This window comes from Lactobacillus johnsonii ATCC 33200 (genome assembly GCF_000159355.1).
Taxonomy (GTDB): Bacteria; Bacillota; Bacilli; order Lactobacillales; family Lactobacillaceae; genus Lactobacillus; species Lactobacillus johnsonii.
In genome coordinates, this window is sequence record NZ_GG670121.1 from 442,700 (window position 1) to 500,370 (window position 57,671).

At 35.6% G+C, this 57,671-nt stretch carries 48 protein-coding genes, 1 tRNA gene, 1 pseudogene and 1 riboswitch (2 of these 51 running past the window's edge); of the genes and pseudogenes, 19 read left to right on the forward strand and 31 right to left on the reverse strand.

The annotated features are described in order from the left end of the window. On the forward strand, positions 1 to 789 hold the 3' portion of the coding sequence (locus HMPREF0528_RS07215; RefSeq protein ID WP_004896318.1) for an APC family permease. Its footprint begins 564 nt before the window's first position; only the last 789 of its 1,353 coding nucleotides appear in the window; its start codon lies off the left edge, out of view; the stop codon is at positions 787 to 789. A 47-nt stretch (positions 790 to 836) separates the two neighbouring features. Here HMPREF0528_RS07215 and HMPREF0528_RS07220 read toward each other — a convergent pair. Continuing rightward, positions 837 to 909: transfer RNA gene (locus HMPREF0528_RS07220), tRNA-Thr, on the reverse strand. 207 nt (positions 910 to 1,116) lie between these two features. Here HMPREF0528_RS07220 and HMPREF0528_RS07225 point away from each other — a divergent pair. After that, positions 1,117 to 3,135: a hypothetical protein gene (locus HMPREF0528_RS07225; protein ID WP_004896319.1), complete on the forward strand. Its 2,019-nt coding sequence runs from the start codon at positions 1,117 to 1,119 to the stop codon at positions 3,133 to 3,135. 116 nt (positions 3,136 to 3,251) lie between these two features. Next, the gene (locus HMPREF0528_RS07230) at positions 3,252 to 4,394 is read left to right on the forward strand and encodes an Mbeg1-like protein (RefSeq protein ID WP_004896321.1); all 1,143 of its coding nucleotides are present in this window, start codon (positions 3,252 to 3,254) and stop codon (positions 4,392 to 4,394) included. A gap of 64 nt (positions 4,395 to 4,458) precedes the next feature. On the opposite strand, the gene HMPREF0528_RS07235 is transcribed toward HMPREF0528_RS07230, so the two are convergent. The 14 genes from HMPREF0528_RS07235 to dnaA all read right to left on the reverse strand — a co-directional run bounded on the left by HMPREF0528_RS07235 (position 4,459) and on the right by dnaA (position 20,414). Then, positions 4,459 to 5,343, reverse strand: a complete 885-nt coding sequence (locus tag HMPREF0528_RS07235) for an ROK family protein (protein ID WP_004896322.1) — start codon at positions 5,341 to 5,343, stop codon at positions 4,459 to 4,461. 96 nt (positions 5,344 to 5,439) lie between these two features. Continuing rightward, entirely contained in the window at positions 5,440 to 6,813 is a 1,374-nt protein-coding gene (gene dnaB, locus HMPREF0528_RS07240; RefSeq protein ID WP_004896324.1) for a replicative DNA helicase, read from the reverse strand. Between the two features lie 2 nt (positions 6,814 to 6,815). Continuing rightward, positions 6,816 to 7,271, reverse strand: a complete 456-nt coding sequence (gene rplI / locus HMPREF0528_RS07245) for a 50S ribosomal protein L9 (protein WP_003651632.1) — start codon at positions 7,269 to 7,271, stop codon at positions 6,816 to 6,818. An 11-nt stretch (positions 7,272 to 7,282) separates the two neighbouring features. Continuing rightward, positions 7,283 to 9,301: a DHH family phosphoesterase gene (locus HMPREF0528_RS07250; protein ID WP_004896328.1), complete on the reverse strand. Its 2,019-nt coding sequence runs from the start codon at positions 9,299 to 9,301 to the stop codon at positions 7,283 to 7,285. Positions 9,302 to 9,408: 107 nt separating this feature from the next. Continuing rightward, on the reverse strand, positions 9,409 to 10,326 hold the full coding sequence (locus HMPREF0528_RS07255; protein WP_004896329.1) for a magnesium transporter CorA family protein: 918 nt from the start codon (positions 10,324 to 10,326) through the stop codon (positions 9,409 to 9,411). A 93-nt stretch (positions 10,327 to 10,419) separates the two neighbouring features. After that, positions 10,420 to 10,656: a 30S ribosomal protein S18 gene (gene rpsR, locus HMPREF0528_RS07260; protein WP_003649728.1), complete on the reverse strand. Its 237-nt coding sequence runs from the start codon at positions 10,654 to 10,656 to the stop codon at positions 10,420 to 10,422. A gap of 24 nt (positions 10,657 to 10,680) precedes the next feature. Beyond that, complete coding sequence (ssb, locus tag HMPREF0528_RS07265) at positions 10,681 to 11,199, reverse strand: single-stranded DNA-binding protein (RefSeq protein WP_004896330.1); 519 nt, start codon at positions 11,197 to 11,199, stop codon at positions 10,681 to 10,683. Between the two features lie 33 nt (positions 11,200 to 11,232). Beyond that, a complete protein-coding gene (gene rpsF, locus HMPREF0528_RS07270) occupies positions 11,233 to 11,529 on the reverse strand; it encodes a 30S ribosomal protein S6 (RefSeq protein WP_004896331.1) in 297 nt (98 codons plus the stop codon). Positions 11,530 to 11,715: 186 nt separating this feature from the next. Next, on the reverse strand, positions 11,716 to 14,205 hold the full coding sequence (gene gyrA / locus HMPREF0528_RS07275) for a DNA gyrase subunit A (RefSeq protein ID WP_004896333.1): 2,490 nt from the start codon (positions 14,203 to 14,205) through the stop codon (positions 11,716 to 11,718). A gap of 10 nt (positions 14,206 to 14,215) precedes the next feature. Beyond that, positions 14,216 to 16,183 carry a DNA topoisomerase (ATP-hydrolyzing) subunit B gene (gene gyrB / locus HMPREF0528_RS07280; protein WP_004896334.1) on the reverse strand — a complete coding sequence of 656 codons (1,968 nt, stop codon included), beginning with the start codon at positions 16,181 to 16,183 and terminating at the stop codon, positions 14,216 to 14,218. Then, the gene (recF, locus tag HMPREF0528_RS07285; RefSeq protein ID WP_004896335.1) at positions 16,184 to 17,308 is read right to left on the reverse strand and encodes a DNA replication/repair protein RecF; all 1,125 of its coding nucleotides are present in this window, start codon (positions 17,306 to 17,308) and stop codon (positions 16,184 to 16,186) included. A gap of 3 nt (positions 17,309 to 17,311) precedes the next feature. Next, positions 17,312 to 17,527, reverse strand: a complete 216-nt coding sequence (gene yaaA, locus HMPREF0528_RS07290) for a S4 domain-containing protein YaaA (protein ID WP_034525310.1) — start codon at positions 17,525 to 17,527, stop codon at positions 17,312 to 17,314. 211 nt (positions 17,528 to 17,738) lie between these two features. Further along, complete coding sequence (gene dnaN, locus HMPREF0528_RS07295; RefSeq protein WP_004896336.1) at positions 17,739 to 18,869, reverse strand: DNA polymerase III subunit beta; 1,131 nt, start codon at positions 18,867 to 18,869, stop codon at positions 17,739 to 17,741. Positions 18,870 to 19,049: 180 nt separating this feature from the next. Beyond that, entirely contained in the window at positions 19,050 to 20,414 is a 1,365-nt protein-coding gene (dnaA, locus tag HMPREF0528_RS07300; protein ID WP_034525312.1) for a chromosomal replication initiator protein DnaA, read from the reverse strand. A gap of 485 nt (positions 20,415 to 20,899) precedes the next feature. Between dnaA and rpmH the strand changes: the two genes are divergently transcribed. From rpmH to HMPREF0528_RS07340, 8 genes are all read left to right on the forward strand, one after another. Then, complete coding sequence (rpmH, locus tag HMPREF0528_RS07305; RefSeq protein WP_003648141.1) at positions 20,900 to 21,040, forward strand: 50S ribosomal protein L34; 141 nt, start codon at positions 20,900 to 20,902, stop codon at positions 21,038 to 21,040. 48 nt (positions 21,041 to 21,088) lie between these two features. Then, the gene (gene rnpA, locus HMPREF0528_RS07310; protein ID WP_004896343.1) at positions 21,089 to 21,457 is read left to right on the forward strand and encodes a ribonuclease P protein component; all 369 of its coding nucleotides are present in this window, start codon (positions 21,089 to 21,091) and stop codon (positions 21,455 to 21,457) included. A gap of 1 nt (position 21,458) precedes the next feature. Continuing rightward, positions 21,459 to 22,334 (forward strand): YidC/Oxa1 family membrane protein insertase, encoded by an 876-nt coding sequence (locus HMPREF0528_RS07315; protein ID WP_004896344.1) that lies wholly within the window; start codon positions 21,459 to 21,461, stop codon positions 22,332 to 22,334. 110 nt (positions 22,335 to 22,444) lie between these two features. Next, positions 22,445 to 23,830: a tRNA uridine-5-carboxymethylaminomethyl(34) synthesis GTPase MnmE gene (gene mnmE / locus HMPREF0528_RS07320; protein ID WP_034525315.1), complete on the forward strand. Its 1,386-nt coding sequence runs from the start codon at positions 22,445 to 22,447 to the stop codon at positions 23,828 to 23,830. Between the two features lie 7 nt (positions 23,831 to 23,837). Then, complete coding sequence (mnmG, locus tag HMPREF0528_RS07325; RefSeq protein WP_012846835.1) at positions 23,838 to 25,736, forward strand: tRNA uridine-5-carboxymethylaminomethyl(34) synthesis enzyme MnmG; 1,899 nt, start codon at positions 23,838 to 23,840, stop codon at positions 25,734 to 25,736. A 234-nt stretch (positions 25,737 to 25,970) separates the two neighbouring features. Beyond that, entirely contained in the window at positions 25,971 to 27,779 is a 1,809-nt protein-coding gene (gene spxB / locus HMPREF0528_RS07330; protein WP_004896347.1) for a pyruvate oxidase, read from the forward strand. A gap of 145 nt (positions 27,780 to 27,924) precedes the next feature. After that, the gene (gene gnd / locus HMPREF0528_RS07335) at positions 27,925 to 29,313 is read left to right on the forward strand and encodes an NADP-dependent phosphogluconate dehydrogenase (protein ID WP_004896348.1); all 1,389 of its coding nucleotides are present in this window, start codon (positions 27,925 to 27,927) and stop codon (positions 29,311 to 29,313) included. Positions 29,314 to 29,411: 98 nt separating this feature from the next. Further along, positions 29,412 to 30,965 (forward strand): ClC family H(+)/Cl(-) exchange transporter, encoded by a 1,554-nt coding sequence (locus tag HMPREF0528_RS07340; protein ID WP_004896350.1) that lies wholly within the window; start codon positions 29,412 to 29,414, stop codon positions 30,963 to 30,965. An 85-nt stretch (positions 30,966 to 31,050) separates the two neighbouring features. On the opposite strand, the pseudogene HMPREF0528_RS07345 reads toward HMPREF0528_RS07340, so the two are convergent. After that, a pseudogene (locus HMPREF0528_RS07345) lies at positions 31,051 to 32,914 on the reverse strand (endonuclease MutS2). Positions 32,915 to 33,453: 539 nt separating this feature from the next. Then, positions 33,454 to 34,473, reverse strand: coding sequence for an adenosine deaminase (add, locus tag HMPREF0528_RS07350; RefSeq protein ID WP_004896358.1), 1,020 nt, complete (start codon positions 34,471 to 34,473; stop codon positions 33,454 to 33,456). A 176-nt stretch (positions 34,474 to 34,649) separates the two neighbouring features. Here add and HMPREF0528_RS07355 point away from each other — a divergent pair, with 176 nt between their 5' ends. Next, positions 34,650 to 35,999, forward strand: a complete 1,350-nt coding sequence (locus HMPREF0528_RS07355; RefSeq protein WP_004896360.1) for an NCS2 family permease — start codon at positions 34,650 to 34,652, stop codon at positions 35,997 to 35,999. Positions 36,000 to 36,001: 2 nt separating this feature from the next. After that, on the forward strand, positions 36,002 to 37,783 hold the full coding sequence (locus tag HMPREF0528_RS07360; protein WP_034525316.1) for an adenine deaminase C-terminal domain-containing protein: 1,782 nt from the start codon (positions 36,002 to 36,004) through the stop codon (positions 37,781 to 37,783). 285 nt (positions 37,784 to 38,068) lie between these two features. Here the strand turns inward: HMPREF0528_RS07360 and HMPREF0528_RS07365 are convergent, their stop codons facing one another. After that, positions 38,069 to 38,467 carry an iron-sulfur cluster biosynthesis family protein gene (locus HMPREF0528_RS07365; RefSeq protein ID WP_034525370.1) on the reverse strand — a complete coding sequence of 133 codons (399 nt, stop codon included), beginning with the start codon at positions 38,465 to 38,467 and terminating at the stop codon, positions 38,069 to 38,071. Positions 38,468 to 38,767: 300 nt separating this feature from the next. On the opposite strand from HMPREF0528_RS07365, the gene HMPREF0528_RS07370 reads away from it, so the two are divergent. Then, positions 38,768 to 39,208, forward strand: a complete 441-nt coding sequence (locus HMPREF0528_RS07370) for a GNAT family N-acetyltransferase (RefSeq protein ID WP_004896365.1) — start codon at positions 38,768 to 38,770, stop codon at positions 39,206 to 39,208. Positions 39,209 to 39,277: 69 nt separating this feature from the next. Here HMPREF0528_RS07370 and HMPREF0528_RS07375 read toward each other — a convergent pair whose 3' ends face one another. Further along, a complete protein-coding gene (locus HMPREF0528_RS07375) occupies positions 39,278 to 40,546 on the reverse strand; it encodes a methionine gamma-lyase family protein (protein WP_004896366.1) in 1,269 nt (422 codons plus the stop codon). A gap of 3 nt (positions 40,547 to 40,549) precedes the next feature. Then, positions 40,550 to 42,649, reverse strand: a complete 2,100-nt coding sequence (locus HMPREF0528_RS07380) for a putative ornithine decarboxylase (RefSeq protein WP_004896368.1) — start codon at positions 42,647 to 42,649, stop codon at positions 40,550 to 40,552. 243 nt (positions 42,650 to 42,892) lie between these two features. Here HMPREF0528_RS07380 and HMPREF0528_RS07385 point away from each other — a divergent pair, with 243 nt between their 5' ends. Beyond that, the gene (locus tag HMPREF0528_RS07385) at positions 42,893 to 44,371 is read left to right on the forward strand and encodes an APC family permease (RefSeq protein WP_004896371.1); all 1,479 of its coding nucleotides are present in this window, start codon (positions 42,893 to 42,895) and stop codon (positions 44,369 to 44,371) included. A 58-nt stretch (positions 44,372 to 44,429) separates the two neighbouring features. Here HMPREF0528_RS07385 and HMPREF0528_RS07390 read toward each other — a convergent pair whose 3' ends face one another. The 4 genes from HMPREF0528_RS07390 to HMPREF0528_RS07405 are packed head-to-tail and all read right to left on the reverse strand — an operon-like array spanning position 44,430 to position 47,485. Beyond that, positions 44,430 to 46,355, reverse strand: coding sequence for a copper-translocating P-type ATPase (locus HMPREF0528_RS07390; RefSeq protein WP_004896372.1), 1,926 nt, complete (start codon positions 46,353 to 46,355; stop codon positions 44,430 to 44,432). Next, entirely contained in the window at positions 46,355 to 46,642 is a 288-nt protein-coding gene (locus HMPREF0528_RS07395) for a cupredoxin domain-containing protein (protein WP_004896374.1), read from the reverse strand. Before HMPREF0528_RS07395 ends, HMPREF0528_RS07390 begins: the two co-directional genes overlap by 1 nt. 18 nt (positions 46,643 to 46,660) lie before the next feature. Beyond that, a complete protein-coding gene (locus tag HMPREF0528_RS07400) occupies positions 46,661 to 47,038 on the reverse strand; it encodes a cupredoxin domain-containing protein (protein WP_004896376.1) in 378 nt (125 codons plus the stop codon). Between the two features lie 12 nt (positions 47,039 to 47,050). Then, a complete protein-coding gene (locus tag HMPREF0528_RS07405; RefSeq protein WP_004896378.1) occupies positions 47,051 to 47,485 on the reverse strand; it encodes a CopY/TcrY family copper transport repressor in 435 nt (144 codons plus the stop codon). Between the two features lie 157 nt (positions 47,486 to 47,642). Between HMPREF0528_RS07405 and HMPREF0528_RS07410 the strand changes: the two genes are divergently transcribed. Together HMPREF0528_RS07410 and HMPREF0528_RS07415 are read left to right on the forward strand one after the other, a co-directional pair. Beyond that, positions 47,643 to 48,200 (forward strand): hypothetical protein, encoded by a 558-nt coding sequence (locus HMPREF0528_RS07410; protein WP_004896380.1) that lies wholly within the window; start codon positions 47,643 to 47,645, stop codon positions 48,198 to 48,200. A 21-nt stretch (positions 48,201 to 48,221) separates the two neighbouring features. Then, the gene (locus HMPREF0528_RS07415) at positions 48,222 to 48,767 is read left to right on the forward strand and encodes a hypothetical protein (RefSeq protein ID WP_004896381.1); all 546 of its coding nucleotides are present in this window, start codon (positions 48,222 to 48,224) and stop codon (positions 48,765 to 48,767) included. A gap of 82 nt (positions 48,768 to 48,849) precedes the next feature. Here the strand turns inward: HMPREF0528_RS07415 and HMPREF0528_RS07420 are convergent, their stop codons facing one another. The 5 genes from HMPREF0528_RS07420 to HMPREF0528_RS07440 form a co-directional block, all read right to left on the reverse strand. Next, positions 48,850 to 49,263, reverse strand: coding sequence for a peptide deformylase (locus tag HMPREF0528_RS07420; protein ID WP_004896383.1), 414 nt, complete (start codon positions 49,261 to 49,263; stop codon positions 48,850 to 48,852). Positions 49,264 to 49,327: 64 nt separating this feature from the next. Further along, on the reverse strand, positions 49,328 to 49,813 hold the full coding sequence (locus tag HMPREF0528_RS07425; protein ID WP_004896385.1) for a helix-turn-helix domain-containing protein: 486 nt from the start codon (positions 49,811 to 49,813) through the stop codon (positions 49,328 to 49,330). Positions 49,814 to 49,920: 107 nt separating this feature from the next. Further along, positions 49,921 to 51,234 carry an NCS2 family permease gene (locus HMPREF0528_RS07430; protein WP_004898223.1) on the reverse strand — a complete coding sequence of 438 codons (1,314 nt, stop codon included), beginning with the start codon at positions 51,232 to 51,234 and terminating at the stop codon, positions 49,921 to 49,923. 81 nt (positions 51,235 to 51,315) lie between these two features. Then, positions 51,316 to 51,413, reverse strand: a riboswitch (purine riboswitch). A gap of 83 nt (positions 51,414 to 51,496) precedes the next feature. Next, on the reverse strand, positions 51,497 to 51,796 hold the full coding sequence (locus HMPREF0528_RS07435) for a nucleoside triphosphate pyrophosphohydrolase (protein WP_004896389.1): 300 nt from the start codon (positions 51,794 to 51,796) through the stop codon (positions 51,497 to 51,499). Between the two features lie 10 nt (positions 51,797 to 51,806). Beyond that, positions 51,807 to 53,117 carry an NCS2 family permease gene (locus tag HMPREF0528_RS07440; RefSeq protein WP_004896391.1) on the reverse strand — a complete coding sequence of 437 codons (1,311 nt, stop codon included), beginning with the start codon at positions 53,115 to 53,117 and terminating at the stop codon, positions 51,807 to 51,809. Positions 53,118 to 53,421: 304 nt separating this feature from the next. On the opposite strand from HMPREF0528_RS07440, the gene HMPREF0528_RS07445 reads away from it, so the two are divergent. Beyond that, positions 53,422 to 54,156, forward strand: coding sequence for a MerR family transcriptional regulator (locus HMPREF0528_RS07445; protein ID WP_004896394.1), 735 nt, complete (start codon positions 53,422 to 53,424; stop codon positions 54,154 to 54,156). A gap of 86 nt (positions 54,157 to 54,242) precedes the next feature. On the opposite strand, the gene HMPREF0528_RS07450 is transcribed toward HMPREF0528_RS07445, so the two are convergent. Then, a complete protein-coding gene (locus HMPREF0528_RS07450; RefSeq protein ID WP_004896396.1) occupies positions 54,243 to 55,553 on the reverse strand; it encodes an NCS2 family permease in 1,311 nt (436 codons plus the stop codon). Between the two features lie 242 nt (positions 55,554 to 55,795). Between HMPREF0528_RS07450 and HMPREF0528_RS07455 the strand changes: the two genes are divergently transcribed. After that, on the forward strand, positions 55,796 to 57,025 hold the full coding sequence (locus HMPREF0528_RS07455) for an alpha-hydroxy-acid oxidizing protein (protein ID WP_004896400.1): 1,230 nt from the start codon (positions 55,796 to 55,798) through the stop codon (positions 57,023 to 57,025). A 53-nt stretch (positions 57,026 to 57,078) separates the two neighbouring features. Here the strand turns inward: HMPREF0528_RS07455 and HMPREF0528_RS07460 are convergent, their stop codons facing one another. Beyond that, positions 57,079 to 57,671, reverse strand: partial view of a deoxynucleoside kinase gene (locus HMPREF0528_RS07460; protein WP_004896404.1) — the 3' portion only. The gene runs 82 nt beyond the window's last position; the window shows 593 of its 675 coding nt (coding positions 83-675); its start codon lies beyond the right edge, outside the window — the gene reads right to left on this strand; it ends in the stop codon at positions 57,079 to 57,081.

Sequence of the window (57,671 nt, forward strand, 5' to 3'; positions counted from 1 at the left end):
AAACAAAGTAGTGGCGGATTTGGAGTTGCTGTGTTAGCTACCTTGTTTGCTTACGACGGCTGGATTTTAATTGCGAACTTAGGTGGTGAAATGAAAAATCCTCAAAAAGTCCTTCCGCAAGCTATTATCTTAGGAATTATGATTGTTTTAACGATCTACACTCTAATTACAGTTGGTATCTTACGCTTTATTCCAGCCGACCTTATTGAGCGACTAGGAGAGGATACAACTAAGTATTTAGCTACAAAAGCTGTTGGTAATATTGGTGGAAAGCTATTAACATTAGGAATAATTATTTCAATGCTTGGCACTCTCAATGGTAAAATTATTACTTTTCCAAGGATTGTTTATGCTATGGCTAAAAGAAATGATTTACCATTTTCATCTTATTTAACCTATTTAACTCCAAAAGGAAAATCTCCTATTGTTGCTACTATTTTTATCACTGTATTAGCAACTTTAATGCTAGTATTGTTCGATCCTGATCGCTTATCAGACTTATGTGTCTTTACGATATATTGCTTTTATATTTTGGCTTTTTTCGGCATTTTTAAATTAAGACGAGAAAATTCTAATCGTCCTTTTAGTACTCCGCTCTATCCTTTAGTACCAATCATTGCAATTTTAGGTGGATTATTTATCGTTGTCAGTGAACTATTTAATGATCCTGCTGGTGTAGTTCTATTTTTAGGAATAGTAGCTGTTGGCCTACCTATTTTTTACTATCTTAAGCGTAAGGAAAAAATAAGTAGAAATAAGGCGATAGAAATAAATGAAAATCATGATTAGCATAAAAAAAGACGCTAGATAAACTAGCGCCTTTTTTGTTCTTATAGTGCTGACTAAAGGATTCGAACCTTCGACCTCATCATTACTAGTGACGTGCTCTGCCAACTGAGCTAAGTCAGCTTATTTATATGATAATTATGTATTTAATCATATATTTTATTAATACACAAGAGTTTTTTTGATTTTTTAGTTAAGTTAGTAATATTTTATTTTGTTATTCTGGAAAACGCTTTCAAATAATGTTACTATGTCAGTGTAGCTTAATATAATAAGTTACATTAACAAAAATTACTAATATTAATTGAGTATGAATATTGAGGATATAACATGAGCTACATTTATACATTACGTTACGTTTTTGATCCACGTACCAACACACCTGAAAAAGATGAGAAACTCTTAAATTTTGTACAAAAAGCAAAAATTGATGACGTAGCTTTCATTATTAACGGTGAAGAATTAAACCATAGCCACTTAACAAAAGAAGAGACTCAAGTTTGGTTGGATGCCATTATCCCCCTACAAAAGCAACTGGCTAAACTTGGTGTTACGACTAGTTTAAATCCATGGACAACCATTATGCACTCAGACCGTGGATTTAGTGTTAATCCTAAGATTGGCTTTAATACTTTTGTAGATATTAATGGTAATACGGCTAAAGATATGGCTTGTCCTGCAGATCCTACTTGGCGTAAATATTTAGCTCAGAGATATGCACAATATGCCTCAATTCATCCTCGTCGGTTATGGATGGAGGATGACTTTAGACACTATAACCATACTCCTCTAAAATTGATGTGCTTCTGCGACTATCATATGAAACTATACCAAGAAAAACTAGGTAAGGATGAAAGTCGAGAAGAATTTGTCAAAAATATGTTAAAGCCTGGAGAACCTACCATTGAACGAAAAATTTATCTTAATCAAGCTCGCAAGGAAATGATTGAAAACGAGCATTTGATTGAACAAGCAGTTCATAAGGTAAGTCCAGATACTGATATGGGACAAATGACTTCATTTCCAGACTGGCACGCTATTGAAGGCAGAGACTGGGCTAAACTATTTGATGCTCAAGCTGGTCCTGGACACCCACGTGTAGCCCGGCCTCACCTACCAGCTTATAACGAAGTAGCTCCTTTGATTTATGGGCGCAAATTCGAAGAATATAGCCGTACTACTGCTGCGTTTTTAGGCCCACATGCTGAATTATATCCAGAACTAGAAAATTCAATGTGGACTCCGCAAGTAAAATCTAATACCTTTATTGCTTTTCAAATTATTACGACCGCCCTTCTTGGTGCAAAGGGCATTATGCTTAATATCTTTGATATGATGGGCAACGGAATTAATGAAGATTGGGGCTATGGCAAGATGCTTGCAGATATTAAACCATTTGCTTCTGCCTTATCTAACCACCGTCTCAATATGAAAGAATTAAGAGGTATTAAAGTTCTAGTAGATCAGGATTCTGCTTATACTGCTCATACTACTTTGGGCAAAGAGCCAGAAGAATTGCTTCCTCATGAAAAAAACTGGGCTAGTCTTTTAGCCAGTTTTAGCTTTGCAACAACTATTTTGCCTATTCAAAATAATTTTGAAATCGAAGATCAAACAATTGCAATCGCTGGTCAACTGCTGCGCAATCTTACAGATAGTCAAATCACTAAACTAATCACACAAAATACAGTTCTACTTGATGGTGAAAGTATTCAAGTTTTGCTTGATCGAGATTTAGGTAACTTACTCCATATTCAATCTGCTAAATGGCATGCAGCTAAAAGTGGATATCAATCATTTGAACAAGCAGATGGTGTTACTGTTCAAGGCGTTAAAAATCCACGTATTACCATGCTTCAACACACTGGTAATTATTTACAGCTTGATTATCAACCAAATAGCAATGTCAAAATTTGGAGTTCGGCTTATAATTCTATCGATCAAAAACTTGGAAATTTCATGGCAGTTATTGATGACCATATAATTGTCCTTCCCATGGATCAAGATCCAAAACACGGTTGGGAATCACAATTTTCTTCATATAAACAAGGGTTGATGCAACAAATTATGGCTAACGTTGAACCTACTGACTACTTAATCAATATGCCTCACGTTAAATTAAACATTCAAGAAAATGGTAAAGTAGTCTGGCTAGCTAATTTCAACTTAGATAGTTATACAGAGATTAAATGGCACATCAGTGAGCCTTTACCATCTACTACGGCTACCTTAATTAGAAAGCATGGTAGGAGCATTGAAAAGGAAGCAGTTAAAATTGATGTGAGAGATAATATTGCTACAATTAAAGCTTCCCTTTTACCTCTTGAAACTATTCAACTGATATTTTAGTAATCAAGAAGAGCATTAGCTCTTCTTTTTTATAGATAAATGTCTTCTGCTTTTATCTTTAAGCCAAAAAGCATTAAAATAAAAATAATACAACCCTTAATGAGAGGACTTTTATCTTGAGTAAAATACTTGATTATGTTCGCTGGCGAGGGGACCTCACGCTTGATCGAGAACCATTCAATAGTTTAGATGCTGGACTTTTTGCAGCATTTGCTTATCTTCCTTTTGATTCTAGTGTTAAAGGGCATACTCTCGAAGCAGCTACAAAACGTTTAATACAAAAAAAGACATTAATTCATTCAGATAAAGTAGAAGCTCAATTAATCAACCTTAGTGATCGATATAAAAATATGCGCTTTTTAGACTGGTCTCATCTTTCCCAGAAAAAGCCACCAGTCCAGTTCACAGCCATGACAATTGAATTAGATCCTCAGACTATTCTAGTAGCCTATCGAGGAACTGATGGATCCATGGTCGGACTTAATGAAGATGTAGATATGAGTTATCAGCCAGAAATTTTTGGACAAAATGTAGCAGCAGACTATTTAGATAAAATTGCTCAGACTTATCCTGATAAGCAAATTTATACTACTGGTCATTCAAAAGGTGGAAATTTTGCTGCTTATGCTATCTCTGCTGTTTCACCTAAAATTCAAGATCAAATAATAAAAGCATATAGTTTTGACGGTCCTGGCTTTATGAAAGAAACTTATGATCAACTAGAATTTCAAAGAGCTATTCCCAAGATGATCACCTATGTTCCTGAAGGATCAATTTTTGGAATGATGCTTGATCATCCCGAACGTGTCATCGTAGTTAAAAGTAAGATGAAACATTTAATGCAGCAACATAATCCTCTTCATTGGGAAGTTGCTCGAAATGGCTTTGTTCTGGCTCCTTTTCTCAGTAATGCCAGCAGAATTATTAGGAGTACATTTATTTCCTGGAATACAAAAATTCCACGTGAAAAACGTGAAGAGCTCTGGCTTGCTTTCTTTACTGCTCTAGAATCCCAAGAAATTACCGATGCTAGCCAACTAACAACTAATAAAATTCGTGGCGCAATCCAATTTAGTCATGCTTATCTTTCATTAGATCCCAAAACTCGCTTAATTGCTAATGAAATAGTATCTGATATTGCCACGACAGCACGTCAATACATTAATCTTCCATTTCTTAACCATACTGAACATCTAGAGCCCCTTGGCAACGATTCAAGTAAAGGTCCAATTGTTGATGATTCATATGATGGAAGTTAAATTTGTTTCATGTGAAACACAAAAAAGGCAACTTCAAATGAAGTTGCCTTTTTACTATATATTTTTATTGATTTTTCAAAGCTTCCTTAGCTAGTTCAAAGTCACCTAAAGTGGCAGAACCATTATCTTCAACTGCTGGACGTACAATTAATTCGTCAACGTCTGGCGTTGCGACATAATTATTATTAAATTCTCTAAAGAATCCACGAACTTGAACCAAGTCTTGATCATTGAGTACTGATCCACCAACAACCATTACATCTGGGCGCATAGTCATGTAAGCATTGAATAATAATTGAGCTACATAGTATGAAACATAGGTAAATACCTTATGGTCTCTAGGTAGTTTTTCACCTGGAATACCAGTTCTTCCTTCTAGAGAAGGTCCAGCTGCCATTCCTTCAACACATTTATTTCCATGAAATGGACATTTCCCAGTATAGTTGTCGCCAGGGTAAGGAGTGACTAGCATGTGGCCCATTTCTGGGTGATTATTTAAACCAATAAATCTACCTGCTTGTACCGCGCCGGCACCAATTCCTGTCCCAATTGTTACATAGAAATAAGTCTTAGCATCATCTTTTCCACGTGCAATATACTCACCATAACAAGAAGCATTCACGTCCGTAGTCATTACCACAGGAATACCTAATTCTTTTTCAAAAGTGCCTTTAACATTGGTTCCTGACCAACCACGCTTAGGTGTATCTAAGATATAACCAAATGTTCTAGAATTTGGATTGATGTCAATTGGACCAAAAGTACCAATTCCCAAAGCAGCTACTGGATGCTCTTTAAAGAATTCAATACTTTTTGCTAAAGTTTCTTTTGCATCTGTTGTTGGAATTCTCTTCTTAGCTACAATTTTGCAAGTTTCTGTATCTTGAACTGCCAAGATAAATTTAGTTCCACCAGCTTCAATACTACCGACATATTTATTTTCTACCATTCAACTTACACCTTCTCATTCACTTAACTTTACTAAAAAGATATACTTTTAACTATTATAGTATAGCCAATTAATGAAACGCTTACAAATCTTTTTTTAAGCCTCGCTATGTGTATAGTCAAGATTTGAAAAACGGTTATATGGCTTAGAGAACATTAATTTAACTGTTCCACGTGTACCAGAACGGTTTTTCTCGATAATTACTTCTACTTCGCCGTTATCTTCTTCTGCTTCTACTTCGCCCTCATCATCTTCGTCGCGCTCATCACGATAATAATCATCACGATAAAGGAAGGCAACAATATCGGCATCTTGTTCAATAGACCCAGATTCACGAATATCAGATAAAACTGGACGCTTATCTTGACGTTGTTCAACTGAACGAGAAAGTTGTGAGAGGGCAATAACAGGAATATGTAATTCTTTAGCTAATTTCTTTAATTGACGTGAAATTGCAGAAACTTCTTGTTGACGAGATTCACTGCGTGGTCCTTCAATTAGCTGCAAGTAGTCAATTACAATTAAGCCTAAATTTCCTTTTTCTTTAGCTAATCTACGGGCTTTAGCTCGAATCTCACTCATTTTAATTCCCGGCGTATCATCAATGTAGATACTGGTATTATCTAGTGAACCAGCTGCTACAACTAGCTTACGCCACTCTTCATCAGTCAGCTGACCGGTTCTAAGATGCTGTGAATCAATTAGTCCCTCAGAAGCTAGCATTCTTTGAACTAATTGCTCAGCTCCCATTTCAAGAGAGAACATAGCAACGGTTTTGTCAGTTTTTAGTCCAACAAATTGTGCCACATTAAGAGCAAAAGCAGTTTTACCAACCCCAGGACGAGCGGCCAAGATAATTAATTCATCATCGTGAAAACCAGTTGTCATCTTATCTAATTCAGAAAATCCAGATGGTAAACCAGTCACCATATTTCCATCATCAGGAATCGAGTTAATTTCTTCCATAGCCGTGTTTAATACATCATGAATAGATTTGAACCCACCACTTGCATTATCCTGGGAGACCCCCATTATTTGGCTTTCTGCATCATCTAAGATATCAGTTACATCATCAGAGCCTTCAATTGCATTTTGAATAATCCTTTGACTAGTAGAAATTAGATTTCTAAGAATAGCTTTTCGCTTTACAATTTTTGCGTAGTAAGTAACATGGGCTGCTGTCGGAGTTGCCATTGATAGTTCCGTAACGTAGGCAATGCCTCCAATATCATCCACTTGATTATTTTTCTTTAACTCATCTTGTAAAGTAACTGGGTCAATTACTTCCTCACGATCTGAGATATTAAGCATTGCCTGAAAAACAATTCTATTTGCATGTTCATAAAAATCATCAGGCTGTAATACATCCGAAGCATCAATAATTGCTTCGGGATCTAAAAAGACGGCCCCTAGGACCGCCTTTTCTGCTTCACTATCATGGGGAATTTGTTGAGAAACAACATTATCCATTATTAGTCTTGCTCCGTAATGTGAACGCGAATTACTGCTTCTACGCCTTTAAATAATTTAACAGGTACATTTGTATACCCTAATGATTTAATTGGTTCTGGAAGCTCTAATTTACGCTTATCAACCTTGATTCCGTATTGCTTTTCAAGTCCTTCAACAATCTTCTTACTTGAAATAGAACCAAATAAGCGAGAATCAGTACCAGCCTTAGACTTAAAGTTAACAATAGTTTTGTCGTCTTCAAGTTTTTTCTTAATATCTTCAGCAGCAGCCTTTTCTGCTTCATAAGCATCTTTTTCAGCTTTTTGAACACGTTTTAAGGTATTTAAGTTAGAACTAGTAGCTTCTTTAGCGTATCCATTTTTAATCAAGAAGTTTTGAGCATACCCATCAGGTACGTTCTTAACTTCTCCGCGTTTACCTTTACCCTTCATGTCTTTAATAAAAATAACTTTCATAAGTTTCACTCCTATTCATTTTCTTTGAGGTAGTCATTAACTGCTTCCAAGAGCTTAACTTTAGCTTCTTCGATTGTTATCCCCTTGAGCTGAGTTGCGGCATTAGATAAGTGACCGCCTCCGCCTAGTTTCTCCATAATTACTTGAACGTTAACATTACCCATTGAACGAGCTGAGATACCAACTGCATCTTTACTCCGTCTAGTTAATGCAAAACTGGCATCTACATGTTCAAGAGATAAAGCTGTATCGGCTGCTTGAGCAGTAATAATGGGATCATAAAGCTTATTTTCTTCACCCACTAAGAGAGCCATATCTGGTTCAATCATGTCAATCGTAGAAACTAAGTGACTTCTTTGCAAGTAATTATCGATATTTTCTTTCAAAAGTTCAGATACAACTTGCGTATCTGCTCCAATTGACCGTAAATAACTTGCTGCATCAAAAGTTCTAGTTCCAGTTCTCAAGGAGAATTCCTTTGAGTCGACTGTAATACCAGCTAGCATAGCTGATGCTTCTAAATCAGTCAAGACACCTTCTCCGCCTTGAGGTTGGTACTCAATCATTTCAGTTACAAGCTCACAAGTCGAAGATGCATACGGCTCAATGTATACCAGCATTGGATTTTCAGGGAATTCTTCCCCGCGGCGGTGGTGATCAATAATAATTAATCGATTCTTCAACCGGTCGTAAAGTTCTGGATCATAAGTAATACTGTACTTAGAGTGATCTGTTAAAACTAGTAAAGACTCATCTGTTGCTTCTTCTAAAGCATCTTTAGGCGAAATAAATACATCTTTATCGATACCGGCAGCTTGCATTTTAGCAATCAAACGTCCCACGTCATAATTAACGTGATCAACATCTAAAACAACACTAGCTTTTACACCATGAATTCGAGCAATTTTTACAATTCCAATTGCAGAGCCAATCGCATCTAAGTCAGGATTTCGATGCCCTTGAACAAAAACATGGTCAACGCCCTTAAATAATTCTACCAAGGCCTGAGAAACCATTCTAGCTCTTACCCGAGTTCGTTTCTCCATTGGATTAGATTTTCCACCATAAAAATGAGCTTCATGACCCGATTGTTTTACAACAACTTGGTCTCCACCACGTCCTAAAGCTAAATCTAAGTTAGATTGAGCTTGATCAGCAATTTCATTTAAGCTTTCTGAGCCAAATGCAATCCCAATAGACAAGGTCAATGGCATATTCTTTCGACTTGATTCAGTTCTAACTTTATCCAAAATAGAGAACTTATCTTCTTCCATCTTGGCCAAATCATGCATATGCGTCAACAAAATAAAGTGATCTTCATCAATACGCTTAAGATATGAATTAAATTGTCCAGCGTAATTGCTGAGGGCATTTTGGACATATGAACTCATATTTGTTAAGTTCTGATCACTCATAGATTGACTTAATTCATCATAATTATCAATAAATATTAAGCCAATTGCTAATCTCTCCTGTTTATACTTTTCCTCAATATTGGCATAGAGCGTAATATCAAGTAAATATACGACACCCAAGTCATCTTGGACAACCATTTCAAACTTTCGGTCGCCCCATTTAATAATTTTATTTTGATTGCTATTTGACTTAATAGCATCATCAACATATTTAGCTAACTCTTTATCTACTGACGAGATAGAAGAGCCAATAATATCTTTACCATGCAAATACATTTGCAGATAAGGATTAATCCATTGAATTTGTCGATCTTTATCATAAAGCATAATTCCGAGAGGCATTTTAATCATAGCCTCTTGTTCCCCACGCTTTATGCGGTATGAAAGATTAGCAGCATAATTATTAGTATTCCCAGCTAGAACATAAATTCCATATATTACAAAAATAATTGTTAAGATGAACAGCAGCACCATAGCAAGTCCAAAAAGTGGACTAATTAATGTCCCAATAATCGCTCCTAATAAGGATAAAACAAGGACAATAATCAATGATGCTGTTAAACGTGTATCTTTAACAAATTCAGGCAATTCTAATTTGCGTAAAAAGCCTTTCATTGAAATTCCTTCCTGTTTATAGCATTAATATCATCAAAAATAATATACTGCATCATTTTATATTATACATCAAAAAATGCTTGCTTATCATCTAAGCTAAGCAAGCATCAGAGCATGTTATGTCGACGTAAATACCAAAGCAAAATTGCCATTACAATAATCGAACCTACAGTAATTATCACCCAGTCAAATGGATTATGAAAAATAGGCAAATCAACATTCATCCCAAAGAATCCTGTTACAATAGTTGGAATTGTTAAAAGAAGTGACCATACAGTCAAAAACTGCATGGTATTGTTTAAGTTATTATTCAGAATGTTGTTGGACGTCTTAGAGATTTCTTCAGTCACTTCACTATAAATTTTGATCATTTGTGAAGATTGCTGAACTTCAATGATAATATCGTCACACATTTCCTCTTCAGAAGCATTCATATGAAGTCCTGATTTTTTATTTTTTAGACTTTCAAGCATCATTAGATTAGTTCTAATTGAACTAGATAAATAAACCAAACTTTTTTCAACTTGTGATAATTCTTGTAAGTCTTTATTATGAATTCGCTCACTTAAGTTATTATCTAAAACTAATCGTTGAATGTTTAGCTGGCTAAGTGCCCTTTGAAAGTATTTCGTAACGGCAAAAAGAATAGCAAAAATCAATTCTTTTTCACTATGAATATGCTCATCGGGGCGTTGCCTAAATTCTTCAATCATATAAGTTGTATCAGGAGAATGAACAGTAAAAAGCGTATGATCGACCATTAAAAACTTAATTGGTAAAGTCGTAAAATGATCTGCATCAGCTGTTGGCCAAACTGGAACATCGTAAACCAACAAATCACTGTTAGTAATATAATCATGATCAAAGTGAGGACGTTCGTGAAGGTCGGTAATATAAGAGATAATCTCTGATGTCAAATCAAAATCATCTTTTAATAATCTAATATCATGATCGTCACAGTTATAAATATCGTACCATTTGTAGTCAAAATCAATGTTTCCGGCTAGTTTTTGCTTAATAATCATGACAATCCCTCCATTTACTTCTTTTATAATACCGCAAAAAACAAAATAAAAAGAGTAGCATAAGCTACTCTTTTTATTAATTGTGATCTGTTATTAGTCTTCTGCGACGAATGGCAATAAGCCCATAACACGAGCTCTCTTAATAGCAACAGTCAACTTACGTTGATTCTTTGCGCTAGTGCCAGTGACACGACGTGGTAAGATCTTACCTCTTTCAGAGATAAAACGTTTCAACAAATCAACATCCTTGTAGTCGATGTAGTCAATGTGGTTAGCTGCAATAAAGTCAACCTTACGACGACGACGGCCACCTCTTCTTTGTTGAGCCATATCAAAGATCCTTTCTAATTAAAATTAAAATGGGAGATCATCATCTGAGATGTCAATTGTGCTACCGGAATCTGCAAATGGATCTTGCGGTTTATTGCTTTCTCCACTAGCAGGAGCATTGTTCATGCTTGGTGCACTTGATCCACCAAAATTATTGGTACTTGGAGCATTTCCTCCTTGGGGAGCAAAATTGCCACCATTAGTTTGACGATTCTCACGATCACGACGTGATTCTAGTAAAGAGAAATTATCAACAATGACTTCAGTCACGTATACTCTCTTACCGTCTTTATCATCGTACGTTCTAGTTTGAATCCGACCTTGAATACCAACTAATGAACCCTTTGAAGTAAAGTTAGCAAAATTTTCTGCTGCTTTACGCCAAATTACACAGTTGATGAAATCAGCACCACGTTCACCTTGACTATTGGTATATTGACGGTCAACAGCTAGAGTAAACGTAGCAACTGAGATTCCACTCCCGGTTGTACGTAAATCAGGATCACGTGTTAAACGGCCAACAAGTACAACATTATTAATCATACTTTTGTCCCCTTCCTAATTCACGAAAACAAATTACTTGTCTAATTTTACAGTCATTGAACGTAAAATTTGGTTATCAATACGAGAAAGACGACCAAATTCATCAACTGGTTCAGAGTTTTCTGCAACGAAAGTCATAATGTGATAAGTACCTTCACGGTATTTTTCAATTTCGTATGCGAAACGTCTCTTACCCCAATCTTTAGATTCAAGTTCTTCAGCACCGTTGTCAGTAACAACTTTATCGAAACGATCGATCAATGCTTTCTTTGAATCTTCGTCAATATCAGGCTTGATGATGTAAGTAACTTCGTACTTAGTTTTTGCCATAATAATTGCACCTCCTCTTGGACTAAATGGTTCTTGTTAAAATCAAGAACAAGGAGTAATGAATAATATTACTCACAATGCTTGATTTTATCACATAAACAAAAAATTACCAAATATTTTTTCACGTGATCCTGAGTTTCATTACTCAATTATTATTACGCAAAAAATTTGGTAATTTTTTATTTATTAATTTTCTTTTACTGGTTCTTCTTCAGCAGTGCTTTCTTCGTCTTCATCACTAGCTTTAGGAACGGCAGTAATACTTGCTACTTGTGCACCATCGTCAACCTTGATTAAACGTACACCCAATGTAGCTCTTCCAGTTTGAGAAACATCGTCCACATCAAATCGAATCATGACTCCCGCACTGGTAATTAGCATAATATCTTCATCGCCATTAACTACTGTTACACCGGCTAAAGGACCGTTCTTTTCAGTAATATTTGCAGTCTTAATTCCTTTACCGCCACGTCCCTTAACTGGGTATTCAGAAGCTGCAGTACGTTTTCCATATCCTTTTTCAGAAATTACTAATACTTCTGAATCAGGTTCTAGAATATCAGATCCAACGACATAATCGTTATCTCTTAAATTGATTCCACGGACACCAGCTGCTGTTCTTCCCATCGAACGAACATCTTTTTCATTAAAGGTAACTGCATAACCTAAATGGGTACCGATAATAATATTTTGTTTTCCATCGGTAGTTAAAACATTATTCAGTTCATCCCCGTCTCGCAAAGTTAAGGCAATTAACCCACTTCGACGAATATTCTGGAATTCACTGACTTTTGTTCTTTTAACTGTTCCCATCTTAGTAACAAAGAAGAGATAGTTATCGTCCGCTCCTTCGGGTACATTGATTACAGCTTGAATTTTTTCACCTTTATCAAGTTCCAGTAGGTTAACTATTGGCAAGCCTTTAGCATTTCTTCCAAATTCTGGAATTTCATAAGCTTTCTTTGAGTAAACCTTCCCTAAGTTAGTGAAGAATAGTAAAAAGTCATGGGTACTTGAGAAGATTAAATGATTGATGAAATCATCATCTTGCACTCCCATTCCCTTTATTCCACGCCCACCACGGTTTTGAACCTTGAATTCATCCGCTGACATACGCTTAATGTAGCCATTATGAGTTAGAGTTAAAAGAACATCTTTTTGTTCAATTAAATCTTCATCTTCAATTGAAACTGCTTCACCTTCGGCAATCTTAGTACGACGATCATCACCAAAACGCTTTTGAATATCAAGTAACTCGTTATAAATAATCTCATCAATTCGTTCTGGTTTAGCTAAGATATCTTTGTAATCTGCTATTTTTGCTTTCAAATCTTGATATTCAGCTTCAATTTTATCGCGCTCTAAGCCTGTTAAACGCACCAATCTCATATCTAAAATAGCTTGAGATTGACGATCGTCTAAGCCAAAGTTTTGAATTAATTGTGCCTTAGCAATATCACTATTTTGTGAACCGCGAATAATCTTAATGATCTCATCAATATGATCAAGGGCAATTCTTAATCCAGCTAAAATATGTGCTCTCGCTTCAGCCTTCTTTAATTCAAACTTAGTTCTACGGGTAATAACATCTTCTTGGTGGTGAAGGTAGTACTCAAGCATTTGCTTCAAGGTTAAGAAATGAGGGGCACCATTAACGATGGCCACCATATTCATTCCGAAGTTTGCTTGCATTTGGGTTTCTTTAAATAAATTATTCAAAACCACACTAGCACTTGCATCGCGGCGAATATCAATGGTAATTCTCATACCAGTCTGATCTGATTCATCCCGTACACCAGTAATACCATCAATTGTCTTTTCACGGGCTAAATCAGCTATCTTTTTAACTAATTCAGCCTTATTTACTAAATAAGGAAGTTCCGTAACTACAATTCGCTCGCGACCATTTTTTTCAGTTTCAATCTCGGTCTTTGCCCGAACAATGATATTTCCTTTTCCGGTTTCATAGGCACGGTAAATACCTCCGCGTCCCATCACAATTCCACCAGTTGGAAAATCTGGACCAGGAATAACTTTCATTAAATCCTTGGTAGTAACATCGGGGTTATCCATCAACATGTGAATGCCGCGAATTACTTCTGCCAAATTATGTGGCGGAATATTTGTTGTCATACCAACAGCAATACCACTAGCACCATTAACAAGTAAATTAGGAATTCGTGCTGGCAATACTACTGGTTCATTTTCTGTATCATCGTAGTTACGTTGCCAATCAATAGTTTCTTTATTGATATCACGAAGCATTTCAACCGCAATTTTGCTCATCTTTGCCTCGGTATAACGCATTGCGGCTGGTTCATCCCCATCGACAGAACCAAAATTTCCGTGTCCATCAACTAACATGTAACGATATGAAAAGTCTTGGGCCATATGGGCCATAGCTAAATAGATTGAAGAGTCACCATGCGGGTGGAATTTACCCATAACTTCCCCAACAATTCTAGCACTCTTCTTATATTGCTTATCGGGTGTAACTCCTAATTCATGCATTCCGTAAAGAATACGACGTTGTACAGGCTTTAGACCATCTCGAACATCAGGTAGGGCACGAGCCACAATAACCGACATAGCATAATCTAAGAATGATGTACGCATGGTATGGGTTAAATCAACATTACGTATTCTGTGATCTTGAGGTTGATTTTCGTTAGCCATCTAAAGCCTCCTAAGCATCTAAATTCTCAACGTATTTTGCGTTCTTTTCAATAAATTCTCGTCTTGGACCTACTTCATTACCCATCAAGAGGTCAAATATCTTGTCAGCATCTTCAGCATATTCAGGACTTACTCGATCTAAACGACGATTTTCTGGGTTCATGGTAGTTTCCCATAATTGCTCTGGATCCATTTCACCTAGTCCCTTATAGCGTTGAACAACTGGCTTAGGACTTGGTTGCAAGGTACCTAAATAATCGTGTAATTCTTCATCAGTATCGAGATATTTCTCTACCTTACCTTGACGAACTTGATATAGAGGCGGACGAGCAATGTAAACATATCCCTTTTCGATCATTGGACGCATATAGTTGTAAAAGAGCGTCAAAAGCAGAGTTCGAATGTGAGCACCATCGACATCGGCATCTGTCATGATAATCAATTTATGGTATCTTGCCTTTGAAACGTCAAAATCAGCACCAAATCCTGTACCTAAAGCGGTAAAGAGGGATCTAATTTCTTGGTTAGCAAGAATTCTATCCATTGAAGCTTTTTCAACGTTCAAGATCTTACCTCTAATTGGCAAAATTGCCTGGGTTAAACGAGAACGTCCTTGCTTTGCAGATCCACCGGCAGAGTTACCCTCAACGATAAATAACTCTGAAATACTTGGGTCATTACTGGTATTGTCAGCTAATTTTCCTGGCAAGTTAGCAATTTCAAGTCCTGACTTCTTCCGTGTAACTTCACGTGCACGCTTAGCAGCAGTTCTAGCTCTTTCAGCAAGTTGTCCTTTTTCAACAATCTTACGACCAACAGAAGGATTTTCCATTAAGAAACGACTAAACGTTTCTGAAAATGCTCGATCGACTGCAGTTCTAGCATCTGAGTTTCCAAGCTTAGTCTTAGTCTGACCTTCAAACTGAGGATTAGGGTGCTTAACAGATACAACAGCTGTAATTCCTTCACGAATATCTTCACCAGATAAGTTATCATCTTTATCCTTCAAGATTTTAGCCTTATGAGCATAATCGTTAACTACACGAGTTAGAGCAGTCTTAAAGCCGGCTTCGTGCATCCCACCTTCATAGGTGTGAATATTGTTTGCAAAGGTCATTAAAGTGGTTTTATAGCCATTGGTGTATTGCAATGCAACTTCAACATCAATACCTTCATAATTACCTTCAACATAGATTGGTTCATCAAATAACACTTCTTGACCTTTGTTTAAAAAGGCAACGTATTCTTTGATTCCACCTTCAAAGTGGTAAACATCAGTTTCAGCACTTTCTTTACGCTTATCGGTAAAGGTTAATTTTAAGCCTTTGTTTAAGAAAGCAAGTTCACGAATTCTGTTCTTTAAAATTTTATCGTCGAAAGTTGTAGTTTCGGTAAAAATATCTGGGTCAGGATAGAAATGAACGATTGTTCCATGTTCTTCAAGAGGAACGGTACCCACTTGCTTCATTTCTCCTACTACACGGCCATGATCAAAAGAAATGGCGTATTTCTTTCCATCTCTCATAACTGTAACATCAAGTTTAGTTGAGAGGGCGTTTACTACAGAAGCCCCAACACCGTGAAGACCACCAGATACTTTATATCCGCCACCACCGAATTTACCACCAGCGTGCAAAACAGTAAATACAGTTTCTAGGGCTGGACGACCTGTTTTAGCTTGAATATCAACCGGAATACCACGTCCATCATCTTGGACTGTAACACTGCCATCTTCATTAACAGTAATTTCAATCTTGGTCGCAAATCCTGCTAATCGTTCGTCAATACTATTATCAATAATTTCCCAAACAAGGTGGTGTAAGCCTTGGCTACTAGTTGAGCCAATGTACATACCTGGGCGCTTTCTAACTGCTTCAAGTCCGCCTAGAACTTGAATTTGACTTGCGTTATAAGTATCAGCACGCTTTTCAAAATCTTTAGCTTTATTTAATGCTGCCTTGCTCTTATCTTCTGCCATTTAACTCTCCTTTGTACTGATCGTTCCAGCAGAAATGTGATAGACCTTAGGTTCTTTCACGATTTCCCAAGAAATACCTTCTAAATCTGTTGTTGTGATAAAAGTTTGCGTTTTTCCATGAATATAATTTAGTAAACTACTTTGTCTTCGATTATCTAATTCGCTCATTACATCATCTAAAAGTAAAATTGGATACTCTTGTGTCAGTTCATGTACTAATTGAATTTCAGCCAACTTTACACTTAAAGAAATCGTCCGCTGCTGTCCCTGAGATGCAAAATCATGGGCATTTTTATCGTTAATCAAAAAATCCAAGTCATCTCGATGAGGTCCACTCAAAGTAGTCCCCTTTCGAATTTCATTAGGACGATTTTTTTTATAACTAGTAATAACTTTTTGATAAATGGTCTCTACATCATCATCTGGGGTAATTTCCTTAACTGATGGACGATAAAAAATCTGTAATTTTTCAGCTTGACCACTAATCTCACTATGAGCACTTTGAGCATATGAATTAAGTTTTTTAATGTATTTAATTCTTCTAGAAATTATCTCCGCTGCAATTCCTGCAAGCTGATCTGACAAGACATCTAAAAAAACTAAATCATTTGCTTTTTTTATGCTCAATTGCTTCAAGTAATTGTTTCTTTGTTGCAGTACCTGACGATACTGACTTAAAAAATATAGATATTCTGAATTAATTTGCCCAAACTCTAAATCCATAAATCGCCGTCTAGTCGATGGAGCGCCTTTTACCAAGGCTAGATCTTCTGGAGAAAACAAAATTGCATTCATTTGTCCTACATAAGCGGAAAGTTTCTTTTGTTCCAGTCTGTTTACCCAAGCTTTTTTTCCGTTTGGTGTTAAACGTAATTTAAGCTCTACTTCTAATTGACTTTTATGGACCTTCCCTTGTAAGCCAGCAAATTTACTTCCAAAACGAATTAATTCTTTATCACTGTTTGTTCTATGAGACCGAGTTAGGGCCAAAAAATAAATCGCTTCAAGTAAATTAGTTTTTCCTTGGGCGTTTGGACCAATAAAAATATTTACATGAGGGTCAAAATTTATCTTTAGTTCTTCAAAATTTCTAAAATCTTTTAATTCAAAGTTTGCAAGATACATCGGCTACTCTGAAATAAATTCATACTCTTCTCCAGCTAAGTTTAGTTCATCTCCAGGATGTATTTTCTTTCCACGGCGATCTTCAATTTCACCGTTCAACTTAACAGGATTTTCTTTTAGATACCATTTAGCTTGACCACCAGAAGATATTACGCTCTCTTCTTTTAGAAACTGAGCAAGCGTAATATATTCTCCCTTAATTGTGAATTTTTTGATAATATCACCCCATTTACCTTGTCATACCTAGTTATTATACCGTTTTTTTATGTGAAATTCAATTTTATGACGTACTGTAGCCTTTTTTAAGCCACTTTATTCGAATTTAATATGACTATACTTAACTAGATAAAAATTCGCTTAATCAGCCTAAATTTGGCTTTTAAGTACAATGCAAGAAAAAAAGAGCTACTTTTGTAGCTCTTTTTATAAATTAAAATGTTCTAACTGGCGTGATTAATTGAGTGAAATTAACATCTTGTTTTGCCGGTATCACTGTAAATGGTCTTAGCGGCTGAGTAAAGTTCATAATAATGGAATCAGTAATAGAGGCACGTAAAGCTTCTCTTAGATAATCAGGATTGAAGGAAATAGTTAAGCCATCTCCTTCAAGATTCTTAAAGCCAATTTCTTCTTCCACATTTCCTATCTCCGGTGAATCACCTTGGAGTTTAACTAATTGATTTTGAACATCAAGAGTCATCTTAACCACATTGTTACGGCTTTCGTGAGTAAGAAGACTGGCACGTTCGAGAGAACGAGCTAAAACTGGTAATTCAAATTCAACTGATGTTGTAGATTCAGTTGGAATTAAACGATCAGTGTCTGGATATTGTCCATCAAGTAAACGTGAATAGAACGCAATGTTTCCAACTTCAAATAAAACTTGGTTTTCACCAGGATTTACTGTGATTTCGGGATCACTTTCTCCGATAATTCGGGATAATTCTACTAAGCTCTTTCCAGGAATAATTAAGTCAGTACTTGTTTGAGGACCATTTTCTAGAGAAATTTGACGTTGAGATAGTCGGTGACTGTCGGTAGCAACTGCTTTAATTGATGAATTATTGAAGATGAAGTTAACACCAGTTAAAGTTGGTCGACTTTCTTGAGTAGCGACTGCAAAAACAGTTTCGTTAATAATTTCTCTAAATGTTTTACCAGAAATTTTAAATGATGCATCAGTAGAAATTTCTGGTAAGTGTGGATAATTGTTTGCATCTAAACCGTTAATCATGAATTCGGTATTTTCAGAAACAATTTTTGTTTGAAAACTTTCTTTTACTTCAAATGAAAAATCTTTACCTGGTAATTTTTTTACAATTTCACTGAAAAATCGTGCTGGTAAAACGATCGATCCCTTAGATTGGACAATTAAATCATCGTTTACTGGGATTTGAATTTCAATAGAAATGTCAGTATCACTACCGGTTAAAGTAAGTTTTTCATCTGTAAGGGTAAGTTTTATACCACTTAATATTGGAATAGTAGCACGTGAAGAAATTGCACGCATAGCATTATTTAAGTTTTCGAGGAATAAATTACGATTAATTGTAAACTGCATCGTTTACCTCCTGTGAAATTATATGTACGTTGTTTTATTTAATTATATATTTAAATACTTAGAAGTAGTAGTAGGGCCAGTGGAATCTGTGGAAAAGTAACCAAACACCTGAATAAAACATACTTTTGCATGTTTAATAAATGTGGATAAAGTTAAAAGTTATCCACACGTTATTAACTTTTAGTGTTCAAGCATAGCCTTTAAATCATACACAGCTGCTTTAATTTCAGCATCAGTTTTTAAGGCACGCGAAATTTTATCGCAAGCATGCATTACAGTTGTGTGATCCTTACCGCCAAATTCTTGTCCAATTTTAGGCAAACTAGAATCTGTTAACTCACGAGACAAATACATTGCAATTTGTCGAGGAACGACAATTTGTTTTACACGCTTCTTACCCTTTAGTTCAGTAGTTGAAGTTTGGAAATAATTAGCCACAACTTCTTGAATCTTAGAAATTTGAAGCCCCCTATTTTTTTGTACCAACTTTAAGTCAGCTAGAGCCTCTTTGGCTAAGTCAACATTAATATCTTCGCGCTCAATTGTTGCATGGGCTTGAACTTTAACTAAAGCTCCTTCGAGTTCACGAATATTGGTATCAACTTGGGAAGCAATGTAATCAAGGGTACTGTCGTCAATTGCTAGGCCATCAGTTTCAGCCTTTTTTCGCAAAATCGCAATTCTAGTCTCTAAATCTGGAGGCGTAATTTCAACTTGTAGTCCCCAAGCAAAGCGTGAAACTAAACGTTCTGATAATTCAGGGATTTCGGTTGGGAGACGATCACTAGTCATAACAATCTGTTTTTGATCATTATAAAGGGTTTCAAAAGTATGGAAGAATTCCTCCTGGATTCCCTCTTTTTTAGAAAAAAATTGAATATCGTCTACTAATAGGAGATCACAGTTCCGATACTTATTACGAAATTCAGCCTGAGTTTTGTTTTTTATTGAGTTAATAAAATCATTTACGAAAGTTTCACTCTGAATATAAACCACTTTTGCATGTGGTTTTTCAGCCAACATTTGGTGTCCAATGGCTTGCATTAAGTGGGTTTTACCTAAACCGACCCCACCAAAAATAAACAACGGATTGTAAAAACTTCCCGGATTATCAGCGACTGCTAAGGCGGCACCTGCTGCCAGCTTGTTTCCCTCACCTTGAACAAAGGTATCGAAAGTATACTTACTATTTAGTTGAAGGTCTTGAGCAAATTCATCTCTACGATTTTCTAATATTTCTTGATTAGTTTTAATTCGTGGTTGTGGTGTAACTAAACGTTCAGGACCTTCTTTACTTGCAACTTCAAATTTAGGTTGAATTTCCATGTCGGCATAAGCATATGCTTCTTGAATGAGTTGAGAAGCCAAGTTCTTTTCCCAGTATCCCTTTGCAACGGGTGATTCAACAGCGATTATCATTTCTTTTGTCTTTTTATTAAAGGAAAGTGGTTTAGTATTTTTAAACCAAGCATTATAGGCAACCGTGTTGTAGCTTTTTTTCATCTCAGCATTAAAAAATTGCCAAAATTTATCTAGATCAAACAAAAAAATTCCTCCAAATACTGTATTATCCACAGAATAAGTCAAAATAAGTTTAGCATGAATTAAGTAAGTTTTCCACAAGTGATAAAAAGAATTAACAAATTCACAGGTATGTGGATAATATAAAAATAGAAATCCACTGAAGTGTGAAATAAAATTTCAAGTTTAAGTTTTCCACAGCGATATGTGAGTTTATTATACGCTATAAATCAAAGCTTTATGCTAAATAAATTATATTTTCCACAGGGTGTTTATTTTGTTCTAAACAGGGTGTGAATTGTGCATAACTCTGAGAATGATCTTGTTGATAAAAAATAAATAAAAAATTTAAAAAAAGATATCCACAAAAAATAATTTGAAAAATGCTTTAAAAATAACTTTTCTTTTTAGGAAAATTTTGATAAGGCCTTGGTTTTTTCGCGTAAATATGCTATTCTATCTTAGAAATTGTGCTTATTAAGCATTGAAAAACGGAGGTGCAACATTAAATGTCAACTAAGAGAACTTACCAACCTAAGAAGCGTCACCGTTCACGCGTTCATGGTTTTATGAAACGTATGGCTACAGCAAACGGCCGCAAGGTTTTAGCAAGACGCCGTAAAAAAGGTAGAAAAGTCTTATCTGCTTAAGCCACTGAAGCTCAGTGTTTTTTTTAATTTAAGTAAGGATGAACCAGATTGAGAAAAAGCTACCGTGTAAAAACTGAGAGAGACTTTCAAAAAGTTTTTAAAGAAGGACAGTCAATGGCTAATCGCGGCTTTGTTGTCTATACCTTACCCAAAGAAAATCAAAAGCATTTTCGCGTTGGAATTTCTGTTGGGAAAAAAGTAGGTCATACGGCGGTAGCACGTAATCGCCTCAAACGGTTCATTCGTGCTACACTGACAGAACTTAAGCCAGAGATAAGGCCTGATTTAGACTTTTTAGTAATAGCTCGACCTTATGCACGAGATTTTGATATGGGACGAACCAAAAAGAATCTTATTCATGTTTTAAGGTTAGCTAAGATCTTATCGAGCAAAGAGACGGAAATTGAGGAAAAGTAGAGTGAGAAATCATTTGTCTAAGAAAAATTGGAAACTGATTCTATTAGCTTTAGGAATGCTTGCCTTAACGTTAGTAGTTACAGGTTGTGCATCAACTAATGGAACAAGTGTTGCTCCTATTTCTCATACTAGTGGCAATTGGTGGGATCGGTATATTGTTTACTATATTTCCCAATTTATTCTTTGGATTGCAAGTTTAGTTCATGATTCCTATGGTTGGGCAATCATTATCTTTACTATTATAGTAAGAATAATTTTATTACCATTGAATGCCATTTCTATTAGAAGCATGGCTAAGCAACAAAAAGTGCAACCACAGATGGATGCATTGCGTAAAAAGTATCCAGGTAAGGATGTTGAGTCACGTCAAAAGTTACAAGAAGAAACTAGCAAGTTGTATAAAGAAGCTGGTATTAATCCATATACTGGATGTTTACCAATGTTAATTCAACTACCAGTTATGTATGCTTTGTATCAAGCAATTTGGCGGACTCCACAGTTGCAAAATGGTCGGTTTTTGTGGATGGATTTGGGACGTCCCGATCCATATTACATCATGCCTATCTTGGCGGCTGTATTCACTTTTATGAGTACGTACATCAGTCAGATGTCAACGCCCCAATCCTCACAAAATGGAATGACTAAGGGAATGACATACTTGATGCCTCTTATTATTGGGGTTTCAGCAATTGGTATCCAATCTGCGATTTCACTTTACTGGGTGATTTCCAACTTATTCCAAGTAGTTCAAACCTTTATTTTGCAAAATCCATTCAAGTATCAACGTGAACTTGAGGAACAAAAGAAGGAAGAACGTGAACGTCAGCGCAAAGTTCGTCGCGCATACAAACGTTTAGGACGTAAACAACAAAAATAAATTATCTTTAATTTGAAGATAAAGTAGTCAAAGTGCTTTATCCATCATTATTTTTTGTAGTGGTGGAGTGGGCACTTTTTTTATTGAGATTATTTTATGTAGGTGAAAAAATGGCACAAGTATTAACACAATTTGATACAATCGCTGCAATTTCTACTCCTATTGGCGAAGGAGGTATATCAATTGTTCGTCTATCTGGTGAAGATGCAGTAGCGATTGCTAATAAACTTTTTAAAGGAGCAGATTTAACTAAGGTTCCCTCACATACAATTCATTATGGACATATCGTTGATCCTAAAACTAAGGATGTTGTAGACGAGACAATGGTTAGTGTGTTACGCGCACCAAAAACTTTCACTCGAGAAGATATGGTTGAAATCAATTGTCATGGTGGAATGATTGTAACTAATGATATTTTGCAGCTACTTTTGGCAAACGGTGCTCGAATGGCTGATCCGGGTGAATTTACTAAGCGCGCCTTTATGAATGGTCGTATTGACTTGACGCAAGCTGAATCTGTAATGGATATTGTCCGGGCTAAGACGGATAAGTCTCGTCAAGTTGCTATGACACAATTAGCTGGTGGATTGTTAGATAAAATTAGAACAATGCGCCAGGAACTGTTAGATACAATGGCTCATGAGGAAGTTAATATTGATTATCCAGAATATGACATGGACGATTTAACTTCTCAAGAAATGAAAAAGAAGGCCCAAGAAGTTTCAAAGCAAATTGATCAATTGCTAAAAACAGCTCAGGAAGGGAAAATTATCCGTAATGGTCTAGCAACGGCTATCGTGGGAAGACCAAATGTTGGTAAATCCTCTCTTTTAAATTATTTAACGCAGGACGATAAAGCAATTGTTACTGATATTGCGGGAACAACAAGAGATACACTTGAAGAATATGTTTCTGTTAAAGGCGTACCGCTGAAGCTGATTGATACTGCTGGGATTCACCATACAGAAGACAAGGTCGAAAAAATTGGAGTTGAACGTTCAAAGAAAGCTATAGCTGAAGCTGATTTGGTGCTTTTACTTCTGGATGCAAGTCAAGATTTAACAGACGAAGATAAAAATTTATTAAATTTAACTGCTAATAAAAAACGAATTATCATTTTAAACAAACAAGATCTAGGCACAAAAATTTCCCAGGAAATGATAAGAGAAATTACTGATAATCCAATTATTGTAACTTCAATCTTAAAGCAAAAAAATATGGATGCGCTTGAGAATGCAATTGAGCAATTATTCTTTAGTGGAATAGAAAATTCACAAAATCAAATCTTGGTAACAAATCAAAGACAAGCTGGTTTATTAGCCAAAGCAAAGCAATCTTTAGAAGACGTTGTCAATGGAATTGATGATGCAATGCCTTTAGATTTGGTTCAAATTGATCTCAAAAATGCTTGGGATACTTTGGGTGAAATTACTGGTGAAAGTGCACCTGATGAATTAATTACCCAATTATTTAGTCAATTCTGTCTTGGAAAGTAGGATGAAAATGAAGACTTACGAATCAAATGAATATGATGTAATTGTTGTTGGAGCAGGCCATGCGGGAGTAGAAGCAGCCTTAGCAGCAGCACGAATGGGAGAAAAGACACTTCTTTTAACGATCAATTTAGACATGGTGGCTTTCATGCCATGTAATCCATCAGTTGGTGGACCAGCAAAGGGTACTGTTGTGCGTGAAATCGATGCTCTTGGCGGCGAAATGGGTAAAAACATTGATGCCACTTATATTCAAATGAGAATGCTCAATACAGGTAAGGGTCCCGCTGTTAGAGCATTGAGGGCACAAGCCGATAAATGGCAATATCATGAGCGTATGAAAGATACAATTGAAAACGAGCCTAATTTAACTTTACGTCAAGCTGTTGCAGATGAGTTGATCGTTGAAGATGGAGTATGTAAAGGTTTGATTACTAATACTGGTGCAAAGTACTATGCTAAAAGCGTTGTGTTGACCACAGGAACAGCTGCTAGAGGAAAAATTATTATTGGAGAATTGGCTTATTCTTCAGGTCCTAATAACTCACTTCCATCTATTAAATTACCTGAAAATCTTGAAAAGTTAGGCTTTAAATTACGTCGTTTTAAGACTGGTACTCCTCCTCGAGTGGATGGAAATACTATTGATTATTCAAAAACTCAAGAAGAGCCTGGAGACAAAGAACCAAGACATTTTTCTTACACTAGCAAAGATAGTGATTACCTAGAAGATCAAATGTCTTGTTACATGACTTACACTAATACCGTAACGCATGACATTATTCGTGCAAATCTTGATCGTGCTCCAATGTTTTCTGGGGTTATCAAGGGTGTAGGCCCACGTTACTGTCCTTCAATTGAAGATAAGGTAGTTCGTTTTGCAGATAAAGATCGTCACCAAATTTTCTTGGAACCAGAAGGACGCCATACTAAGGAAATATACGTAGGTGATTTTTCTACTTCAATGCCTGAAGAAGTACAATTGAAGATGCTTCATAGTGTTGCTGGCCTAGAAAAAGCAGAATTGATGCGCCCAGGATATGCAATTGAATATGACGTAATTGAACCTTGGCAATTAAAGCATACATTAGAGACAAAAAATATTAAGCACCTCTTCACTGCTGGTCAAATGAACGGAACATCTGGTTATGAAGAAGCAGCCGGTCAAGGATTAATTGCTGGTATTAATGCGGCCTTAAGTGCTCAAAATAAGCCTGGATTTACTTTACAACGCGATGAAGCATATATAGGGGTCTTAATTGATGACCTAGTAACTAAAGGGACAAATGAACCATATCGTTTGCTAACTAGCCGGGCAGAATATCGTCTTCTTCTTCGTCACGATAATGCAGATTTGCGTTTGACTGAAAAAGGTCATGAATTAGGCTTGATTTCAGAAGATCGTTATAAGGAATTCCAAGATAAAAAGCAAGCTATTTCCCAGGCAATGGAAGCTATTAAGAAAGTTACCATTCACCCTACTGATGAGGTTCAAGAATATTTAGCTAGTGTTAAGCAAGATCGTTTAAATGCAGGAGTTAGCGGGGCAGACTTTTTGAAGCGACCACGTGTAACTTTTGACGCAGTTGAAAAATTAAGTGGTGAAACTTTAGCTACTGATCGCTATGTGAAAGAACAAGTTGAAATTGCATTGAAATATGAAGGTTATATCAAGAAGGAAAAGACCTTGGTTGATCGTTTGCATCGACTTGAATCAAAGAAAATTCCAGTAGATATTGACTACAATGCAATTCCAAGTTTGGCAACTGAGGCGCGTCAAAAATTTGAAAAGATTCGTCCTGAGTCAATTGCTCAAGCTGAAAGAATTTCTGGTGTAAATCCAGCTGATTTGGCAATATTAACGGCATATATTCAACAAGGCCGAATTGCAAAGGTGAAAAATAAATAATTAGTTTTAAAGCAAAAAAATAAAAAATTTTTTTGTTGAGTATGATCACTTAATCACAGTTTAAAGTTGCTACCTAATGATAAGTTGTGAAAGAAGAGTAAATAGTTTGTGAATTAATTATTTTTGATAATGAGTAAATACAGGACTAGCAGTCATAGCAACCGCTTTCAATTATGCTACAAATGTGCTTTAATCAAGGTGTAAGAAAAAACATTAAGGAGATGCTTATAGACTATGACAAAGATTAGTGGCTCAGATGCAATGTTTCAAGTCTTATATGACTGGGGTATTGACCATATATACGGTTTTCCAGGCGGCTCATTTGACTCAACAATGAATGCAATTCATAACTGGCGAGATAAGATAAAGTTTATTGAAGTAAGACATGAAGAAGCTGGTGCCTTAGCAGCTTCTGCTGAATACAAAATTAGTGGAAAAGTAGGAGTGTGTTTTGGTTCTGCAGGCCCTGGTGCCGTTCACTTAATGAATGGACTTTATGATGCAAAATATGACAAGACACCAATGGTTGCAATTGTTGCTAATGTTCCAACAAGTCGTCAAGATATTGATTTCTTCCAAGCTTTTGATGAAAAGCCATGGTTTGATCCAGTCGCTGTTTGGAATCACCAAGCAAAGACAGCGGAAGCTATTCCGGTTTTAATGGATGAGGCAATTCGTCAAGCTTATCAAAAGAAAGGGCCAGCTGTTTTAATTTTACCGAAAGACTTTGGTTGGGATAAGATTGAAGATAACTTCCGCAATAATGCTGCAGCACACAAGATCGTTCCTAATTTCCCAGCACCACGTAAGGAACAAATTGATAAAGCACTTGAATTAATTAAAGAAGCTAAAAATCCAATTGTTTACTTTGGTCATGGTGCCCAAGATGCTAGTGCAGAGTTAAAGGAATTTTCTGATAAATTTAAGATGCCACTAGTTTCATCAGTTTTAGGAAAAGGAATTGTTGAGGATGAGTTCCCAGCATACATGGGCTCAATTGGTCGTGTTGGTGCTAAGCCAAGTAATGATATTCAAACTCATGCCGATTTAGTAGTTTGGGTTGGTAACAATTCACCATTCTCCGTCTTCTTCTTCAATCCTAAGGCAAAAGTAATCCAAATTGATATTAATTCAGAAAGACTGGGTAAGCGTCATGCTGTAACTGTTCCAATGTTAGCTGACTCCAAGAAAACTTTACGTGCTTTAATTGAAGCAGGTGAAGGGCGTGCAGAATCTCCATTATACAAGGCTGCTCTTGCTGATCGTGAAAACTGGGAAGCTTGGCTTGAGAGCTTTAATGATTCAGACGAAATCCCAATGAGAGTAGAACCAATTTTTGATGTAATCAATAAAAAGGCTGCTAATGATGCCGTATTTGCAGTAGATGTAGGTAATGTAAATATTAACTTTGATCGCTTGATGCACCTACATGATGATCAGAAATGGACTACCTCCGGCTTATATGCAACTATGGGCTATGGCGCTCCAGCTGCTTTAGCCGCTGCTACTATTTATCCAAAGCGTGAGGTTTGGAACTTAGCTGGTGATGGTGGCTTTGCCATGATGAACCAAGAGCTTTTAACCCAAGCACGCTACAATATGCATATTATTAACGTGGTCTTCACAAATGAAACTTTGGGTTTTATTGAAGCTGAACAAGTCGATGAGTCTCATCAACCATTATCTGGTGTAAAACTTCCTGATAATGATTGGGCGATGTCTGCTGAAGGTATGAATGTAAAAGGCTTTACTGTTCGTACTAAGAGAGAATTTGAAGACGCAGTCGCTGCGGCTCAACAAATGGAAGGTCCAGTTTTGATCGACTGTAAGATTACTCATGATATGCCATATTCAACTGAATTAAATACTTTAGACGATCCAGCTTTCGTTGCTAAATATGATGCTCAAGCTTTGAAGCCATTTAGTTACTTTGCTGGTAAGTATGGAGTTGAGGCAGATGCTGCATCTGGTGCATCTGAACATACTGAAGCAGAGCCAGTTGAAGCTAAAGAAGATGCTTCATCAGGCGCATCACGCCATTAATTTCCTAGGAAATAATTAAATAAAGAGTTCACATAGCTGAACTCTTTATTTTTTTAATAAAAAGTAAGCAAAATTGTGCGAAATTCATAATAAAAAAGTATACTAGTAGATGAACGAATTTTATTAAATATGTGGAGGCAAAAATATGCAACAATTTGGGGTTATTGGCTTGTCCGTTATGGGGAAAAACCTTGCCTTAAACGTTAAAAATCATGGCTACTCTGTCTCTGGATTTTCAATTGATAAGCCAGAGGTTGATGCTTTAGCAAAATATGAAGATAAGAATTTGAAGCCAACTTATACTTGGGAAGAATTTGTTAATTCACTAGAAAAGCCACGAAAAATCTTGATTCAAATCATGGCTGGTAAACCAGTTGATGAAACTTTACAAAAACTATTGCCTCTTTTAGATAAGGGCGATATTTTAATTGACGGTGGTAATTCTAATTTCCATGATACTAATCGTCGCTATAAGGAAATGGAAAAGCAGGGTATTCACTTCATTGGTATGGGTGTTTCTGGCGGTGAAGAAGGAGCTTTGAACGGTCCTGCCTTAATGCCAGGTGGTGATGAAAAAGCTTATGAAGAAGTAGCGCCAATCCTTGAAGCTATGGCTGCCAAGACTCCAACTGGTCAACCATGTGTCGGATACATTGGACCAGCAGGTAGTGGTCACTATGTGAAGATGGTTCACAACGGTATTGAATATGGTATTATGCAGATTATTTCTGAAGTATACGATGTTCTCCGCACCGTTGGTCATTATTCAAACGATGAAATGAGTGAAATCTTTAAGAATTGGGATAAGGGTGGTTTACAAGCTTATTTAATTGAAATCACTTCTAAGGTCTTAAAACAAAAGGATAACTTAACTGATGATCATATTATTGATCATATCTTAAATGAAGCTTCTTATAAGGGAACTGGTAACTGGATGCTTGAAGATGCAATTCGTTTAGGTGCTCCAATTACTGTAATTGCAGAAGCCGTTCTTGCTCGTTTTATGTCAAAAGCAACTTTGAGAAATGATCCTGAACCAAAGATTGACCCAGAGAAAGCGCCAAAGGACTTAGTTGATCAACTTGCAAAAGCCTTATACTTAGCTATGGCTGTTTCATATGGTCAAGGATTTGAACAATTAACGATGGCTGCAAAAGCTTATAACTGGCGCTTGCACTATTCAACTATTGCCCAAAACTGGGAAGCTGGATGTATCATCCGCTCACAAATGCTTCATGATATTAAGTTTGCGTATAATGCTGATAAAGACTTGCCTAACTTATTCAAGGCTCCATTTTTTGATAAAGTAAAGAAAGAAAATATTGGTGCTCTTAGAGATGTGGTTAAAATTGCGGCTGATGCTGGTGTACCAACTCCAACTCTTAGTGCAGCTTTGAATTACTTGGAATCTATTTTTAATCCACGCTTACCTCAAAACATTATTCAAGGTCAACGTGATTACTTTGGTGCTCACACTTACCAAAGAAATGATCGTCCAGGTACTTTCCATACTGAATGGTATGAAGAAAAATAGTAATGTTTCACATGAAACTAAAAAAGTCACTACAGATGTAGTGGCTTTTTGCGTTAAAATAGAGCAGTATCTAATAAAGAGGACGTAGGTAAGTAAGAATGAGGAAAGAAGAAAAAGATAATCTGAAGTTGATGCTACAGGCATTAATTGTAGGACTAATTGCGGGTGCCGTAGTTGGATTATTTAGATTTGGAATTGAAAAGACTACTGCTTTTTGGCTCCATCTTTTTAAAGAGGTCCATAATAATCCAGTTTGGTTTGTTGCAATTGTTCTTGGGTTAGCCGCAGTAGGGATCATAGCGGGATATTTTGTTAAACAGTATCCACACGTTGGAGGATCCGGTATTCCAGAAGTTAAATTACAGCTTCAAGGTAAGCTCCAACTTAAATGGTGGCAGATTTTGTGGAGAAAGCTCATCGGGGGAATCTTAGTAATTGGAACAGGCTTGTTTCTAGGACCTGAGGGACCATCCCTTCAACTTGGTTCATCCATTGGCCAAGGAGTGGGTGAGAAGCTAAAACAAAGTAAATACAATCAAAGGGTGTTACTTGCAACGGGAGCTGCCAGTGGTTTATCAGCTGCATTTGGAGCACCATTGAGTGGAGCACTATTTGTTTTAGAAGAAATTTTTCATAATTTCTCTCCGCGAGTTTGGATGAATTCCTTGGTAGGAGCAATTGCTGCTAATTTTATGGTGTCCTACTTTTTTGGCTTACACCATGCTTTAGGGATGCCCTATGATCATTCATTTCCAATTTATTTATACTGGCAATTGGTGATTTTAGGAATTATCCTGGGACTATTAGGCCATTTATATAAAAAAGGTTTATTTGGATTAAAAAAAGTCTATTTAAAAATCACCTGGTTACCACGTTGGCTACATGGTTTAATTCCATTAACAATTTTAATTCCAATTATGTATTATTGGCCATTAATTACTGGACCAGGTAATCGTTTGATTTTATCTTTACAAAAAATGCTCACTCAAAGTGGATGGGCACTAGTTGGAATTTTAGCATTTTACTATGTGCTGCGAATTGTATTTTCAATTATTTCTTATGATTCAGGGTTACCTAGTGGTATATTTTTGCCAATTTTAACTATGGGCGCTCTAATTGGAGCAACCTATGGTACATTAATGGTACAACTTGGCTTAATGCCTGCACACTTAGTTATTAACTTGATAATTTTTTCAATGGCCGGCTATTTTGCAGCTATAATTCGCGCTCCATTTACAGCAATAATTTTGATTACTGAAATGGTGGGGTCACTTCTTCACTTAATGCCACTGGCTGTTGTGGCATTTATTGCACTTTTAATCGATCAAATTCTTGGTGGCAAGCCAATCTATGACAGTTTGGCAGCCGCTATGATGCCAGAAACACGTTTGCAACCAATATCGGGTGAAGAAGACGAATTAGATATCCCCGTGTATGAAAATAGTAAGTTAGTAGATCAGGAAATTAAGGATGTTCAATGGCCAGATAATGTACTTGTTAGAACGATTAGAAGAGGAAGTCGAGAAATAATTCCTCATGGTGATACTGTAATTGTAGCAGGAGATTTATTAATTCTGGGAGTTGATCATAATAAACGATCAGCTGCTTATGATGCAATGAAAGAACTGCAAGGCGTAGAGCTGGATGGATAAAAATATCTGAATAAACACAAATAAGCCCTCTAGCTTAAAGTAAGCTGGAGAGCTTATTTTTATAATTATTTAAATAGTTGTGTTATTACTTTTTCAACTTCTTCCAGGCCTTTTTAGAACCGCGATCTAAATCCTTGTTTAGTTTATATTCTTGCCAATCTTGAACAAATAATAAATCAAGGTTATAACCTGCAGGATAAAGTTCTTCAGCTTTTCGAACTAATTTTGCTCCTTTTAAGGGGATAGTCTCAAAAGTTCTATTAACGAAAACCACAATGTGATTCGCTATATCAGCATTCTCATAAAAGAGTACTTCTTGGTGATATTTTGGTACTTTAATTCGATCGCCTTTTTTAAAAGAAGGTAGGGATTTAACTTTTTTCTGCTTGTTTTTAAATTTAAGCTTAGCTTGCTTTATAGGAAAGATTCCTGTGTTTAAGAAATTTTTAGCTTCTAACAGTACGTTTTTAGCCATACCACTTTTTTCTGCAATCCAGAGAGCACGACTGGCGCCTACTTGATTTAAAAGTAGTTTATATGTGGTATGTAGCGTTTGTAAGTCAAAAGCCATTGCTGCCGTAATAAAGGCAGGATTTTTAGTCGAATAATCTTTTATAGCGCCATAGTGGGTAGTTGCTAAGATTAGGCATCCTTTTAGCTGCAGGATTTGTAAAATAGCAATAGCAAGGGCTGCACCTTCATTGGGATCCGTTCCACTACCGAGTTCATCTAACAAAATCAGACTGTTTGGAGTAGTCTTTTGAACAATCTCTGCCATCTTTTTCATTTCAGCAGAAAATGTTGAGAGGGAGTTATCTAAGTCTTGATGATCACCAATTGAAGTGTAGATTTCGGTCACAATCGGAATGGAGCACCGTGCTGCACTAGGTAAGAAGAGACCAAATTCAGTCATTGCAGTAGCTAAGCCAACAGTTTTGAGTGTGACAGTTTTACCACCTGCATTCGGTCCAGTAATAATTAAGCCATATTTAGTTGCATCTAACTTAAGAGATAGGGGAACTGGATTACTTAATAAGGGATGCTTCATTCCGTTCAATTGAAGCTCATTTTGTTCATTTAAAATTGGTCGTTTGCCACCAATAGCATGCGAATATTTTGCACGAGCTAAGATGCAATCCAGATCAACAATAACAGTAAGATTGGCTTCAAAATTAGGTAAGTTCATTATAGACTTTTGCTGTTAAATTCCCCAAAATTTGAGATTCAATTAAGTAAATCTGATTTTCGACTGTAGTTTTTTCTTGAGTAAGGTGAAGGATCTTAGTTGGCTCGATAAAAGCCGTGGCTCCATTATTAGATTGATCAATAATATTTCCACCAAAAGTATGCTTAAAAGTTGCCTTAACAGGAAGAGTATAGTGATTATCTTTTTGAATAATCTGAAAATCCTGCAGCATTGATTGGTACTTTTTTGTCTGCAAGTATTTCTGTAAGGTTTCCTTGATAGTTGTATTTAATTTACTACTTCTTTGGCGTAGTTTAGTCAGATCTTTATCGGCTCGGTCGGAAACCTCTCCGCGTTCAATATCTCGATAAATTACTTCTTCTAATTTATCGAGAATAGTTAGACTATCACAATAGCTTGCCATAATCGGAACGTTACTTCTTTGTTTATCAAAAAAGCGTACTAATAAGCAGGTAACCCGTATAAAGTCGGCAACTTGTTCTAGTTCTCGAGGCTTTAAGATATATCCCTTTTTCACTTTATTGATAATTGGGGTAAAAGCATCTGAATTAATAAAAGGGATGTGTAGGCCGTGATCTAAAATCCAGACCATTTCTTCCGTTTCATCTAATAACGCATTTGCTTTGACTAACTTATTTGCAAGTGGTTGAGCTAAAATTTTCTCCTTAGTCTCTGGTGAAACAGCATAGTGAGCTACAAGTTTACGTACATGTGAAAATTCGATTTCGTCAGTATTATTCAATTTTTTATTTTTCTCCTTAAGAAAATAGATTTTAAGTTTGGTTTTCTCAAGGGAAAGTAGATTAGTCCCTTGAGACTAAAATACAATTAGCATCATATGGCAATATGTCCTTTTCTAAATTATTGATTCTAATGATATAACATTTTTTCGAAAAAAGCACTGGGGGTAGAAAAGAATTAAGTGTATATCAATATCTTTGCAGTAGAGTATAAAATAATTTGATGAACGAATAAAAAAGCTAAGAAGTCGAGTTGATTCTAATGAGTTTTCGGCAAATAAAAGCCACCGGCTTTTTTGTTAAATAAGATCTTTATGAGTCATTTATTATAGGGGTGATCAAGGTGGACACAAGAGTTGATAATAGAATCTCAGCTTTTGCTAACTAAAACGATTTAATTAGCACCACGTGTACTTTAATCAATATGTAAAAAAGAGAATCCTGATATTAAACGATGTCGTAACTTAATGACATTGATATCGAAGGATTCTCTTTTTGTGTTTGTCGAGACTTTATATGTTTGATGGTAAAAGTATTTTTATCATTCGTTTACTCTTACATAATCATCGATTTGCTTTAGGTATAGAGCCTTCTGTTCATTACTAATCCATGAAGTTTCAAAAGAGTTCTTAGCTAATTGGACGATTTGATCTTTATTTAAATCAAAGTTTTTAGCAAGGGCATAGTAATTATCAGAAATATAACCACCAAAATAAGCTGGGTCATCAGAGTGAATAGAGACTTTTACACCTTTATTTAATAGTTCAAGTATTTCTTTACCTTTCATTTCAGGAGAAACAAAAGAATTAGAAAGAGGGCAAGCGGTAAAACCAATTTCATTTTTAGCAGCGTATTCAACTAAGTCTGGATCTTCTACAATATTAGTTCCATGATCTATTCTTTCAGTACCGATTACTTCAAGAAGCTCTCTGATATGTTCAATAGAATTTTTTTGGTCAATATCTGCATGTGCTGTAATGTGAAGATTATGAGTAGTAGCATCAGTGAATTGATTAAAAAATTTCATTGGTGGATTATTGTGTTCGTCAGAATCAAGTCCTATTCCAATAAATTTATCCTGATATTTTAGAGATTCTTCTAATGTTTTACGAGCAGATTCACGTGAATAATCACGTAAGAAACACATAATTAAGCGCGCATCAATATTAAGAGCACGTGCATCAACGGTTGCTTTGTATAAACCATTGATTACGGTTTCAAAAGGTATATTACGACTAGTGTGTGCCTGTGGATCGAAGAATATTTCAACATGACGAACATTATTCTTAGCAGCACGATGTAAATAGTCCATTGCTAAGTCGTAGAAATCCTGTTCTGTTTCTAAGACATTCATTGCAGGATAATAAACTGCTAAAAATGATGTTAAATCAGTAAATTTGTATGAATTCTTAACTTCTTGAATAGTAGATTGACCAATATCAACATGATTTCTTTGAGCAAGTTTTAATTTTAATTCGGGTTCTAAAGTACCCTCAATGTGAACGTGAAGCTCCGCCTTAGGTAAACCTTGTACAAATTCTTTACTAACCTTTACAGACATTTACAATAACCTCCAAAATAAATGTTCTTTTTTTGATGATTTACAAACATGGTATCTATTAAATTTTATTTAGTCAAGTTTAAAACACGAATTATTAAACTTGCATCGCTTAAAAATGTATGTGATAATTCGAATCGAGTTAAGTTTATTTATTTACTGTTTCGGAGGTAAAAAATTTGGAAGAAAGAGTTAACGCAAATGGTTTGACTGGAGTCCTGGATCGAGTGTTTCATCTTTCAGAGAATAAGACTACAGTTAGGCAGGAAAGCATGGCTGGTTTAACAACGTTTATGGCTATGGCATATATTTTATTTGTTAACCCAAGTATTTTAGGTGCAGCTGGTATGGATAAGGGTGCAGTATTTACAGCAACTGCCTTATCTGCAATTCTGGGATGTTTTTTGATGGGATTTTTAGCTAACTATCCTATTGCAATTGCGCCAGGTTTAGGGGACAATGCTTTTTTCACTTATTCGGTAGTTTTAGCTATGGGTATTCCATGGCAAAAAGCGATGGCAGGTGTTTTTGTAGCTTCAGTTTTGTTTACAATAATCTCATTTCTTAAGATACGTGAGAAAATCATTGATGCAATCCCTCAAGATCTGAAATATGCCATGGCAGCTGGAATTGGGTTATTTATTGCTTTTGTTGGTTTACAAGGAGGTGGATTGGTTGTCGCCAATAAATCTTCTTTAGTAGGAATTGGTTCATTCACTGTTCCTACAACTTGGTTAACTATTTTTGGTCTTTTTTTCACTGGGATTTTAATGGCTAAAAAAATTCCTGGCTCAATTTTTTATGGATTAGTTGCTACGACTGTTCTTGGCTTAGGAACTGGCTTAATTAAAATGCCTAGTCAATTTATTTCTCTTGCGCCAAGTTTAAAACCAACCTTTGGCATAGGAATTATGAATCTTTCAGCAATGACTAGTCCACAGATGTGGGCTGTTGTCCTAATTTTCTTCTTGGTTGCATTTTTTGATACTGCGGGTACATTGATCGGCTTGGCTCAGCAAGCAGGTATTATGAAAAATGGCAAGATGCCTAGAATTGGTCGTGCATTGATGGCTGACTCACTTTCTATGTTAGGTGGTTCAGTTATGGGGACTACTCCGACAGCAGCTTATGTTGAATCTTCTGCTGGGATTGCTATTGGAGGAAAGACAGGTTTAACAGCGGTTGTTACTGGATTGCTTTTCATGTTAAGTATGATCTTTTCGCCATTTTTAACTGTTGTAACTTCAAATGTTACTGCACCCGCTTTAATCATAGTTGGGGTTTTAATGGCTTCTTCTTTAAAAGAAATTCAGTGGGATAAATTGGAAGTGGCTTTACCGTCATTTCTTGTGATTTTAGGGATGCCATTAACCTACAATATTTGTTACGGTATTGCTTTTGGATTTTTGACCTATCCTTTGTTTATGACAGCCGCTGGCAAGCGTAAGAAAGTTAGTCCTTTAATGTGGTTGATGCTGGTCATTTTTATTATCTTATTATATGTTTTGAATATTTTGCCTAGGAGCTAATGATGTTAACAAAAGAATTACTAAGTGAATATATTGATGCAGGGGCTGCAAAAATTAAAGCAGATATGGTGATAATTGGTGGGACGTTGGTTAACGTAAATACTGAAGAATATTATCCAGCTAATGTAGCCATTTATAAAAAACGTATTATTGCAGTTGATTCTGATATTAAAGACTATATTGGTGAAAATACTCGAATTATTGACGCAACTGATAAATATTTGGTTCCTGGGTTAATTGATTGTCATATTCATGTGGAATGTAGCAAGATGAGTATGACTCGTTTTGCACAAGCTGTGGTACCACATGGAACCACTAGTATTGTTACAGGATTTGATGAATATATTTCTGTTATTGGAGTAGACGGATTAAAGGATATTTTTAAAGAGGTAGATCAATCGCCTTTAAAGGTATTTTGGGGCTTGCCATATCGCACACCTTATACTATTCCTAAGTCTACTATTGCTTACGATGTAACTAGTGAAGATCATGAGAAATATCAGAGAGATCCTAGATGCTGGGGTGTCTGGGAAACTGTTCGCGAAGCTGTTCAAACTAAAGACTCAACTACACTAGATGCTTTGACGTTGGCTAGAAATAATCATCAAGCAATATTTGGTTGTTCACCAATGGCTCGTGGGAAAGAATTAAATGAATTCCTAATGAGTGGGGTAAGAGTTGATCATGAGAGTTATGATCATCAAGAATTTTTAGAAAAAGCACGTAAAGGAGTTCATGTAGTAATTCGAGAATCCGCAGTTACTAAATTCTTAAAAGAAAATATTCGTGCGATTACTGAAGGTACATCTGGAGTAAGGCGTCATACTAGTTTCTGCTCCGATGATGTAAATGCACGTGGAATTTTAGAACATGGGCATATTGATCATATGGTTCGCATTGCAATTAATGCAGGTGTTAGTCCAATGGCTGCAATTCAAATGGCTACTATTAACGCGGCTGAAGCTTATAAGATTGATGATTATGTTGGTTCAATTACTCCTGGCAAAGATGCTGACATTCTATTAGTTGATCAACCTGGTACTTTCAATGTTGAAACAGTTATCAGTAAAGGGGAAATTATTACTTTAAATCATAAAAAGAAATTTAATTATCAAGTTCCCACTAGAAATGCAGAATTAAGTAAGACAGTTAAACATCCGCTTATGAAAGCTGATGACTTTAAGTATTGTGTTCCTGTGAATGAAGGTACGGCTAAAGTAGAAACAATCAATAGTATTGGACCATTTGTAAGGAAGAGAAAAGATGTTACTCTAGATATTAAAGATGGGGTAATTGAACCTAGTGTTGAAAAAGATGTGGCTGTTGTCTCTGTGATCGAAAGATATGGAATTAATCAAAATCAATCTAAGGGATTTATTTCAGGATGGTCCTTTAAAAAAGGTGCAATTGCTACTACTGCTTCACCAGATGATAACAATATTGTAGTAGCTGGTGTCAACTATGAGGATATGGCATTAGCGGTGAATGCCTTAATTGAAAAACAAGGTGGTCAAGTTGTTGTAGTTGATGGTCAAGTTGTATCATTTTTACCATTACCAGTAGCAGGCATTGTTTCTGATTTAGAACCGGAGAAATTAGCCGAGCAAGAAAGGGAACTAGAAGAAGCTGCTAAAGCAATTGGTAGTGATTTGCCTGATCCAATTTTCTATTTATCATTTTTACCTATTACAGCAATTCCAGATTTGGCTATTACTGATGGAGGAGCAGTTGATTACACCAAATTGGCATACTTTGATCCGATTTTAAAATTAGAAGAAAAATAAACCCACTTTGTAAAAAATATTAAGCTCTAAAAATCAAATATATAAAAGTCTGTATAGCGATTTGCTTTACGTAGAAAAAGCTATTTAATAATATGCGATAGTGTAGTGTCACTCAAAATTAGGCCATGAATTTTTTGGGCGTTATTATGTCTAAATTGATCAAGCAAGATAGGATTCTTGTTTTTAGAGAGTGTTTTAGAAAATAAATGCAAAACTTTTTTGTTTACTACCTACTTAAAGTAAAGAAAAACTCTCAAAATTATATTTGAGAGTAAAAGTTATTTATTAACAATTTTTTTGATTAATAATTCCTTCTTTAGCTCGTTCTGCTAAGAAACTTGCCTTTGCTATTTTTACGGCGCCAGTTAAGATGCCCGAATTATTACGTAAACGTAAGGTAGTATTATGAATATCAAGGATCAAGTTATCACCGAGAAATGCTAAATCGTAGTCAGAAGTATAAATTTCAAAATTAGCATTATTTTCAATTTTTACTGAGTAGCGTGGATCGTGCTTCATTGTATCAAGTGAGATTAATGAATAATCCATTCCTATATTACATGAGCCACCCTCAATTGAGTAGTCGCCTCCACCGCCATCAACAATTAAAAGTATTTCATGTTTGTTATAACCACGTTTTTTAAGAAAATCGATTGCATCTTGGCTAATTGTCATTTTTACCATAGAAATCACCATAATCCTTTCTAAGCTTAATTTTAAGAAAAAGTAGTATCAAATCAATTATTTTGTTTGAATTGGAGTGAAGTTTCAGGAGCCCTAAATATTTCCTGGAAAATAATATTAATATTATTCAAACTTTTTTGCAGAATGTGAGTTAAAATATTTGAATTATTTTTTACTTAAATATTGACCACAATGTTAATAATATATTAATATTACTAAAAATTAAGAAAGCAGGTAAGATAATGAGATTACGTAGAAAAGCTAGCCAATTTAGTCGTTAATCAGGAGTTATTTCTCCTGATGTTTCAAATAGAAATTAGGTTAGTTATGTCAGAAGAAGTAATTATTAGAAAATATAAAAATATAGACTATGTTCAATTATGTCAAGTACATGATCAAGCTAGAATGCAAGAATTAATTGTAGGTAATGCAGTTGATTTGTATGCTCCACTTGAAGTGGCAGTGTATAAAGAGGAACTATTTTCGAAAACAATTTATGTAGCTGCGCTTGACAGCCAAGTAGTAGGTTTTGTGGCTTTTAGAAAGAACGAATTAGGCTATATTTACGTGTTAAATGAATTTCAAGGAAGAGGAATTGGTGGTAAATTACTGGATACTGTAATTCCTTATTTAGAACGTCCCGCTTTTTTAGAGGTCTTTCCCACAAATATCAAGGCAAAAAGATTATATCGGAGTCGTGGATTTGTAGAAGAGACTAAAGAAAAAATGATTTTGCATTAACTTAATAAAGAGAACAAAAAACGGTCAGTGGATGATTTTCACTGACCGTTTTTAAGGATACTGATATGTCTAATCTTTTTTATAGAAAGTTTCTTCTACAGCATGAGTGATCGCAATCTTGTCATGGGCATAAGAAAGACCACCTTGCACGTAAAGACGGTATGGCGGACGCATTGGACCGTCTGAAGATAATTCGATCGTAGAACCTTCAGTAAAGCTTCCTGAGGCCATAACAACGTCATCTTCGTAACCATCTTGGTGATATGGAATCGGATCAACAAATGAGTTCATTGGTGAATAGTGTTGAATAGCAGCACAGAACTTAACCATTGGATCTGGTTCGCCGAAGGTTACAGTTTGAACGATATCAGTTCTTGGATCATTCCACTTAGGTGCAACTTTCATTCCCATTTCTTCACAGAGAGCAGCAGTATAAATCATACCCTTTAAAGCTTCTCCAGTAGTGTGAGCTGCCATAAAGAATCCTTGATACATATCTCTTAAATAGCCCCATGTAGCGCCTTCTCCTTTACCAGCGCCAGGTACGTTAAGGCGTGAGCCTGCTCCTTCAATGAGATCTTTTTTACCAACAAGGAAGGCACCAGCTTTGACAATGCCGGCACCAGCATTTTTGAATAAGGAACCAGCAAGCATATCAGCACCATAAAAAGTTGGCTCTTCAGTTTCAGAAAATTCGCCATAGCAGTTATCAACGAAGATTTTTACGTCTGGACGAACTTCTTTAATGAACTTAAGCATCTTCTTGATTTTTTCCATTGTAAAGCTTGCACGAACAGCATAACCAAGAGAACGTTGAATAGTTACAACCTTAATTTTTGGATCTTGCAAGTCTTTTCTAGCTTGTTCATAATCAACTTCACCGTTATCAAGTAAATCAGTGTGCTTAAAGTCAATGCCCCATTCTTTCATATTGCCTGGTTTGTCACCGGCTAAGCCAATAACTTCTTGAATAGTGTCGTATGGCATACCGGTTAAGTAGTAAAGCGTGTCGCCAGGGCGGAGCATACTAAATAGACCAACAGCAATAGCATGAGTTGCTGAAGAGAATTGAGGGCGTACTAATGCATCATCAGTTTTGAAATAATCTGCATACATTGCCTCTAATTTATCACGGCCAACGTCGTCATAACCATAGCCAGTAGAAGGAACTAAATCTTCTTCTCCAACACGATGCTTTCTAAATATATCCAAAACACGTTGTTGATTATAGAATACTTGCTCATCAATTTCTTCTAGACGAGGTTCGATCATTTTATCAACTTTATTGACTTTTTCTTTTAATTCGGTTGGTAAATTTTCTTTCCAAGATAAAACCATTACTTAATTCTCCTTTAATACTTCTGCTTGTACTCTTATTTTACCATCTGATTTTTGATCCCAGTAGACTCCCTGAATTTCAGGTACAAATCCTGGGAAACGCTCGATCGCACCTACTAAAACTTCAAAATACTTTTGATCAATGTCGCTCCATTTTTCACCTGGTGCAACAATAAACACACCTGGTGGGTACGGTAATGCACCTTCAGCAGCAATGTGGCCTTTAACATTTTCTAAGTTAACTAACTCACTTTCATTTTTCATGAAGAGATAGTCAGCATGCTCGGGAGTCATTTGATAATTTTGCATGTCTGGTTTAGAAAATAATTCTTGCTGGAGAGTAAAGGTATTATTTCCCCGGTAATATTCATGCATTTCTTGGCATAGCTGTTTTAAAGTATAACCTTTGTAGCGATCACCATATACCTTAGTTAGCTTAGGGAGCACTTTTTCTAGAAGTGCATCCTCGTTATAGTACTGCTCAAATTCTAAGAATGCATTTAGCAAGATATCTAATTCAGCTTTAGTATCTCCCGGCGTTAATAAGAAAAGAAGAGAATATAGGTCATCTTTTGCACGAATAATTCGTTTCTCCATTAGAAATTCTGCGACAACTGGTCCAGAAATACCTATTTCTTCATATTTTGCATTTTTAACATCAATTCCAGGAGTTACAATAGTAATTTTTAGAGGATCGATCATGGCTTGACCAGACGCAATTTTGCTAAATCCATGCCAAAGATTAGTGGAATCTAAATTCCAGTACTTTTCATTTGTAGCTAAATCATCAGTACTAATATTTTCAAAATTATCAATTACTAGTGGCTTAAATAATTTTGATTTTTTAATTAATTCTTTCCGCCATTCAATTCCTAAGCGTAAGATTTTGTCCCACCATTTTTTATTACCCTCACCACTAGTTAAATATGAGTTAACGGTGAGTGAGGCATAAAGTGGATAAGAGTAACTTGAGGTAACAAATTTAAGATAGGCGTGGTTAAAGTGCTTATGATCAACGTAACGTTTCTGGCCTTTAATATGAGCATCCTTTTTTAAAATTTGTGAGGCTTGGCCCATCCCAGCTTGTTGTTTATGAAGTGATTGAGTTACTAAAATACCCGGATCTTCTGGCCCAAAGTCTAAGTTGAGGGGAGACAAGTGATTCATAATTGGAACAAATTGTTCGAATCCTCCCCAAGCACAATCAAACAGAATGTAATCGCATAGTTTACCAATTTTATCAATCATCCACTTTGCGTCGTAAAAAAGACCATCATATGTTTCTGATTGAATGATAGCTAATCTAAATGGACGTTTAGCTTTAGCTTTTTCAGGGTCAACTTTAGCAATTTCAGCGCGAATTTTTTCTTCACTTAGGAAGTTAGGATCCATCTCTCCAATTAATCCAAGAGCATTGCGATCGGTTGGAATATATACTGGTTTTGCACCAGTCATTACTAAAGCACTATTATAGAGTGATTTATGATTATTTCGGTCAAACAGAACTAAGTCATCTTTAGTTAATAGTGCATTTGCACAAATTGAATTTGCACTCGTTGTTCCATTAGTACAGAAATAAACTTTATCAGCATGGTAAGTTTTGGCAGCTTTTTGCTCAGCAGTTAAAGGCGTTCCTTCGTGGGTCATTGTATCGCCTAATTCTGGTACTGTATCACTGGTATCGGCAAACATGAGGTTTTTACCAAAGAAGCGATTAAATACTAATCCAGCCGGATGTTTTTCGTAATATAAGCCATTATGATGACCTGGTGTAGTAAAACTAACTGGACGATCTTCTGCAAAATTGACCAAATCAGTTAAAAAGCCAGGAACCATTTCTGCTGTGTATTGATTTGCCGCATCGATTATTTGACTTTTTTCATTATTAGAAATTGTTTCATGTGAAACTTTAATAATAGGAATTCCAAGTCCTGATTTTTTTTGTAAATCTTGAGCAGTTTTAAGACTACTTTTATCATTCTCTGCTACAACAATAGCGGCAAGTTCACTAGCTTGAGTTTCATCGTTCAAATTAGTAGTTTGCCATGAATTAAAATCATTATTTTTTAGTTGATTGCTTAATGCAATTTTTAGAAAATTCATTTAATCACCTTGTTTTCCTACTATATTTTCTAAAATAGACTTGCAAAAATTTTAGAAATCTTTATAATTTTGTGCGGACGTTTTTGTACAAAATTTTATTTGCAAGAATACTACGGCATAAATTATAGCGATTTATAAAGGATTTCTACAAGTTAATTTGAATACTTCAATGATAGTTTTGAAACCTCCAAATTTAAAAGATGGGATTTAGATAAATATTTTAATTTTGGGGGAATTTAAAAATTGGATAAACCAGATGTCTTTAATGACTTAGAACCGAATAAAAAACATTATATGAGTTGGCCAGTTATTGCGCTGATTGACTTTGTAACGATTATTAGTTTTGAAAATATCTTCTATCCATTTCAAAACCAAGGTCTTTCAGTTGTAATTTCATGGATCTTTCTTTTATTTACTTATGTTATTCCTTACGCATTGATCAGTAGTCAAATGAGTTTGACTTTTGATAATCAAGATGGAGGACTTGCTTCCTGGGTAAGAAGAAGTACGAACGACACTTTAGGATATTGGACTTCATGGATGTATTGGGTTCAGAGTGTGCCATATATCGTTGATGTGTCAAACTCAGTTATCGTGTCTTTTAGTTGGATAATCTTTGGTAACAATAGTTTAGACAAGAAGATGTCAACGTTCTGGTTTGGAATTTTGACTTTTGTAATCATTTTGATCTTTATCTTACTTGAAAATAAGTTGCGTAACTCACTAGAAATTCTTTCCTTAATTGGTGGGGGAGCTATGTTCATTATGTCCATGCTTTTTGTTTTGCTTGCTGCCTGGTCAGTAATGCATGGACACCACATTGCAACTCAACCATTTAACTGGGGTGCATTTAAACCATCATTTAGCTTGAATTATTTCTCAACTACTGGACTTTTGATTTTCGCAATGTCGGGTGCTGAACTTGCTGCTCCATACGTGCAACAAATGAAAAATCCTAAACGTGATTTTCCTAAGGCAATGTGGATGCTTGCAATTATGACAGGATTCTTGACTATTTTTGGAACCTTAGCACTAGCTATGTTCTTTAACGCTCATAAGATTCCACATGACTTTAAGATGAACGGTCCTTACTATGCTTTCCAACTTTTAGGTGAAAGTTTAGGAATGGGTAAAGTCTTGATGTACATTTTCGCAGTTGTACAAGCAATCTTCATGATGGCTCAACTTGCCGTATTACTCGATGCTTCAAGTCGTGTATTTGCCGGAGATGTTGGCGAAAAATTCATGCCAAAATGGTTGACCAAGAAGAACAAGAATGGTCGTCCAATTCACAGTTATACTTTTACTGTAGGACTCAGCTTATTCTTACTTCTTTTAACAGGAACTTTGCCAAATATCAATACTATTTACAACTGGCTATTAAATGTTAACGGTATTATTTCACCATATAAGACTTGTTGGGTATTCTTTGCCTTTGTAGCAATGAGAATGCATCAGGATAAATACCACTCTAGCTATGTCTTTATTAAAAACAAGACTGGTGCATTAACTGTTGGTTTTTGGTGCTTACTCTTTACTTTTGTTTGTGCAACTTTAGGATTCATTCCACAAAACGTTGCAGTTGGTACAAAAGCATTTACTCATCAACTATGGATGAATATTATTACTGTTGTAGTACTCTTTGGTTTGGGGTTCGTTTTACCATGGCTTCGTAAGCTTGAACAAAAGCGTGAAGAAGAAATGATGGTTGAAGAAGATTAGCCTAATAAAAAAGACTGAATTAAGATTGATTGAATCTTAACTCAGTCTTTTTTTGTCTCTAATTAGCTCCAGCGATCTTCGCTTTATTCAAAAGTAGCGAACTACCAACAACTGAAACAGATGAAAATGCCATCGCTAAACCTGCTAATTCCGGACTTAGTGTAAAGCCTAAACCAACGAATAAGCCAGCTGCAATTGGGATACCAATTGTATTGTAGATAAGAGCCCAGAAGAGGTTTAATTTAATACGATTGAAGGTCTTCTTTGAAATATCAAGAGCGCGAACAACACCTCTTAAATCATTTTGAACTAAGACAATACCACCAGAGTCAATTGCGATATCTGTACCAGATCCCATCGCAATTCCTACATCAGCTGTTGAGAGAGCGGGAGCATCATTGATACCATCCCCAACAAAGGCTACCTTATCGCCATTTTGTTGAAGCTCTTGAATATGTTCAGCTTTTTCATTTGGTAGAACGTCAGCAATAACTTGGTCAATGCCAACTTCGTTAGCGATAGCTTGAGCAACTTTTTCATTATCACCGGTAAGCATTACTGTCTTTAATCCACGTTTCTTAAGTTCGCTGATAGCTTCTTTAGAGCTTGGTTTAGGAACATCTTGAATAGCAATTAGGCCAATAATTTCACTATTTAAGCCGACATAAACAACTGTTTTAGCTTCTTCCTGTAATTTTGTAGCTTGCTTATTCATTTCCTGGGAAATGTTGACGTCGGCTAGTAATCGATTGCTTCCAACAAAAGCTGTTTGATCATGGTAATTAGCTTTAACGCCTTTACCTTCAATTGCTTCAAAGTCGCTAACTTTTTCGATTTGTAATTTTTCAGAATCTGCTTTTTTAACTATCGCCGTAGCAAGCGGGTGTTCAGATGATTCTTCAAGACTTGCAGCAATTCTTAAAACTTGTTTTTTGTCACCGACAATATCAGTAACTTCAGGTCTACCGACAGTGATAGTACCTGTTTTATCAAAGACAACAGTATTCAAGTCACTAACTTCTTGAAGAACTTCACCGTTCTTGATCAAAACTCCCATTTTAGCGCTACGAGCAGTACCAACCATTAAAGCGGTTGGAGTAGCAAGGCCTAAAGCACATGGGCAGGCAATAACGATTACGCTAACTGCAAAAAGCATGGCTTCAACAGCGGTTGCTCCAAGGAATGAGTACCAAATGATAAAAGTTAAAATGGCAATAATCATAGTAGCAGGGACAAAAATATTAGAAATTTTATCCGTTAAGTTTTGAATTGGGGCATGACTAGTCTGAGCTTTTTTAACTAAATCAACAATTTGAGCAAGCATGGTGTCAGAACCAACTTTAGTAGCCTTGAAAGTGATTGTCCCGTTACTATTAATAGTTGAACCTACAACGGTGTCACCAACTTTTTTAACTACCGGCATACTTTCACCGGTAACCATTGATTCATCCAGTGTAGTAACACCTTCTAGAATCTCACCATCAACTGGAATTTTTTCACCTGGCTTAACACGAATAATGTCGCCAACTTGAACTTGATCAAGTGGAATTTTTACAAATTTACTATCTCTTTGAACTTCCGCATCTTTTGCTTGTAAACCCATTAATTTACCTAAGGCATTTGACGCATTATCATGCATCTTTTCTTCCATAGCGTCGCCTAATAAGACGAAGACAGTAACAAATGCTGCACTTTCAAAGTAAACTGGACGGTTGGTAATCATAGCAAAGATACTATAGAAATACGCAACAGCTGTACCAGTAGCTACTAAGGTATTCATATTAGCACTATGCTTTTTGAAAGCGGCAATAGCACTTTTCCAGTAAGGAAGTGCAGAGATTGCCATAATAATTGTGGTTGTAATAAGAGCAATCCAGTTATATCCTGGCATCATCCAATGGAATGGCATTGCAAACATTTGAATAAGCATTGGGATAGAGAGGATAAAAGATATCCAAAATCTTTTAATGTTTGATAACTTCATTATTTAACAACAACCTTCCCATGAAACATGTCCATTCCGCAACTCCAATTATAAGTAGCAGGCTTGTCTGTAGGGATATTTACAATGACCTCTTTTTTGCCATCGAGTTTATCATCTATATTCAAGTCTTTAAAAACTACTTCGTTCATACAGCCCATATTGTCAGATGGAATAAATTTTAATTGGGCTGGTTTACCTTGCTTAAAAGTAATGGTATCTGGTTTATAGCCATGATTTTCTGTATTGACAACAACTTTTTTGGTTTGATTTTTTGAAAAAATACTCATTTTAAATAGATCCTTTCTTTATTTAACGATAACTTTTCCGTGGAACATATCCATTCCGCAAGCAAAGTTATAGGTTCCGGCCTTGTCTGTTGGAATATTGACAGTAGTAATTTTTTGTTTGGTTAAGTCCTCATTAACTCCTAATTGTTCGAAAACAACATGGGACAAACATGCTGTTGAGTCGCGCATGTCAAAGTTAACTTGAGCAGGCACACCTTTTTTAAGAATTACTGTTGAAGGTGAATAACCACCATTTACAACAATTGTTGCAGTTTGTTCATCATTAACAATTGTGCTCGTACTGGCAGCTTCTTTATGTTTGCCAAAGAACCACCAAATAATAAAACCGATTAAAATTACCCCTACGATTAAGGTAATGATCTGACTTCCATTCATTCTTGTTTCCTCCTAACAAATAGTAGACCCTGTTTTTAAGCAGTTGCAGGGAACCATCTCAGGTGCCTCTTTTTCTTTTTGACTGATTTCTTTTTTCATCTTTATTAAATCACCTTTAGAAACGGGGGAGTCTTCTAAAAGTTTCAAAATTACCTCGCCTTTGTGCATATCACACATTCTATTTAGTAAGGTCTTAGCTTCGTTGTACGTCATGTCGGTTTGATTAACCGTAGTCGTGTAGATGTACCGGCGTCCATCTTGCTTAGCATTTAACCAGCCTTTTTGAACGAGACGTCTAATTAAAGTTTTGATAGTAGAATCTGTCCAATCTTTTTTAGCCTGAAGCTCGTTTAAAATTTGTTTTGTATTTGTTTCACCTAATGTCCAGACAATGCGCATTACTTCCCATTCACTGTCTGAAATTGAAGATAAATTCTTTTCACTCATTTATATATTCCTTTCGTTTACAAATGTAATCATATAACTTTTAGTTTACATTTGTCAACAATAAAGATCGATGTACTTAATAAAAATATAATTAAATTATTGTTAAAATAATCATTTCATAGTAAAATCTAGACAAATAATTTAAGAAGGTGAGTAGATGGACGATAAAAGATGGATTGAACTAGCTAAAAGACGTAAGCAAGATAAGTATTTCGGTATTATCAGCTTGTTGATTGCTTTGATGATGGTTTTCTTTACATTGAAAAATATTGGTTGGCTACTTACTTTCATTGTCGTAGCAGTTATTCTCTACTACTGGATTGATGTGGAACAGATGCTTGAAGACAGTAAGGCAATTAATAGGACGCAGAAGATTATTTTTATTATCCTTGGAATAGTTTATGAACTGACTAGCATTATTTTTGCTTTCATTAATTTAGATTATTTATTATTAGCTTTTGGCATTGTAAGTGCAGGATATTTAGGCTTTAAGATAAATACGGTATTTCGTAAAGATTTGAAGAATAAAAAACTGAAATTTGGGGAGAGTATAGTCGCAATTTGTCTCGGACTCGGAGCTGCAATCTTGCTTATATTACTTACTCCTAAAGACATTCTTTGGCTATTTCTTTTGATTTTTGCTTTAGCTTATAATCTGATTCACCTAATTGTTAGAATTAAGGTTGAACATGACGGAACTAACCGAGAACTGTAGGAAAAAGAAAGGGATGAGTAGATGCGCCCAGACTTGATTCTTAAAAATAGAAAGTTGAATCATATTATCGGCGTAATAGGAATCAGTCTGAGTATTGTAGTGATATTTTTAGCCTTAAAAAATGTAAGCTGGGTATATCGACTAGTGGCAGTATGTGCAATCATTTATTACCTTATTGACATAGAACAAAAATTAGAAGAAGACCATGCAATTACAAAAACAGGTCGAAATATTATAGTTGTAAGTGGTAGTTTTTATATAGGCTTTAGCATAATTTGTGCCTTTATAAATATTGATCTTTTATTAAGGCTGGCTGGAATCACAGGTTCAGGCTATTTAGGATTTAAGACCTATCAGATGATTAGAGAAGGAATTCTGAATAAGAAATTGAAGTTAGCTGATAGTTTAGTAGCAACTTTTTTAGGTGTTTTTCCAGCTATTTTACTAATTATTTATGCATCTATTGCTTTTTTGATAATTTTATTAGCATTAACTTTGCTGTATAACTTAATCCACTTGATAGTTAGAATTAAAGTTGAACGTGGTTCAACGAATCGACAATTCTAAAATAAAAAAGGTAGAGTATTCGATTTTCAGGTCGAGTACTCTACCTTTTTTATGAAAAATAGTATACGTAAAAATTTTTTAATTAAATCAAAATTCCATTACAATGATCAACTTCATGTTGAATTACCTCGGCAGTAAAATCAGAGAAACTTTGCTGCCGAGTTTCTAAATTCTCATTTTGATATTTAACTGTGATGTTCTTGTATCTTTCAGTTGGACGTTCTCCAGTTAAAGAAAGACAACCCTCATAAGCTAGATATTTGTCATCTTGGGCCACAATAATTGGGTTAAGCATCACAATTGGGAGTGGTCCAATAAATAAAGCAATAATTCGTTTTTGAACACCAATCATATTTGCGGCGAGGCCAGCTGCTCTATACTTATTAGCCAGTAAAGTGTCCTTTAAATCAGTGGCTGCTCCTAAATCTTGTTTAGTTGCTGGTAGAGACTTAAATTTTAAAGAAAGTTCATCATGAATAATAAGTTTGACCGCCATAAAAATAATTCTCCATTGTTATTTTTATCCTAATTATCGCATATTACTCGCGTAAAATTTAAGTTTAATTATTTTTTCTTTCTTTAATTACAAGACGAATTGAATTTATTACCCGGGCAATAATGATCACTATCCCTACAAATAATGAAAGATAGCCTAATGGAATTAAGAAGAAGTTTTCGTGTAAAAAACCATTACTATCAATATAAGAAACAGAGGCACCGCTGATTAAGAAGAAAATAATTTCTAAAATAATGAATGCACTCCCGATGATAGTAGTGACCATATTAAATTTTGCTGCCCGTGTTCTTTTACCATCATTAATCAAAGTTTGCTCAATTTTATTCATCTTTTTATCTCCTAAAATTAATTCATCAAGGGAAACACCAAATGTTTTTGCAATTAAAATAATCATTTCGAAATCAGGAGGATTACGATTTTTTTCCCAGTTAAAAATAGCTTGCCTAGTTACATTCAATTTTTTGGCCATCTCTTCCTGAGTCAAGTTACTTTCTTTTCGAAGGCGTTTTATTTGTTCGTTAAAGTCCATTTTGCCCACCTCATAATTTAATTTAATGAAAATTGAGTCAAAAAAAACAAGCTAGCAATGCTTGCATCTTAAGAGATAGCGTTACTAGCTTGAAAAAAGATTCTTAATTAGCCCATATTAGTAATTAAGAAGAAGATAACAAAGATTACAAATAAAATGTACATCATTGGAGATACTTCTTTATAGCGCTTAGAAGCAATCATAGTAATTGGATAAGCGATCATTCCTAAGGCTAAACCATCAGAGATGGAGTAAGTTAAAGGCATACCAACTACTACTAGGAAGGATGGGAAGGCAATTTCAAAGTTATCCCAATGGATGTATTTAAGATTACCTGCCATCAAAACTCCGACTATGATTAAGGCTGGAGCCGTTACAGTTGTTGGAATTACTGCTAAAAGTGGACTGAAGATCATTGAAATTAAGAATAGAATACCAACGAAAATAGCAGTTAAACCAGTTCTACCGCCCATTGCGATACCGGCACTTGATTCAACAGAAGTACCAAGTGGAGCAGTACCTAACACAGACCCTTCAACCATAGCTAGTGAGTCTGACAAGAAAGCTTTTCCAATCCGTGGAATCTTACCGTTTTTGTCAACCATTCCAGCCTGTTGTGTCATACCAATTAAGGTACCAGCAGTATCAAAAAATGTAACAAGTAAGAATGTTAAAACAACCATAAATAGCTGTGGCGTATTGATATCTTTTAAGTGAAATACTGCTTGACCAAAGGTTGGAGCAATACTTGGAGCACCTGAAACAATACCATGTGGCATTGGAATTTGACCAATAATCATTCCGAAAATAGCAGTTACAATCATTCCGATGAAAATTGAGCCCGGTACTTTAGCTGCCATTAAGATAACAGTTAAGATTAAACCAAATAATGTGATCCAAACTGCTGGATTGTTAAATGAACCAAGACCAACAAGAGATGATTTATTGTCGACAATCAATTTACCATTTTGCAATCCAATAAAAGCAATGAACAAGCCAATACCAGCAGAAATTGCATATTTTAAATCTTGAGGAATTGCATCAACAACTTTTTCACGAAGTTTTAAAACGGTAATCAAAATGAATAAAATTGAAGCTACTAACACACTAGCTAGGGCAGTTTGCCAATTGATATGCATTCCGATAACAACGTTATATGAGAAAAAGGCTGCACTACCAAGTGTTGGTGCTAAGGCAATAGGATAATTCGCAATAAATCCCATCAAGAAACAACCAATTGCGGTTGCAATAGCAGTAACAGTAAAGGCAGCTCCTTTATTAATGCCAGCTGCACTTAAAATATTCGGGTTAACAAAAAGGATGTATGACAATGAAACAAACGTGGTTAAGGCTGCAATTAATTCACGTTTGACATTAGTATGAGCATCCTCTAAATGAAAGATCTTGTCTAAAAATTGCATCATTTCTCCAACATAAAATAAAAATGAAAAAAGGACACAGTTTACCCAAGAGCCACGGGTAAAAGATGTCCTTTAAAGCAATTTATGACGTCTGATACCTATAGTCCTGAATTTATGGCTCAGGGTAGATACTGTCGACCTTATTTCGACGATATATAGATAACTTGATTGTTAAGTATTCTAGCAGAAACATATCGTATACGCAAATGGAGATAGATGATTTCAAAATAAAAAGAGCATACAGCTCTTTTTACTCTAATACTTATTTATCAGTATTCATCAAAAGGAATTTGGTAAAGCTACCTTTTTCAGCTTTCTTTGCTTTTACTTGCTTTAGTAATTCTTCTTTACTAATATTTTTAAAATCTAAAAATGCTTCTAACACTGTGTAAACATCAGCTAATTCTTCAAGGAGATTTTGATCATCAGGCGCAGCTTTAACTTCATTAGCTTCTTCGACGATTTTATTTTTTAAGGCATCTTCTCGTTCTTCAGGTTTAAGTTGACGATAAGATGCGTAGGTAGCGAATTCAGGAATTTTGTCTCTAACTAGTTTTTTCATTTTGTAATCTCTATTTTACATTTAGAACAACGAAGTAAATGACGAAGACAAAGAATAAGATCCACATCATTGGCGTAATTTCTTTGAATCTCTTAGCAGCAAGCATTGATACTGGGTAAATAATTAAGCCCCAGCCAAGACCGTCTGAAATTGAGTAGGTAAGAGGCATACCGAGTGCGATTAAGAAACAAGGAATTGCAATTTCAAGATCAGTCCAGTGTACATGTGCTAAGTTTTCAGCCATTAATACCCCAACGATGATTAAAGCAGGGGCAGTTACTTGAGTGGTAAAGACACTTAAGATTGGGCTGAAGATGGTTGAGATTAAGAAGAAAATACCAACCCAGACAGCAGTTAAACCGGTTCTACCACCAACTGCAATACCAGCACTTGATTCAACAAAGGCACCAACTGGTGAAGTACCAAGAACAGAACCAACTAACATACCAGATGAGTCAGCTGCTAAAGCTTCACCGGCACGTGGCATTTTGTTGTCTTTCATAAGACCTGCTTGTTGAACAAGTCCGATTAAAGTACCAGTAGTGTCAAAGAAAGTAACCAGTAAGAAAGTGAAGACAACGATCCACATTTGTACAGTATTAATGTCGCTAATATGGAAAACAGCTTGACCAAAAATTGGTGAAAGACTTGGAACGCCTGAAATAAAGGCCTTAGGCATTGGAATTTGACCAATTATAATCCCAAAGACAGCAGCCACGATCATTCCGATAAAGATGGCCCCAGGAACTCTGGCGATCATTAAGAAAATAGTTACAACTAAACCAAAAATTGTGATCCAAACAAGTGGATTGTTCAAAGCACCAACAGTAACTAAGGTAGAATCACTCTTGCTAATTAATTTACCACCTTGTAGACCGATAAAGGCAATAAATAAACCGATACCAGCAGAAATAGCATATTTGATATCACTAGGAATAGCATCAATAATCATCTCACGTACTTTAAATATAGTCAGTAAGATAAAAAGAATTGAAGCAACGAAAACGGCAGCTAAAGCAGTCTGCCATTTTACATGCATCCCTAAGCAGACCGTATAAGTAAAGAATGCATTCAGTCCTAAAGTTGGTGCAGAAGCAATAGGATAATTGGCAATTACTCCCATTACAATACAAGTAAAAGCGGCAGATAAGGCGGTGGCTGTAAATAGCGCTCCCTTGTTCATGCCACTTGCTCCTAAAACAGCTGGGTTAACAAAAAGGATATAAGACATACTTACAAAAGTAGTTAATCCAGCTAAAAACTCAGTTTTAAATGAAGTATGGTTTTCATTTAAATGGAAAAATTTACCAATTGAATTCATGTAGCCCTCCAAGAATGGTAATGTTCGGATTTTAAAGGAAAATTTAATTTTAAATGATTAATTTATGTGTTTAATCATTTAAAAGCGAATCTTCAACTAAAATTATATCTAAATTATTAACTATTTCAAGAATAAAAACTATAATTATTCGATTAAATCAAAAAAATATAGAATAATAGGTACAAAAATAAGAAAATTGTTTTAAAAGGCGAACAATATTTCCAAGGAAATAGAATATTTTATAATTTAGAAGTTGACCTTAACCTTACGTTAATTGATATCTTAAATCTGGGAGGTGAAAGTAATGTCAGAGAGATACACCATCGGAGAAGCAGCCAAGAAATTACAAGTGAGTACACGGACTTTAAGGTTTTATGAGGAAAAAGATCTAGTGAGGCCAGCTTATACTGAAGAAAATGGATATCGTTTTTATGAAAAAGATCAGATAAGACAACTTGAATTAATTCTTTTTCTAAAAAAATTGGGATTTTCATTGAAACAAATAAAAATGCTCATTCAAGATGAGCATGGGAATCAGTCACTGGAGTTATTGCTTAAAGAACAATACCAGGAGAATCAGCGGAAAATTGAGGAGATAAGTAAGAAACAAGCACAAATAAAACATTTGCAAAAAATAAAGTTGTCGCGTGCTGTATTAACCAATCACTCTGGCATTACAGATATTATGAGAAAAGAAAATAGACTTTCAGCTTTAAGAGATAAGATGTTAGTTTTTGGAGGACTTTTGTCAATAATTGAAATATTAGGGATCGGCATAGCATTTTATTTATATCATCTAAACCAAATAACTAGCTTTGTAATTGAAGTTTTTGGACTAGTAGTTATTATTTTTATGATGGCATTGGGATTGTCGCGATATTACTATGACAATGTTGAATATGTTTGTCCTAATTGCGGAGATGTATTTATTCCATCATTTTTGGCATTTAATTTAGCTCCGCATACGCCTAAGTTTAGAAAATTGACTTGTCCAAAATGCGGTAAAAGATCTTATTGTTTAGAAATTAGTAGAGAGTAAAACAATATTTAAAATTGACAGAAAATTTTTTGATTAACCAAGAAAAAGCCCGCGCATCAGCACGAGCTTTTCTCTTGAGTTTCAATCTATTTAAAATTCAATACCCATAAGAAGATGATAAATACTACAAACAGTACCCACATCATTGGGCTAACTTCTTTACCACGCTTTGCAGAAACCATACAAATTGGGTAAGTAATCATTCCTAATGCCAAACCGTCCGAAATTGAGTAAGTAAGAGGCATACCAAGTAAGATTAAAAATGCAGGTACGGCAATTTCTAACTTGTTCCAGTGAATATGTGCGGTATTTTGTGCCATTAAAACTCCGACGATTATTAACGCAGGAGCAGTTACTTGTGTAGTAAAGACACCAAGTAGTGGACTAAAAATCATTGAGATCAAGAAGAAAATGGCTACAAAGACAGCGGTTAAACCAGAACGACCACCAACAGCAATACCAGCACTTGATTCGACAAAGGCACCAACTGGTGAAGTACCGAAGATTGAACCAAACATCATGGCAGTTGAGTCAGCAGCTAATGCTTTACCGACACGTGGCATTTTATTATTTTTCATAAAGCCAGCTTGTTGAGCAAGACCGATTAAAGTACCGGCAGTATCAAAGAATGTAACAAGTAAGAAAGTTAAAACAACAACCCACATCTGCAAAGAGTTAATATCTTTAACGTGGAAAATTGCCTGGCCAAAAGTTGGAGCTAAGCTTGGTGCTAAAGAGATAAACTTATGAGGAACGGCAATTTGACCGGTACAAATTCCAAAGATTGATGCGACAATCATTCCAATAAAAATAGCACCTGGGACGCCTAAGATCATCAAGATTACTGTAACAATTAAACCAAAAATAGTAATCCAAACGAGTGGATTATGAAGTGATCCTAAACCAACTAAAGTTGATTTATTAGCAACGATTAAGCCACCGTTTTGTAATCCAAGAAAGGCGATAAATAAACCAATACCGGAAGAAATGGCAAATTTTAAGTCTGAAGGAATTGAATCAATAATCTTTTCTCTTAGCTTAAATAAGGTAATTAAAATAAAGATAATTGATGCAACAAAAACACTAGCTAAGGCAGTTTCCCAGGATACTTTCATGCCAATACATACTGTGTAAGCAAAGAATGCGTTAATACCTAAAGCAGGTGCTTCACCGATCGGGTAGTTAGCCACAATTCCCATGATTGCTGTACCAAGAGCAGCTGCTAAAGCAGTAGCTGTAAAGACAGCTCCGGTATTCATTCCGCTAGCGCCAAGAACGCTAGGGTTAACGAAAAGAATATATGACATACTAATAAAAGTAGTTAACCCAGCAATAAATTCAGTTCTAACATTAGTTCCTAACTTTTCTAAATGAAAGTAGTTTTTTATAAAATTCATTTTGTCCTCCAGACATAATGTTCGTTTTTAAGCTTTAAATAAGCAACTTTTATAGTGTAGCATCCCCATAAATAAATGTAAACGCGAATTTTAGCGATAAAAGGTTGTAAAAACTTTCTGAAAGTAAATCTTATAAGAGATAGTGAATTATTTCATAAGAGCTTTTGCTTAATCCACTAATAAAATAGTTTTAAAATTAAGGTGTAAGAAAACGTTTGTTATAAAAATTAGAGGAATGTACGATGACAACTTACTATAAGGGCTTCCCACAAAGTACAAGAGAAGAAAAGTTACATATGGTTAACTTAGATGAACTGGAGCATGAAGCAAAATATGTAATGCCAGAGGCAGCCTATTATTATGTAGCTAGTGGTGCTGAAAATGAATGGACTTGGCGAAATAACACTCAAGCATTTAATCATTTTCAAATAGTTCCTCGAGCTTTGACTGGAATGCAAAACCCTGAACTTAATACTGAGTTTTTAGGGAAGAGCCCGGTTATGATTTGTCCAATTGCATGCCACGGTATTGCAAACGCTGAAGCAGAAATTGATACTGCAAAAGGTGCAAAAGCTGCTGGGGCCTTATTTGCGATGAGTACCTATGCAAATAAGAGTGTACAAGAAGTACAAAGTGCAGTAGGGGATTCTCCTAGATTTATGCAACTATATTTAAGCAAAAACTGGGACTTTAATAAGATGGTAATTGAAGAATCAGTTAAAGCTGGTTTTACGGGATTTTTCTTAACAGTAGATGCTTTAGTTAGTGGATATCGTGAAGCTAACTTACGAACTAACTTTACTTATCCGGTACCTTTGGCTTTCTTTAATGAATGGAACGGTGGAAAGGGTGAAGGACAAAGCGTTGCACAAATGTATGCTTCGTCGGCTCAAAATATTGGACCAGATGATATTCATAAAATAAAGAAAATTGCTGATGTTCCTGTAATTGTTAAAGGAGTTGAATGTGCTGAAGACGCTATGCTTGCTGTTGGGGCTGGAGCAGATGGGATCGTAGTTTCTAATCACGGCGGACGCGAAGTAGATGGCGCTCCTGCGACGATTGATGTTTTACCTGAAATTGCTAAGGCAGTAAGAAGCTCAAATCATCGTGTTCCAGTTATTCTTGATGGCGGCGTTCGTCGCGGCTCTCATGTCTTTAAAGCATTAGCATTAGGTGCAGACTTAGTCGGTATTGGGCGCCCATTCTTATATGGCTTAACACTTGGTGGTGCACAAGGTGTTCAATCAGTTATTGAGCAATTAAATAAGGAATTATTGATTGATATGCAATTAACCGTCTGTAAGACAATTGAAGATATTAAACATGCGAAGATTGATCATATTAATTACAGTGCTGACTGGGGCATTTCTTCAACTAGCAGAAGCGTGATGAAACCATATCCTGTTACTAAGGAAAATCAGTTAACAGGTGAAGCAGCTGATGCTGTAAGTGGTGCCTCAAGACATTGATTGTTAGGATTAAAAAATAAAAACTGCGATCCATATTGGACCGCAGTTTTGCTTTATTTAACTAAATTAGGTTTCCAGTCGTCTTCAAGTTTACCCATTTCTTTGAGCTTAGCCACAATTTGATTTAGGACTTCTTGCCGATCTTCTTCACTTGCCATGAAATCAAGTTTATCACCATCAATAGTCATTTTTGGTGAATAGTCATACTTCTCATACCAAGGTTTGTAATAACGAAGTAGACGCTTGTAGTAATCTTCTAGAGTCGGATCATAACTCAATTGTTCATAGTTACGACCGCGTTTTTGAATTCTCTTGAGCATTGTATCATATGAGACATCGATATGAACAAGGAGATCAGGATTCTTCTTAGGCATCCGATCTAATTCACTCATCATATTGTGCAAGAGCTCATAATAAGTGTCGACTTCTTCTGGAGTAGCACGCCCAATATCTGCATTCATTTGGAAGAAAAGAGCATCTTCGTAGATAGAACGGTCAAGTACATTATTATCATCAGTTAAGGCTGACTTAATACTTTGAAAACGAGTATTTAAGAAATAAACTTGCAGTAAAAAGGCATATTTTTTAGGGTTTTCATAGAATAATGGCAAAACAGGATTGTCATCTACACTTTCATAAAAGGGAT

Bases quoted from the DNA above. Each gene is read 5' to 3' on its own strand.
- HMPREF0528_RS07415 (WP_004896381.1), top strand. From the start codon at position 48,222: ATGCGCCCAGACTTGATTCTTAAAAATAGAAAGTTGAATCATATTATC.
- rpsR (WP_003649728.1), bottom strand. From the start codon at position 10,656: ATGGCTCAACAAAGAAGAGGTGGCCGTCGTCGTCGTAAGGTTGACTTT.
- dnaB (WP_004896324.1), bottom strand. From the start codon at position 6,813: ATGGATAATGTTGTTTCTCAACAAATTCCCCATGATAGTGAAGCAGAA.
- HMPREF0528_RS07395 (WP_004896374.1), bottom strand. From the start codon at position 46,642: ATGAGTATTTTTTCAAAAAATCAAACCAAAAAAGTTGTTGTCAATACA.
- HMPREF0528_RS07235 (WP_004896322.1), bottom strand. From the start codon at position 5,343: ATGGTAGAAAATAAATATGTCGGTAGTATTGAAGCTGGTGGAACTAAA.
- spxB (WP_004896347.1), top strand. From the start codon at position 25,971: ATGACAAAGATTAGTGGCTCAGATGCAATGTTTCAAGTCTTATATGAC.
- HMPREF0528_RS07255 (WP_004896329.1), bottom strand. From the start codon at position 10,326: ATGATTATTAAGCAAAAACTAGCCGGAAACATTGATTTTGACTACAAA.
- HMPREF0528_RS07440 (WP_004896391.1), bottom strand. From the start codon at position 53,117: ATGAATTCAATTGGTAAATTTTTCCATTTAAATGAAAACCATACTTCA.
- HMPREF0528_RS07435 (WP_004896389.1), bottom strand. From the start codon at position 51,796: ATGAAAAAACTAGTTAGAGACAAAATTCCTGAATTCGCTACCTACGCA.
- HMPREF0528_RS07405 (WP_004896378.1), bottom strand. From the start codon at position 47,485: ATGAGTGAAAAGAATTTATCTTCAATTTCAGACAGTGAATGGGAAGTA.
- add (WP_004896358.1), bottom strand. From the start codon at position 34,473: ATGTCTGTAAAGGTTAGTAAAGAATTTGTACAAGGTTTACCTAAGGCG.
- HMPREF0528_RS07250 (WP_004896328.1), bottom strand. From the start codon at position 9,301: ATGAAAGGCTTTTTACGCAAATTAGAATTGCCTGAATTTGTTAAAGAT.
- HMPREF0528_RS07360 (WP_034525316.1), top strand. From the start codon at position 36,002: ATGTTAACAAAAGAATTACTAAGTGAATATATTGATGCAGGGGCTGCA.
- HMPREF0528_RS07445 (WP_004896394.1), top strand. From the start codon at position 53,422: ATGTCAGAGAGATACACCATCGGAGAAGCAGCCAAGAAATTACAAGTG.
- HMPREF0528_RS07340 (WP_004896350.1), top strand. From the start codon at position 29,412: ATGAGGAAAGAAGAAAAAGATAATCTGAAGTTGATGCTACAGGCATTA.
- mnmG (WP_012846835.1), top strand. From the start codon at position 23,838: ATGAAGACTTACGAATCAAATGAATATGATGTAATTGTTGTTGGAGCA.
- rpmH (WP_003648141.1), top strand. From the start codon at position 20,900: ATGTCAACTAAGAGAACTTACCAACCTAAGAAGCGTCACCGTTCACGC.
- HMPREF0528_RS07420 (WP_004896383.1), bottom strand. From the start codon at position 49,263: ATGGCGGTCAAACTTATTATTCATGATGAACTTTCTTTAAAATTTAAG.
- ssb (WP_004896330.1), bottom strand. From the start codon at position 11,199: ATGATTAATAATGTTGTACTTGTTGGCCGTTTAACACGTGATCCTGAT.
- HMPREF0528_RS07365 (WP_034525370.1), bottom strand. From the start codon at position 38,467: ATGGTAAAAATGACAATTAGCCAAGATGCAATCGATTTTCTTAAAAAA.
- dnaN (WP_004896336.1), bottom strand. From the start codon at position 18,869: ATGCAGTTTACAATTAATCGTAATTTATTCCTCGAAAACTTAAATAAT.
- HMPREF0528_RS07450 (WP_004896396.1), bottom strand. From the start codon at position 55,553: ATGAATTTTATAAAAAACTACTTTCATTTAGAAAAGTTAGGAACTAAT.
- HMPREF0528_RS07390 (WP_004896372.1), bottom strand. From the start codon at position 46,355: ATGAAGTTATCAAACATTAAAAGATTTTGGATATCTTTTATCCTCTCT.
- gyrB (WP_004896334.1), bottom strand. From the start codon at position 16,183: ATGGCAGAAGATAAGAGCAAGGCAGCATTAAATAAAGCTAAAGATTTT.
- HMPREF0528_RS07400 (WP_004896376.1), bottom strand. From the start codon at position 47,038: ATGAATGGAAGTCAGATCATTACCTTAATCGTAGGGGTAATTTTAATC.
- HMPREF0528_RS07370 (WP_004896365.1), top strand. From the start codon at position 38,768: ATGTTTCAAATAGAAATTAGGTTAGTTATGTCAGAAGAAGTAATTATT.
- HMPREF0528_RS07225 (WP_004896319.1), top strand. From the start codon at position 1,117: ATGAGCTACATTTATACATTACGTTACGTTTTTGATCCACGTACCAAC.
- gyrA (WP_004896333.1), bottom strand. From the start codon at position 14,205: ATGGCTAACGAAAATCAACCTCAAGATCACAGAATACGTAATGTTGAT.
- mnmE (WP_034525315.1), top strand. From the start codon at position 22,445: ATGGCACAAGTATTAACACAATTTGATACAATCGCTGCAATTTCTACT.
- rpsF (WP_004896331.1), bottom strand. From the start codon at position 11,529: ATGGCAAAAACTAAGTACGAAGTTACTTACATCATCAAGCCTGATATT.
- rplI (WP_003651632.1), bottom strand. From the start codon at position 7,271: ATGAAAGTTATTTTTATTAAAGACATGAAGGGTAAAGGTAAACGCGGA.
- HMPREF0528_RS07425 (WP_004896385.1), bottom strand. From the start codon at position 49,813: ATGGACTTTAACGAACAAATAAAACGCCTTCGAAAAGAAAGTAACTTG.
- HMPREF0528_RS07380 (WP_004896368.1), bottom strand. From the start codon at position 42,649: ATGAATTTTCTAAAAATTGCATTAAGCAATCAACTAAAAAATAATGAT.
- HMPREF0528_RS07430 (WP_004898223.1), bottom strand. From the start codon at position 51,234: ATGCAATTTTTAGACAAGATCTTTCATTTAGAGGATGCTCATACTAAT.
- HMPREF0528_RS07375 (WP_004896366.1), bottom strand. From the start codon at position 40,546: ATGGTTTTATCTTGGAAAGAAAATTTACCAACCGAATTAAAAGAAAAA.
- recF (WP_004896335.1), bottom strand. From the start codon at position 17,308: ATGTATCTTGCAAACTTTGAATTAAAAGATTTTAGAAATTTTGAAGAA.
- gnd (WP_004896348.1), top strand. From the start codon at position 27,925: ATGCAACAATTTGGGGTTATTGGCTTGTCCGTTATGGGGAAAAACCTT.
- HMPREF0528_RS07410 (WP_004896380.1), top strand. From the start codon at position 47,643: ATGGACGATAAAAGATGGATTGAACTAGCTAAAAGACGTAAGCAAGAT.
- HMPREF0528_RS07455 (WP_004896400.1), top strand. From the start codon at position 55,796: ATGACAACTTACTATAAGGGCTTCCCACAAAGTACAAGAGAAGAAAAG.